General features: G+C 66.1%; 47 protein-coding genes and 1 tRNA gene (1 of these 48 running past the window's edge). 7 read left to right on the top strand and 41 right to left on the bottom strand.

Translation table 11 applies throughout. The annotated features are described in order from the left end of the window. The 6 genes from infB to IPF36_RS05430 all read right to left on the bottom strand — a co-directional run. On the bottom strand, window positions 1–1,848 hold the 5' portion of the coding sequence (infB, locus tag IPF36_RS05455; protein ID WP_133096490.1) for a translation initiation factor IF-2. Its footprint begins 1,047 nt before the window's first position; only the first 1,848 of its 2,895 coding nucleotides appear in the window; it begins with the start codon at window positions 1,846–1,848; its stop codon lies off the left edge, out of view. Between the two features lie 93 nt (window positions 1,849–1,941). After that, window positions 1,942–3,417 (bottom strand): transcription termination factor NusA, encoded by a 1,476-nt coding sequence (nusA, locus tag IPF36_RS05450; protein ID WP_029046199.1) that lies wholly within the window; start codon window positions 3,415–3,417, stop codon window positions 1,942–1,944. Then, window positions 3,414–3,902, bottom strand: coding sequence for a ribosome maturation factor RimP (gene rimP / locus IPF36_RS05445; RefSeq protein WP_029046198.1), 489 nt, complete (start codon window positions 3,900–3,902; stop codon window positions 3,414–3,416). The genes nusA and rimP overlap by 4 nt, the downstream gene beginning before the upstream one ends. A 302-nt stretch (window positions 3,903–4,204) precedes the next feature. Continuing rightward, window positions 4,205–6,085 (bottom strand): 23S rRNA pseudouridine(2605) synthase RluB, encoded by a 1,881-nt coding sequence (rluB, locus tag IPF36_RS05440; protein ID WP_195427496.1) that lies wholly within the window; start codon window positions 6,083–6,085, stop codon window positions 4,205–4,207. A gap of 5 nt (window positions 6,086–6,090) precedes the next feature. Beyond that, window positions 6,091–6,957 carry an SMC-Scp complex subunit ScpB gene (scpB, locus tag IPF36_RS05435; protein ID WP_195427495.1) on the bottom strand — a complete coding sequence of 289 codons (867 nt, stop codon included), beginning with the start codon at window positions 6,955–6,957 and terminating at the stop codon, window positions 6,091–6,093. A 557-nt stretch (window positions 6,958–7,514) separates the two neighbouring features. Then, window positions 7,515–8,276, bottom strand: a complete 762-nt coding sequence (locus IPF36_RS05430) for a sulfite exporter TauE/SafE family protein (RefSeq protein WP_133096493.1) — start codon at window positions 8,274–8,276, stop codon at window positions 7,515–7,517. A 77-nt stretch (window positions 8,277–8,353) separates the two neighbouring features. Here IPF36_RS05430 and fnr point away from each other — a divergent pair, with 77 nt between their 5' ends. Next, window positions 8,354–9,079 (top strand): fumarate/nitrate reduction transcriptional regulator Fnr, encoded by a 726-nt coding sequence (gene fnr / locus IPF36_RS05425; RefSeq protein WP_063238060.1) that lies wholly within the window; start codon window positions 8,354–8,356, stop codon window positions 9,077–9,079. Window positions 9,080–9,139: 60 nt separating this feature from the next. Here fnr and IPF36_RS05420 read toward each other — a convergent pair whose 3' ends face one another. The 18 genes from IPF36_RS05420 to ugpB form a co-directional block, all read right to left on the bottom strand. Beyond that, window positions 9,140–9,385 carry a hypothetical protein gene (locus IPF36_RS05420; protein ID WP_029046193.1) on the bottom strand — a complete coding sequence of 82 codons (246 nt, stop codon included), beginning with the start codon at window positions 9,383–9,385 and terminating at the stop codon, window positions 9,140–9,142. Next, window positions 9,382–9,591, bottom strand: a complete 210-nt coding sequence (locus tag IPF36_RS05415) for a FixH family protein (RefSeq protein ID WP_133096566.1) — start codon at window positions 9,589–9,591, stop codon at window positions 9,382–9,384. Before IPF36_RS05415 ends, IPF36_RS05420 begins: the two co-directional genes overlap by 4 nt. 35 nt (window positions 9,592–9,626) lie before the next feature. Beyond that, window positions 9,627–11,099 (bottom strand): cytochrome c oxidase accessory protein CcoG, encoded by a 1,473-nt coding sequence (gene ccoG / locus IPF36_RS05410; protein ID WP_133096494.1) that lies wholly within the window; start codon window positions 11,097–11,099, stop codon window positions 9,627–9,629. Window positions 11,100–11,148: 49 nt separating this feature from the next. Beyond that, the gene (gene ccoP / locus IPF36_RS05405; RefSeq protein ID WP_195427494.1) at window positions 11,149–12,066 is read right to left on the bottom strand and encodes a cytochrome-c oxidase, cbb3-type subunit III; all 918 of its coding nucleotides are present in this window, start codon (window positions 12,064–12,066) and stop codon (window positions 11,149–11,151) included. A gap of 2 nt (window positions 12,067–12,068) precedes the next feature. Beyond that, a complete protein-coding gene (locus IPF36_RS05400) occupies window positions 12,069–12,233 on the bottom strand; it encodes a cytochrome oxidase (RefSeq protein WP_010809472.1) in 165 nt (54 codons plus the stop codon). Between the two features lie 3 nt (window positions 12,234–12,236). Beyond that, on the bottom strand, window positions 12,237–12,902 hold the full coding sequence (gene ccoO / locus IPF36_RS05395; protein WP_195427493.1) for a cytochrome-c oxidase, cbb3-type subunit II: 666 nt from the start codon (window positions 12,900–12,902) through the stop codon (window positions 12,237–12,239). 18 nt (window positions 12,903–12,920) lie between these two features. Next, window positions 12,921–14,369, bottom strand: a complete 1,449-nt coding sequence (gene ccoN / locus IPF36_RS05390) for a cytochrome-c oxidase, cbb3-type subunit I (protein ID WP_133096497.1) — start codon at window positions 14,367–14,369, stop codon at window positions 12,921–12,923. Window positions 14,370–14,533: 164 nt separating this feature from the next. Beyond that, complete coding sequence (gene ccoS, locus IPF36_RS05385; protein ID WP_063238066.1) at window positions 14,534–14,680, bottom strand: cbb3-type cytochrome oxidase assembly protein CcoS; 147 nt, start codon at window positions 14,678–14,680, stop codon at window positions 14,534–14,536. A gap of 7 nt (window positions 14,681–14,687) precedes the next feature. Beyond that, window positions 14,688–17,243, bottom strand: coding sequence for a heavy metal translocating P-type ATPase (locus tag IPF36_RS05380; protein WP_133096498.1), 2,556 nt, complete (start codon window positions 17,241–17,243; stop codon window positions 14,688–14,690). A gap of 115 nt (window positions 17,244–17,358) precedes the next feature. Further along, entirely contained in the window at window positions 17,359–18,456 is a 1,098-nt protein-coding gene (gene zapE / locus IPF36_RS05375; protein ID WP_133096499.1) for a cell division protein ZapE, read from the bottom strand. An 89-nt stretch (window positions 18,457–18,545) separates the two neighbouring features. After that, on the bottom strand, window positions 18,546–19,970 hold the full coding sequence (lpdA, locus tag IPF36_RS05370) for a dihydrolipoyl dehydrogenase (protein WP_133096500.1): 1,425 nt from the start codon (window positions 19,968–19,970) through the stop codon (window positions 18,546–18,548). Between the two features lie 106 nt (window positions 19,971–20,076). Next, on the bottom strand, window positions 20,077–21,327 hold the full coding sequence (gene odhB, locus IPF36_RS05365; RefSeq protein WP_195427492.1) for a 2-oxoglutarate dehydrogenase complex dihydrolipoyllysine-residue succinyltransferase: 1,251 nt from the start codon (window positions 21,325–21,327) through the stop codon (window positions 20,077–20,079). 85 nt (window positions 21,328–21,412) lie between these two features. Continuing rightward, window positions 21,413–24,265, bottom strand: coding sequence for a 2-oxoglutarate dehydrogenase E1 component (locus IPF36_RS05360; RefSeq protein WP_195427491.1), 2,853 nt, complete (start codon window positions 24,263–24,265; stop codon window positions 21,413–21,415). Between the two features lie 321 nt (window positions 24,266–24,586). Next, window positions 24,587–25,342: a glycerophosphodiester phosphodiesterase gene (gene ugpQ, locus IPF36_RS05355; RefSeq protein ID WP_133096503.1), complete on the bottom strand. Its 756-nt coding sequence runs from the start codon at window positions 25,340–25,342 to the stop codon at window positions 24,587–24,589. Between the two features lies 1 nt (window position 25,343). Further along, on the bottom strand, window positions 25,344–26,447 hold the full coding sequence (locus IPF36_RS05350) for a sn-glycerol-3-phosphate import ATP-binding protein UgpC (protein WP_133096504.1): 1,104 nt from the start codon (window positions 26,445–26,447) through the stop codon (window positions 25,344–25,346). 51 nt (window positions 26,448–26,498) lie between these two features. Further along, on the bottom strand, window positions 26,499–27,347 hold the full coding sequence (gene ugpE / locus IPF36_RS05345; protein WP_133096505.1) for a sn-glycerol-3-phosphate ABC transporter permease UgpE: 849 nt from the start codon (window positions 27,345–27,347) through the stop codon (window positions 26,499–26,501). Window positions 27,348–27,358: 11 nt separating this feature from the next. Continuing rightward, window positions 27,359–28,240: a sn-glycerol-3-phosphate ABC transporter permease UgpA gene (gene ugpA, locus IPF36_RS05340; protein ID WP_029046178.1), complete on the bottom strand. Its 882-nt coding sequence runs from the start codon at window positions 28,238–28,240 to the stop codon at window positions 27,359–27,361. A 132-nt stretch (window positions 28,241–28,372) separates the two neighbouring features. Then, a complete protein-coding gene (gene ugpB, locus IPF36_RS05335) occupies window positions 28,373–29,689 on the bottom strand; it encodes a sn-glycerol-3-phosphate ABC transporter substrate-binding protein UgpB (RefSeq protein ID WP_135705492.1) in 1,317 nt (438 codons plus the stop codon). A 194-nt stretch (window positions 29,690–29,883) separates the two neighbouring features. Here ugpB and IPF36_RS05330 point away from each other — a divergent pair, with 194 nt between their 5' ends. After that, on the top strand, window positions 29,884–30,675 hold the full coding sequence (locus IPF36_RS05330) for an HAD-IIB family hydrolase (RefSeq protein ID WP_135705493.1): 792 nt from the start codon (window positions 29,884–29,886) through the stop codon (window positions 30,673–30,675). Between the two features lie 66 nt (window positions 30,676–30,741). Here IPF36_RS05330 and ntrC read toward each other — a convergent pair whose 3' ends face one another. The 4 genes from ntrC to IPF36_RS05310 all read right to left on the bottom strand — a co-directional run bounded on the left by ntrC (window position 30,742) and on the right by IPF36_RS05310 (window position 35,678). Beyond that, window positions 30,742–32,289, bottom strand: a complete 1,548-nt coding sequence (ntrC, locus tag IPF36_RS05325; RefSeq protein ID WP_133096508.1) for a nitrogen regulation protein NR(I) — start codon at window positions 32,287–32,289, stop codon at window positions 30,742–30,744. A gap of 74 nt (window positions 32,290–32,363) precedes the next feature. After that, window positions 32,364–33,542 (bottom strand): nitrogen regulation protein NR(II), encoded by a 1,179-nt coding sequence (gene glnL / locus IPF36_RS05320; protein ID WP_195427490.1) that lies wholly within the window; start codon window positions 33,540–33,542, stop codon window positions 32,364–32,366. 5 nt (window positions 33,543–33,547) lie between these two features. Next, window positions 33,548–34,111, bottom strand: a complete 564-nt coding sequence (locus IPF36_RS05315) for a DUF4124 domain-containing protein (protein ID WP_135705494.1) — start codon at window positions 34,109–34,111, stop codon at window positions 33,548–33,550. Window positions 34,112–34,262: 151 nt separating this feature from the next. After that, window positions 34,263–35,678, bottom strand: coding sequence for a 3-hydroxylaminophenol mutase (locus IPF36_RS05310; RefSeq protein WP_195427489.1), 1,416 nt, complete (start codon window positions 35,676–35,678; stop codon window positions 34,263–34,265). Window positions 35,679–36,162: 484 nt separating this feature from the next. Here IPF36_RS05310 and IPF36_RS05305 point away from each other — a divergent pair, with 484 nt between their 5' ends. Continuing rightward, complete coding sequence (locus IPF36_RS05305) at window positions 36,163–36,627, top strand: rhodanese-like domain-containing protein (RefSeq protein ID WP_195427488.1); 465 nt, start codon at window positions 36,163–36,165, stop codon at window positions 36,625–36,627. Window positions 36,628–36,705: 78 nt separating this feature from the next. On the opposite strand, the gene IPF36_RS05300 is transcribed toward IPF36_RS05305, so the two are convergent. The 6 genes from IPF36_RS05300 to hrpA all read right to left on the bottom strand — a co-directional run bounded on the left by IPF36_RS05300 (window position 36,706) and on the right by hrpA (window position 45,726). Beyond that, on the bottom strand, window positions 36,706–37,530 hold the full coding sequence (locus IPF36_RS05300; protein WP_135705495.1) for a molybdopterin-binding protein: 825 nt from the start codon (window positions 37,528–37,530) through the stop codon (window positions 36,706–36,708). A gap of 12 nt (window positions 37,531–37,542) precedes the next feature. Further along, window positions 37,543–38,442, bottom strand: a complete 900-nt coding sequence (locus IPF36_RS05295) for an EI24 domain-containing protein (RefSeq protein ID WP_135705496.1) — start codon at window positions 38,440–38,442, stop codon at window positions 37,543–37,545. A gap of 168 nt (window positions 38,443–38,610) precedes the next feature. Then, the gene (locus IPF36_RS05290; RefSeq protein ID WP_195427487.1) at window positions 38,611–39,585 is read right to left on the bottom strand and encodes a sterol desaturase family protein; all 975 of its coding nucleotides are present in this window, start codon (window positions 39,583–39,585) and stop codon (window positions 38,611–38,613) included. Beyond that, window positions 39,585–40,400 (bottom strand): polysaccharide deacetylase family protein, encoded by an 816-nt coding sequence (locus IPF36_RS05285; RefSeq protein ID WP_255519687.1) that lies wholly within the window; start codon window positions 40,398–40,400, stop codon window positions 39,585–39,587. The genes IPF36_RS05290 and IPF36_RS05285 overlap by 1 nt, the downstream gene beginning before the upstream one ends. An 87-nt stretch (window positions 40,401–40,487) precedes the next feature. After that, a complete protein-coding gene (locus tag IPF36_RS05280) occupies window positions 40,488–41,474 on the bottom strand; it encodes a beta-propeller fold lactonase family protein (protein WP_133096516.1) in 987 nt (328 codons plus the stop codon). Between the two features lie 142 nt (window positions 41,475–41,616). Next, entirely contained in the window at window positions 41,617–45,726 is a 4,110-nt protein-coding gene (gene hrpA / locus IPF36_RS05275; RefSeq protein WP_195427485.1) for an ATP-dependent RNA helicase HrpA, read from the bottom strand. Window positions 45,727–45,749: 23 nt separating this feature from the next. On the opposite strand from hrpA, the gene argA reads away from it, so the two are divergent. Both argA and IPF36_RS05265 read left to right on the top strand, forming a co-directional pair. Beyond that, window positions 45,750–47,219, top strand: a complete 1,470-nt coding sequence (gene argA / locus IPF36_RS05270; RefSeq protein WP_195427484.1) for an amino-acid N-acetyltransferase — start codon at window positions 45,750–45,752, stop codon at window positions 47,217–47,219. 103 nt (window positions 47,220–47,322) lie between these two features. After that, window positions 47,323–47,595 carry an oxidative damage protection protein gene (locus IPF36_RS05265; protein WP_029046163.1) on the top strand — a complete coding sequence of 91 codons (273 nt, stop codon included), beginning with the start codon at window positions 47,323–47,325 and terminating at the stop codon, window positions 47,593–47,595. A 79-nt stretch (window positions 47,596–47,674) separates the two neighbouring features. On the opposite strand, the gene rpiA is transcribed toward IPF36_RS05265, so the two are convergent. Beyond that, window positions 47,675–48,361, bottom strand: coding sequence for a ribose-5-phosphate isomerase RpiA (rpiA, locus tag IPF36_RS05260; RefSeq protein WP_029046162.1), 687 nt, complete (start codon window positions 48,359–48,361; stop codon window positions 47,675–47,677). Between the two features lie 189 nt (window positions 48,362–48,550). On the opposite strand from rpiA, the gene tal reads away from it, so the two are divergent. Then, window positions 48,551–49,507, top strand: a complete 957-nt coding sequence (gene tal, locus IPF36_RS05255; protein WP_133096519.1) for a transaldolase — start codon at window positions 48,551–48,553, stop codon at window positions 49,505–49,507. A 15-nt stretch (window positions 49,508–49,522) separates the two neighbouring features. On the opposite strand, the gene IPF36_RS05250 is transcribed toward tal, so the two are convergent. From IPF36_RS05250 to rnr, 3 genes are all read right to left on the bottom strand, one after another. Then, on the bottom strand, window positions 49,523–50,254 hold the full coding sequence (locus IPF36_RS05250; protein WP_255519686.1) for an NAD-dependent deacylase: 732 nt from the start codon (window positions 50,252–50,254) through the stop codon (window positions 49,523–49,525). A 49-nt stretch (window positions 50,255–50,303) separates the two neighbouring features. Next, complete coding sequence (rlmB, locus tag IPF36_RS05245; protein ID WP_012353149.1) at window positions 50,304–51,047, bottom strand: 23S rRNA (guanosine(2251)-2'-O)-methyltransferase RlmB; 744 nt, start codon at window positions 51,045–51,047, stop codon at window positions 50,304–50,306. 90 nt (window positions 51,048–51,137) lie between these two features. After that, window positions 51,138–53,735, bottom strand: coding sequence for a ribonuclease R (rnr, locus tag IPF36_RS05240; protein WP_195427482.1), 2,598 nt, complete (start codon window positions 53,733–53,735; stop codon window positions 51,138–51,140). A gap of 70 nt (window positions 53,736–53,805) precedes the next feature. Here rnr and IPF36_RS05235 point away from each other — a divergent pair. Beyond that, window positions 53,806–53,892 (top strand) — tRNA-Leu (locus IPF36_RS05235). 326 nt (window positions 53,893–54,218) lie between these two features. On the opposite strand, the gene IPF36_RS05230 is transcribed toward IPF36_RS05235, so the two are convergent. The 3 genes from IPF36_RS05230 to IPF36_RS05220 all read right to left on the bottom strand — a co-directional run bounded on the left by IPF36_RS05230 (window position 54,219) and on the right by IPF36_RS05220 (window position 57,513). Then, entirely contained in the window at window positions 54,219–54,788 is a 570-nt protein-coding gene (locus IPF36_RS05230) for a phosphoribosyltransferase (RefSeq protein WP_029046156.1), read from the bottom strand. Between the two features lie 147 nt (window positions 54,789–54,935). Beyond that, a complete protein-coding gene (locus IPF36_RS05225) occupies window positions 54,936–56,276 on the bottom strand; it encodes an adenylosuccinate synthase (protein WP_135705503.1) in 1,341 nt (446 codons plus the stop codon). 85 nt (window positions 56,277–56,361) lie between these two features. Continuing rightward, on the bottom strand, window positions 56,362–57,513 hold the full coding sequence (locus IPF36_RS05220) for an ATP phosphoribosyltransferase regulatory subunit (protein WP_195427481.1): 1,152 nt from the start codon (window positions 57,511–57,513) through the stop codon (window positions 56,362–56,364). Between the last annotated feature and the right edge of the window lie 158 nt (window positions 57,514–57,671).

The raw sequence follows: 57,671 nt of genomic DNA, 5'->3' as shown, positions 1-57,671 counted from the left end.
GATACCGGTACCGGCCTTGGCGGACACCGGCACGAACGGCGAATCGCCGCCGTACTCTTCCGGCACCACCTGCTCGGCCACCAGTTCCTGCTTGACGCGGTCCGGGTTGGCTTCGGGCTTGTCGATCTTGTTGATCGCCACCACGATGGGCACGCCGGCAGCCTTGGCGTGCGCAATCGCTTCCTTGGTCTGCGGCATCACGCCGTCGTCGGCCGCGACCACCAGGATCACGATGTCGGTCGCCTTGGCACCGCGGGCACGCATGGCCGTAAAGGCCTCGTGACCCGGGGTGTCCAGGAACGTGATCACGCCGCGGTCGGTTTCCACGTGGTAGGCACCGATGTGCTGCGTAATGCCGCCGGCTTCGCCCGCGGCAACCTTGGTGCGGCGGATGTAGTCCAGCAGCGAGGTCTTGCCGTGGTCGACGTGACCCATCACGGTCACCACCGGCGGACGCGGCAGCAGTTCGGCGTCGGTGTGCTCTTCACCGTCCACCACCAGCAGCGCTTCCGGATCGTCCAGCTTGGCGGCGAACGCCTTGTGGCCCATTTCTTCCACCACGATCATGGCGGTTTCCTGGTCCAGCACCTGGTTGATCGTCACCATCTGGCCGAGCTTCATCATCTGCTTGATGACCTCGGACGCCTTCACGGCCATCTTGTGGGCGAGATCCGCCACCGAGATGGTTTCCGGCACGTGCACTTCACGCACCACCGGTTCGGTCGGCGCCTGGAAGCTGCTGCGGCTGTCGTCATGCTGCTGCTGACGGCCGCCGCGGCCACGCGGGCCACCGCGCCAGCCGCCCACGCCGCCCGACGAATCGCCGCGCGTCTTCAGGCCACCGCCCTTCTTGCGGCTGCCTTCGTCCTGCCACGTGCCAGGCTTACCCACCTTGCCCTTCTTGTCGGCGGTGGTGGTGGTCGTGGCCGTGGTGGCGGGCTTCTTGTCGCCAGCCTTGGCTTCGGTCGCGGTCGCGGAAGCCGGCTTGACCGGCTTGTGCAGCGTGCCGGTCTGCTCGGCCTTCTTTTCTTCGGCCTTGCGCTCGGACGGCGCCTTCAACACGCGAGCCGGCGCATTCAGCATCTGCTGGATGGCGCGGGCTTCGGCTTCGGCAGCCTCGCGGCGCTTGCGTGCGGCAATCTCTTGTTCGGCACGGGCCTTGTCGGCGGCAGCCTTGGCCTCGTCGGCGGCCTTCTGGGCCTCGGCGCGCTCGGCGGCCACACGGGCCTTCTCGTCCTCGGCCTTCTTGCGCGAGGAGTCTTCCGCAGCCTCGGTCACGGCACGCGACGCCGCAGCCTCTTCCTCCGCCTTCTTGGCGGCGAGTTCGGCCTGGCGGCGCTGTTCCGCTTCCAGGGCTTCCTGGCGGGCACGGCGCTCGGCTTCCTCGCGCTCGGCAGCCTCGCGGGCGGCCTTGGCTTCGGCTTCCTGGCGCGCCAGCAGTTCGGCCTGGCGTCGTTCTTCCTCTTCGCGGCGTGCCTGCTCGGCCGTGTCGACAACCGGGGGCTGAGCCTCGGCCGTATCAGCGTGCGCCTCGGGGTGGGCTTCGTCGCGCTTGATCAGGACGCGCTTCTTGCGCACTTCGACCTGGACCGTGCGGGTCTTGCCGGCGCCATCCGACTGGCGGATCTCGGACGTCTCGCGCTTCGTCAGCGTGATCTTCTTCCGGGAGCTGTCGTCGGCCTGGCCGTGCGAACGCTTCAGATAGTCCAGCAGCCTGGTCTTATCCGATTCCGTGATGATGTCTTCTGGCGCAGCTTTGCCCACCCCAGCCGCCTGCAATTGTTCCAGCAGGGCAGCTGCGCTGCGACTCAGTTCTGCGGCCAGTTGGGCAACTGTTGTGCTTGCCATTCAAACCCTTTCAATGCTTGGTGTCTTCGTCGGGACAAATCGTATGCGGAAAGCGCGCCCGGGCTGGTATTGGCCAGCCCGGCCCCGTGTCCCTCAGTTGAACCAATGTTCCCGTGCTTTCATGATCAGCGCCTTGGCTTCTTCCTCGGTGACGCCGGTCATCTCGACCAGTTCGTCGACGGCCAGTTCGGCCAGGTCGTCACGCGTGTGGATATCACCTTCGGCCAGCTTGCCGATCAGTTCCGGGTTCAGGCCGTCGAGCGAGCGCAGATCCTGCGACACCTCTTCCACCTTTTCTTCCCGGGCCAGTTCCATCGTCAGGAGCGCATCACGCGCGCGGTTGCGCAGCTCGTTGACGGTGTCTTCGTCAAAGGCCTCGATCTCCATCATTTCACTGATGGGGACATAGGCCACTTCTTCCAGCGTGGAGAAGCCTTCCTCGATCAGGATGTCTGCCACTTCCTCATCCACGTCCAGCTTGGACATGAACAGCTTGCGCACGACATCGCTCTCTTCGGCCTGCTTCTGCGCCGATTCTTCCTGCGTCATGATGTTGATCTGCCAGCCGGTCAGCTCGGACGCCAGGCGTACGTTCTGACCACTGCGGCCGATGGCGACGGCGAGGTTTTCCTCGTCGACCACCACGTCCATGCTGTGCTTCTCTTCATCGACCACGATCGACTGCACTTGCGCAGGTGCCAGTGCGCCGATCACAAACTGCGCCGGGTCTTCCGACCACAGCACGATATCCACGGCCTCGCCGCCGATCTCGTTGCGCACCGCGGTCACGCGCGTACCGCGCACGCCCACGCAGGTGCCGATCGGGTCGATGCGCTTGTCATGCGCCACCACCGCGATCTTGGCACGCACGCCCGGATCACGCGCGGCGGCCTTGATTTCCAGCAGGCCCTGCTCCATTTCCGGCACTTCGTTTTCGAAGAGCTTGATCAGGAACTCGGGGGCCGTGCGCGACAACTCGATCTGCGGGCCGCGCGCGGCGCGGTCCACGTTCAGGATATAGGCACGCACGCGATCGCCGGTGCGCAGGTTTTCCTTCGGGATGATCTGGTCGCGGGCCAGCAGCGCTTCGACGCGGCCGGATTCCACGATCAGGCCCTTCTTGTCGGCGCGCTTGACCGTGCCGGTCATGATCTTCTCGCCGCGATCCAGGTAGTCGTTCAGGATCTGCTCGCGCTCGGCGTCGCGGATGCGCTGCAGGATCACCTGCTTGGCGGCCTGCGCGCCGATACGGCCGAACTCGACCGACTCGATCTGCTGCTCGATGTAGTCGCCAAGCTCAAGGCTGGGGTTCTCATCGCGGGCTTCGAACAGAAGGATTTGCTTGTCCGGCTCCTGCAGGCCCTGCTCGTCGGGAACGACCAGCCAGCGGCGGAAGGTTTCATGCTCGCCCGACTCGCGATCGATCGCGACCCGGATATCCACGTCTTCTTCGAAACGCTTCTTGGTGGCCGAGGCGAGCGCCGCCTCCAGGGCACCGAATACCACATCCTTGTCGACGTTCTTCTCACGCGCAAGCGCATCGACGAGCAACAGAACTTCGCGGCTCATTGCTTGTTCCCTTTTCTTTGATTTCCTTTGAAGTCGAATACCGGCACCAGGCGTGCCTTGTCGACATCGGATACGGCAAATTCCAGCAGTGCCGGGCCATCCTTGCCCTCGAACTCCAGGCCGACCTTCTCCGCGCCAGCCTCGCCGGCCGGTTCGCGCAGGATGCCCGTGAAGTTCTTCTGCCCGTTCACCGGCAGGCGCAGCGTCACGCGCGCCTCGGCGCCGGCAAAGCGGACGTAGTCGGCCAGCTTCTTCAGCGGCCGGTCCAGTCCGGGCGACGAGACCTCGAGGCGTTCGTAGTCGACGTTCTCGACCGTGAACACGTGGGTGAGCTGGCGGCTCACCTTTTCACAATCCTCGATGGCGATGCCGGTTTCAGGCTGATCGATATAGACACGCAGCAATCCGGCCGGGGCACGCTCGAGCTCAACCAGCTCATATCCCATGCCGTTAAGGGTGGTTTCGATCAAATCTGCCAGATGCACTGTTATCCCGAGTAATGGCCATCAACACCGTTGGCAGGCAAACCCGCCGCTGCCGTCCGGGACGACCCTGCTGCAGTGCTGCCTGTCCGCCATCCCGCACGCGCCGGGGCGCGGAACCGAATTCGGGCGAACCAAAAAAAAATGGGCGCAATGCCCATCATTCGCCCACCCTCGGCGAGGATGGCTTTTTGAATAGACTTGAATTATACGCGGATTATGTCGAAAAGGCAAAAGCCAGACATACTCGCGGATTACGCGCCGCGCCGGCGGGTCGTCACCCCGCCGTGCGCGGCATCAGGCACTCAGCGATTGCCGCCGCGATTGCCCCCGCGGCTGCCTCCGCGATTGCCACCACCGCCGCCGCCACGCTGGCCGCGATTTCCGCCTGCCTTCGCCGCCTTCGGCATGACGTTTCCGTTCGCCTCGCCGCCGCCACGACGCTGCGGCTTGCCTTGCCCGCCAAGCCCGGCGCCACCGCCACCACGCGCCTGGCGCGCGCCGGTGCCGCGGCCGCCGCCAAGGTTGGCCGCGTGCGAGGTCAGCAGCGTGGGGCCGTGGCTGATGTAGCCCATCGACGTCTTCATCGGATCCGGCTGGCCGCCGCGGCTGCCGCCCCGCGCACCGCCCTGCTCGTAGCGCGGCAGGCCGTCCATGCCGGTATGCATCGGCATGCCGGCAATCGCCGCTTCGGTACGCTGCTTGCGCCCGCCGACCTTGGTCGCGCCCTTGCCGGACTGCTCGCCCTTGCCTGGCACCTTCAGGCCGACGGCGGTCATCAGCGCCTTGACGTCATTGGGCTCGACCTCCTGCCAGCGGCCGCGCTTGAGGCCGCGCGGAAGCAGGAACTGCCCGTAGCGCGTACGGATCAGGCGCGACACGGTCAGGCCGACCGCCTCGAACATGCGCCGCACTTCGCGGTTGCGGCCTTCGGTCAGCGCCACGTGGTACCACTGGTTGACGCCCTCGCCGCCGCCGTCCGCGATGCGCAGGAAGTTGGCCTCGCCGTCGTCCAGCTTGATGCCGTGCAGCAGGCGCTGGCGGTCGGCTTCGGCCAGCTCGCCCAGCGTGCGCACCGCGTATTCACGTTCGACGCCGTAGCGCGGGTGCATGAAGCGGTTGGCGATATCGCCCGAGGTGGTGAAGATCAGCAGGCCCTCGGTATTGAAGTCCAGCCGGCCAATGGCGACCCACTTGCCGGACTTGATGCGCGGCAGGCTGTCGAACACGGTCGGACGGCCTTCCGGGTCCGACTGGCTGACGATTTCGCCGGCCGGCTTGTGGTACAGCAGCACGCGCGGCGGCTTGGTCGAGACCTTGCGGTGAATCAGCTTGCCGTTGACGCGCACCTGGTCGGCCGGCAGGATGCGCTGGCCGATATGCGCCGGCAGCCCGTTGACCGAGACCCGTCCCTGCAGGATCAGCTCTTCCATTTCGCGGCGCGAGCCCAGGCCGCCTTCGGCCAGCACCTTGTGCAGCTTCGGGGCGTCGTCCTCGGCCGACAGCTCACGCACCGGCTTCGCCTTGGTGCGCGGGATGACCGTGTCTTCCTTGTCGTACTGCTCGGAAATCACGAAGCGGAACAGGTCCTCGCTGCTGGCCGCGGCCTTGTCGCCACCACCCTGGCCCTGGCCCTTGCGCTGGCCCTGCGGCTTGGCACCCTCCTTGCGGCGGCCCTGCGGCTGCCGGCCGGCAGCGCCCTGGCCCTCGGCCGGAGCGGCTGACTTGCCGCTGCGCGGGTTCGGCTTGCGCTTGCGGGGCGCCTGCTCACCCTTGTCCGCCCTCTCGGCTCTTTCGGCTTTCTCGCCGCTTTCAGCCTTGTGCGCCTTGTGCGCCTTGTCGGCCGGGGCCTGCGCCGACTGGCCGCCATCGCCCTGAGCCGGCTTGCGCTTGCCGCGGCCGCGCTGGGCACCGCGCCCGCCGGCCGCCGCTGGCGCCGGGGCCGCTTCCGCGGCGTCGCCGGGCATACCGGCCTCGGCGCCTTCGGCGCGGCCGGCATCGCGATCTTGCGTGGCCTGGCGGCGCGACGCCACTAGGTTCCTCAGCCCGCGGCGCAGCCCCTTGCGGCGGGGCGCGGCTTCGCTGCCCGATCCGGGTTCGGCGGCGCCGGAATCGGCGGGTGCGCCCGCATGGCGGGTGTCTTGCTCAACGGAATCAGACAAGATATTCACTATCGGATGTTGCATGTTGTTCAGTTCGGCACGCGTTCGTCGTGCTCGCTCGGGTGCGGCGAGGCGCCGTCTTCCGGCAGTTCAGCCCGTGCCCCGTCCGGATCGGAATCGGCAGGATTGCCCAGCTCGGTTGGTTCGCCTTCGGCACCCAGTTCCTCCGCCCCATGCTGGTGCGGCTGCAGGTCGAATCCGTTGGCGACTGCGCCGTCGGCGGACCCCTGGCCGGCGTCCGTGGCTTCGGGCTCGCCTGCGGCGGATGCCTCGGGCCGGGCCGGCTCGGCAAACGCCTCTTCATCGGCACTGCCAGGCTTGCCTGCCGCCAGCGCCTCGAAATCGATGGCCCGCTGGTCCAGCAGCGTTGCCTGCGCCTGCGCCTGGGCATCCTCGAGCGGGGGCAGCTCGTCCAGCGTGCGCAGCCCGAGGTCGTCCAGGAACGCCTTGGTGGTGGCATACAGGGCCGGACGCCCCGGCACGTCGCGGTGCCCGATCACCTCGATCCAGCTGCGGTCTTCCAGCTTCTTGATGACTTCCGTGCTGACCGTCACGCCGCGGATTTCCTCGATATCGCCACGCGTCACCGGCTGGCGATAAGCGATGATCGCCAGCGTCTCCATCACGGCGCGCGAGTATTTCGGCGGCTTTTCCGGATTCAGGCGATCAAGGTATTCACGCATCTCGGGGCGGCTCTGGAAGCGCCAGCCGCTGGCCAGCGACACAAGCTCCACGCCGCGCGGGCGCCAGTCCTGGCGCAGTTCCTCCAGCAGCACGCGGACGGTGTCCGCGCCGACGTCGTCGGCGAACAACCGTCGCAGATCATTGACGCGCAAAGGCTCCTGCGCGCAGATCAGCGCCGTCTCGAGGACGATCTTCGCCTCTTGGGTATTCATGTTGATGGTGTGCAGCCTGTCTTTGCACCTGCTCCCGGACGGATCCGGGGCACCGGAGATTTTGGATACAGCGATGCCAATGCCATCGCCATCTCATTGCGCAGCTCACCCGGATGCCTGCTGCATCCAAGCCGTGCACTTCCCTTTCTTTGCATCGAGTTGCCGGGTCACTCCGGCAGGAGATCGTTCGCATGCCGCCATGGGCCGGTCAGCGAACCTCTTGCGTGGCGCGTCCGCACAACGGACGCCGCTGTCGGCGAACTGAACGCCTCGGACGCAAGAAAAACGGGTATCGGGAGCAAGGCCGGCATCTCCAACACCGCAGTGCCAGCCGGGCTTTTGAACCAGATCATTTGAACCGGATGGACCGCGGGACGGGCCAGGAATCGAACTACCAACACTCCCCGCCGCCCTGGGCGCACCTTCTGGCAGGAAGGCCGCTGGCGCTGCTCGCCGCTGCTTACAAAACACCGCGCGATACCGCAATGCTGGCGATTGTATGGCATTCCCGCCCTCGCCCGCAACCACCATCCGACGCGCCGAGCGCCGCATACGTCTCAAAAGACCAGGCAGAAACCCTGCTCTGCCAGCGAATGTGGCAACAACACCGCGCGCGCCAGACCAAGGGCCCCGAACACCATGACCGCCACGCCCGCGCCCACGCGCACCGCGCGCCGCCGCGACAGGCTGCGCAGGTAGCCGGACAGCCCCGACAGCACCAGCAGGTTGGGCAGCGTACCGATGCCAAACACACCCATCACCAGCGCACCGGAACCGGCATTGCCGGCGAGCAGCGCCAGCGTCAGCGCTCCATAGACCATGCCGCACGGCACCAGCCCCCACGCCAGGCCAACACCATAGCGCCTGGCAAGCCCCCCATGCGCACGCACGAAGGTGGGCATGGCGCCGCCGCCCAGCCGCCCAAGCTGCCGCGCCAGCACGCTGCCTGCCCGCACCGCCAGCCGCTCGAGCCACGCGACGGTAAAGGCATTGCCGCGCAGCACGCGCCAGCCCGACCACAGCAGCATGGCACTGCCGGCACCAAACAACCAGCGCTGCAACGGCAGGTAGTCCTGCTTCCACGCGCCGGCGCCAATCGCGCCCAACAGCGCGCCAAGCAGCACATAGGTCGAAATCCTGCCCAGGTGCATTGCCAGCAACTCGCCGGCCCAGGCAGCGCGGCTACGCACGAAGGTCAGGGCCGCGACGCCGCCACGCGGCTGTTCAACCGCCAGTGCGATGCCGCCACACATTGCCGCGCAGTGCACGCCGCCCAGCAATGCCAGCATAAAAACGCTAATTAGCACACCAAATGGCAAATCTGACTCCCTGCCTCATCACATCGCACGGTAAAATGGCGGGGTCGCGCCCTCGCATCCACTCTTGCAGGTTCCAATTGCTCACCTCCATTCCAATCACTGAGATGTCGCCTCGTTGCTCCACTTGCGCGATGGGGCAACTGTGCCTTCCGGTTGGCATGTCCCAGCAAGACCTCACCAAGATGGACACGCTGGTGCAGGAACGCATCCGGGTCCATAAGGGTGAGACCTTGTATCGCATGGGCGATCCCCTCACCGCGGTTTACGCCGTTCGCTTCGGCACGCTGAAGACCCATGTCACGACCGAAGACGGCCGTTCACAGATTACCGGTTTCCACCTGCCAGGCGAAATCGTCGGCCTCGACGGCCTCGGTGAGATGCAGCATGCCTCGGACGCCACCGCGCTGGAAGATACCGAGGTCTGTGTAGTCCGCCTTGGGGACCTGCAGACGCTGTCTGCAGACCTGCCTTCGCTGCAGCATCAGTTCCTGCGGCTGATGGGCAAGGAAATCACGCACGACCAGATGATGCTGGTGACACTCGGTTCGATGCGCGCCGAAGAACGCCTGGCCGCTTTCCTGATCAACCTGTCTGAGCGCCTGTCGGCGCGCGGCTACTCGTCGACCGAATTCGTGATGCGCATGAGCCGCGAGGAAATCGGCAGCTACCTGGGCCTGAAGCTGGAAACCGTCAGCCGCCTGTTCTCGCGTTTCGCTGAGGCCGGCCTGATCCAGATTCGCCAGCGCCACGTCAAGCTGGTGGATCTCGCCGGCATCAAGCAGCTCTACAGCCGTAGCTGCTGACCCTTCCCACCACCCGCCGCTTTGCGCCTGCGCCGCGCGGGGCGGCGCAGGCATCGGCATTCACTCCAACTCGTCGGTATCGCTGAGCCGCGTCGGCATCGTGTACAGCGTCAACCCGCTGGACAGCGCGCAGAAGATCCACGCTAGCAGGAAGCTCATCGTGTAGATCGATTCGCGCGACGCCTCGATCGGATGCCCGAAGAACTTCAGATCACCGGGGTCCACGACCGAGAACACCGTCGCGGTGGCGAAGCCCGCCATCAGGAACCCGGGCCACAAGACCCACATCAGCCAGCGCAACCTCATGGCTGCCTCGCTGCGCTCGGCTGAGGCCGCACCGCCTCGGCCTTCTCGACCACCAGTCCATGGCGCGCTGCGCCCTGCACCGGCACGTCAGGATGCGACGACGCAAGCCAGATGGTGACGCCGCACGCCACCATCGCGACCAGCGGGCCGCTCATCAACAGCCACGGCCACGGCTCTTTCCACCACGGATTGCCTTGCTGATTCATCATGCCCCCTTGAGTTCTGCACCGAGCGCCTGGCGTCACAGGTCGCGCGGCACGATAAAGCTGGTGCTCTGCCGGATCTCGGCGTTGCCCTGCTCCGATCCTTCGCTGGTCACCGTCACGCTGATCTTGTGCGTACCCTGCGCCGCGTCTTCGATCGGCACGCGTATGCGGATCGGCAACAGCCGGTTCGAGGTCGGCGCCAGCGATTCGGCCTGCTTGTCATATTCGACCGTCAGGTGCTTCAGCTCGTCGCTGTCGGCTCGCACGCTGATATGCATCGGCCCCTCGGTCGTGTTGATCAGCTGCAGGCGATACACATTCTCGATCCAGCGGCCTTCGACCTCCCGGCCCAGCGCGCCGCGGTCGCGGATGATGTCCACCTTCAGCGGCGTGCGCAGCGCGATCGAAGCCACAAAGCCAGCGAGCAGCGCGACCCAGATCACGGAATAGATGATGACACGCGGACGCAGCAGGCGCTTGCGCGATGCTGCCGCGGACAGCGCCTTGCGCATGGCATTCTCCGAGGTGTATCGGATCAGCCCGCGCGGGTAGGACATCTTGTCCATGACCTGGTTGCAGGCGTCGATGCACGCGCCGCAGCCGATGCATTCATACTGCAGGCCATCGCGGATATCGATGCCGGTCGGGCACACTTGCACGCAGATGCTGCAGTTGACGCAATCGCCCAGGCCCGCCTGGCGATGGTCGGTCTTGCGCGAACGGCTGCCGCGCGGCTCGCCCCGGCCGACGTCGTAGGTCACGACGTAGGTGTCGCGGTCGACCATCACGCTCTGGAAACGCGCATACGGGCACATGTACTTGCACACCTGCTCGCGCATGAAGCCAGCGTTGCCCCAGGTGGCGAACGCATAGAATAGCATCCAGAACGTCTGCCACGGGCCCAGCGACAGGCTCGCCAGCTCGCCACCCAGCTCACGGATCGGCGCGAAGTAGCCGATGAAGGTGAAGCCGGTCCACAGCGCGATCAGTACCCACAGGAAGTGCTTGGTGGCCTTGATACGCAGTTTGCGCAGGCTCCAGGGGTCGCCGTCGAGACGGATGCGGGCGATCCGGTCGCCTTCGATCCGCCGCTCGATCCACATGAAGATCTCGGTATAGACCGTCTGTGGACAGGCGTAACCGCAGAACAGCCGCCCGGCGATCGCCGTGAACAGGAACAGCGCCAGCGCCGAAATGACCAGCAGCACGGCGAGATAGATGACATCCTGAGGCCACAACACCAGCCCGAAGATGTAGAACTTGCGTTCGCCAAGGTCGAACAGCACGGCCTGGCGTCCGTTCCACTGGAGCCAGGGCGTGCCGTAGTAGATCAGCTGCGTGAAGAGGACCAGCCAGACGCGCCAACTGGAGAAAGCGCCCGTAACGGAGCGCGGATAGATCTTGCGGCGGACCTCGTACAGCGTTTCATCCGAGGTCTCGGCAGGCGCAGCGGCCGACCGCTGGCGGTCGGCCGCCCGGGCCATTTCTTCGGTCCCGGGTGCGTTCATGGATGGTTTCTCCTGCGGGCGGCCCGCGCCCGCTCAGATGAGTCGCCTGTCATTGGCCGGCACCCCCGCCGGTATTCGACAGACCCCAGACATAGGCCGTCAGCATGCGGATCCGCTCTGGCGTCAGGATCTCTTCATGTGCCGGCATATGGTTATTATGCCCCTTCAGGATGGCGTCGACGATGCTGCCTTCCGAACTGCCATACAGCCACACGTTATCGGACAGGTTCGGCGCGCCCAGTGCCTGGTTGCCCTTGCCGCCGGCACCGTGGCAAGCCGCGCAGGTCGACTTGAAAGTGCTCTCGCCACGCGAGGCGCGGATGGGATCCGAAGACAGCCCCGACAGCGAGCGGACATACTGCGCCACGTCGCCTGCCAGCTTGCCGTCGATGGTGGATGCGAACGGCGGCATCACGCCATTGCGGCCCTTGGCAATGGTCTGCTGGATGGTCTCGGGTTCGCCGCCATACAGCCAGTCGCCGTCCGTCAGGTTGGGAAAGCCGCGGCTGCCGCGCGCATCCGAACCATGGCATTGCGCGCAGTAGTTCAGGAACAGCCGCTGGCCAATTTCGCGCGCCTGCGGATCTCCAGCCACCTGCTTGACATCCATCTTCAGGTACTTGGCATAGATCTCGTTCTGCATCTGCTCCTGCGCGGCACGATGCGCGGCCAGTTCGCCCTGCGTCGAGAACTTCAGCACGCCTGAGTACTTGCCCAGACCCGGATACAACACGAGGTAGACCAGGCCGAAGACACAGGCCAGCAGGAACATCCACATCCACCAGCGCGGCAGCGGGTTGTTCAGTTCGCGCAGGTCGTCGTCCCAGACGTGGCCGGTGTCGTCGCCCCCGCTGGCGGTCTTGGTGATCTTGCGTTGCGAGAACAGCAGCCATACGCACCAGACGATGCCGACGAGCGCGATCGCGGCAATGTAGTAACTCCAGAAATCGGAAAAGAAATCGCTCATGGCTAGGTGTTCCGGCTCGATGTTGTCGTGGTTTCGTCAGGCAGCGCGAACGGCAGCATGGCGGATTCCCGGTTGGCGGCCTGCCGGCCGGCCGACCACGCCCACCAGCAGATGCCAAGGAAGACGACCATCGACACGACGGTCGCAATAGCGGTGATCATGGCCATGGCTTACTCCTTCGCCGGTGCAACTGCTGCAGCGGTGTCCACGCGGACATTGCGGCGGTTGGTGCCCAGAGCCTGGAGGTAAGCCACCAGCGCGTCTTCCTCGGTCTTGCCCTGGAGCTCGTCCGGCGCCTTGGCGATGTCGGCCTCGGTGTATGGCACGCCCAGCTTCGCCAGCGCCCGCATGCGCGCCTGGATATCGTTGGTCGGCAGCGCGGCCTTCTCCAGCCACGGGTAGGAAGGCATCACCGACTCGGGCACCACGTCACGCGGGTTGCGCAGGTGGATGCGTTGCCAGTCGTCCGAGTAGCGGCCGCCGACGCGTGCCAGGTCGGGACCGGTACGCTTCGAGCCCCACAGGAACGGGTGATCGTAGACGGCCTCGCCCGCGGTGGAGAAATGGCCGTAACGCTCGGTTTCGGCCTGCAGTGTCCGCACCTGCTGCGAGTGGCAGCCGACGCAGCCTTCGCGGATATAGATATCCCGGCCCATCAGCCGCAGCGGCGAATACGGCGTGACACCCGGATCCGGCTTGGTCGTGGAGTGCTGGAAGAACAGCGGCACGATCTGCACCAGACCCGCGATGCTGACCACGAGGATCGTGCAGATGATCAGCCAGCCGATGTTCTTCTCCAGCGTTTCGTGGGAAAAGAATCTTTGTTTTTCCGACATCTTTCTATCCTGGAATGATCAGTGTGCGGAGGCCGGGATGCTGGCCGGGATCGGCGCATCCACGGCACGCTTGCCGACGATGGTCTTGGCGACGTTGTAGGCCATCAGCAGCATGCCGGAGAGGAAACAGATGCCACCCAGCAAACGGATCAGGTAGAACGGGTACTTGGCCTTGACCGCTTCGACGAAGGCATAGGTCAGCGTGCCGTCAGGCTGCGTGGCGCGCCACATCAGGCCTTCCATCACGCCGGCGATCCACATCGAGGCGATATACAGCACCACGCCGATGGTCGCGATCCAGAAGTGCCATTCGATCAGGCGCACGCTGTACATCTGCTTCTCGCCGAACAGCCGCGGGATCAGGTAGTAGAGCGAACCAATCGAGATCATTGCGACCCAGCCCAGCGCGCCGGAGTGCACGTGGCCGATGGTCCAGTCCGTGTAGTGCGACAGCGCATTGACGGTCTTGATCGACATCATCGAGCCTTCGAACGTGGACATGCCATAGAACGACAGCGCCACCACCAGGAACTTCAGTATCGGGTCGGTGCGCAGCTTGTGCCAGGCGCCCGACAGGGTCATGATGCCGTTGATCATGCCGCCCCACGACGGCGCCAGCAGAATCAGCGAGAACACCATGCCGAGCGACTGCGCCCAGTCTGGCAGCGCGGTGTACTGCAGGTGGTGCGGGCCGGCCCACATGTAGGTGAAGTTCAACGCCCAGAAGTGGACGATGGACAGGCGGTATGAATAGATCGGACGCTCGGCCTGCTTGGGAATGAAGTAGTACATCATCCCGAGGAAGCTGGTGGTCAGGAAGAAGCCCACCGCGTTATGGCCATACCACCACTGGATCATTGCGTCCTGCACGCCGGCATAGGCCGAGTAGGACTTCCACAGCGACACCGGCATCTCAATGTTGTTGACGATGTGCAACAGCGCGATGGTCAGGATGTAGGCGCCGAAGAACCAGTTGGCGACATAAATATGCCGTGTCTTGCGCTTGACGATGGTGCCGAAGAACACGATCGCATAGGCCACCCAGACCGCGGTGATCAGCAGGTCGATCGGCCATTCCAGTTCGGCGTATTCCTTCGAGGAGGTAATGCCCAGCGGCAGCGTGATGGCCGCGGCGACGATAACCAGTTGCCAGCCCCAGAACGTAAACGCCGCGAGCGGGCCGCAGAACAGGCGGGCCTGGCAGGTGCGCTGGACCACGTAGTACGAGGTCGCGAACAGCGCGCTGCCGCCGAAGGCAAAGATCACCGCATTGGTATGCAGCGGCCGCAGGCGGCCGAACGACAGCCAGGGCGTGTTGAAGTTGAGTTCAGGCCAGATCAGCTGTGCTGCCAGCAGCACGCCGACGGCCATGCCGACGATCCCCCAGACTACCGTCATGACAGCGAACTGTCTTACGACGCCGTAATTGAAGGTGTCGACGCGTGAAGACGCGGCAGTGACATCCATTCAGACCCCCAAAGCTTAGAGAAGAGAAAAAACCTACTGACGTTGTGACTTTAGAAAAACCCCGCCACCGGTGTGTTGATCTTTATCAAGTCGCTCAGGACCGGCAATGAACCTCGCGGCGCCGCCCCGGTCCGAGACCGATGTCATCCCAGGACATGCGCGCATCAAGGCTTGTCGTTGTCCAGCAGGATCGATTCCGCGGGCCGGTCGAGATCGTCGTACTGGCCCGCATGCAATGCCCACCACAGCGCGGCGGCGATCACGACGACGAGTACCAGGCTCATCGGCACGAGCAGGTAAAGCGTTTCCATGAGGCTCCTAGACCGACTTGCGGCCAGCGCGCAGCAGACGCCAGGCGTTGGCCACCACCAGCAGCGACGACAGTGACATGCCGATACCGGCCATCCATGCCATCACCAGCCCGGTCGCCGCCAGCGGGATCGCCACCACGTTGTAGAAAAAGGACCAGCCCAGGTTCTGCCGCACCACGCGCCGCGCCTTGCGCGACACCGCCAGCGCGGTTGCGATCTCGTCGATGCCGCCGTGTGTCAGCACGGCGTCGGCGCCGGCCTGCGCCAGCGGCGCACCGCTGCCGATCGCGATCGAGACCTGCGCCTGCGCCAGCACCGGGGCGTCGTTGATGCCGTCGCCCACGGCCAGCACTACCGCCCCGCCCTGCTGCAGCCGCGCGACGTAGTCGCGCTTGCCCTCGGGTGTCACTTCGCCGGCGGCATGGCCGATGCCGAAGTGCTCTGCCCACCAGCGCACGGCCGCGGCGTTATCGCCGGAGACGAGGTGGCAGCGCACGCCCAGCGCACCGAGCCGCGCCAGCAGCGCGGACGTCTGCGCGCGCTCGACATCGGCCAGCACGAAGCTGGCGAGCACGCCGTCCTGTGCCGCCAGCCACACGACCGTGGCGCCGGGATGGGCCGGGCCCGCAACCGCCGGCACTGGCACGGATGAGCCGCCGCTAACGAGCCCGCGCGCGAAATCCAGCCGGCCGAGCCGCAGGCGGCGTCCGTCGACCGTGGCTTCAAGGCCCTGTCCGGGCACGTTGCGGATGCCGGTGACCGCCACGGCATGGCCCCCTCCATCGGGCACGGCCGCGAGCAGTGCGCGTGCGATGGGGTGCTCGCCGCCGCGCTCCATCGCCGCGGCCAGTGCAAGGCATTGCGCCTCGCTCAGGTCGGCCAGCGGCTGCACTGCCGCCACGGCAAAGCGTCCTTCAGTCAGCGTGCCGGTCTTGTCCAGCACCACATCGGTCACGCGCGCCAGCGTCTCCAGCGCATGGCCGCGCGTCAGCAGTACGCCGCGCCGCGACAGCGCGGCGCCCGCGGCGGCCAGCGCGGCCGGCGTGGCCAGCGACAGCGCGCACGGACAGCTGACCACCAGCACGGCGATCGTCACCAGCAGCGCGCGTGACGGATCGATCCACAGCCCCCACACCAGCCCGGTCAGCGCCGCCAGCACCAGCAGCGTCGCCACGAACCAGCCGGCGACACGGTCGGCCAGCGTGGCCAGGCGGGGCTTCTCCGCCAGTGCGCGGTCGAGCACCGCCACGATCTCGGCCAGCCGTGTGCCGGCGCCCACGCGCGACACGCGCAGCTCCAGCGGGCTGGCGGTGTTGAAGCAGCCGGCCAGCACGGTTTCACCGGCACGGCGGCGCACCGGCCGGCTTTCGCCGGTCAGCATGGACTCGTCCAGTTCGCTGGCGCCGGCGACGACGGTCCCGTCGGCGGGAACGATCTCGCCCGCCTTCACGCGGATCAGGTCGCCCTGGCGCAAACGTGCCACCGGGATGCGTTCACCCGTGGCCCCTATTCCGGCAAGCCGCTCGCAGGTGGCGGGAAGCTGGCGCGCGAGCATCTCGGCACCGCTGCGCGATGCCTGGCGCACCCGCAGTTCGAGGTAGCGCGCCAGCAGCAGGAAGGCGACGAACATCGTCACCGAATCGAAATAGACCTCGCCGATGCCGCGCACGGTGGCCAGCGCACTGGCGATAAATCCCGCGCCCACGCCGATGGCGACCGGCACGTCCATGCCCATATGGCGCTGGCGCAGGCTGCGCCAGGCGCCGCCAAAGATCGGCGATGCGGAATAGAAGACCACCGGCAACGTCAGCGCAAAGCTGGCCCAGCGCATCAGCTGCAACTGGCCGGGGTCGATGGTGGCCTCGTGCGTGTAGATCGGCCATGCGTACATCATTACCTGCATCATGCCGAGCATGGCCACGGCCATGCGCATCAGCAGGCTGCGGCGCGCGCGACGGTCCTGCTGGTCGGTGCGCGAGACCTCGAACGGCCACGCCATGTAGCCGATGCCGGCGAGCGCGGCCAGCAATCCGGCCACGGACTGCGTGCCTTCGCGCCAGCGCACCACCACGCGGCGGGTGGCGACATTGGCAACCGCGGATTCCACGCCGGGCTGGCGCGTCAGGTGCTGCTCGATCAGCCAGGCGCAGGCGGCGCAGCGGATGTTCTCCGGCGCCAGCGTGATCTCGGCGCGGCCGTTGTCGAGCGGGCGCACGAACTGGGTGCGCAATTCGGGGGTGTCATAGGCGCCCCAGATCGGCTCGGCTTCGCGCCGCGCCGCGTCGTCGATCGGACGGGCAAAGCGGGCCTCGTCACCATATAGATGGGCAAATCCGGCTGCGTGGAGGGTCTGCGCCAGGGCCTGGCAGCCGCCACAGCAGAAGACCCGGCGGGCGCCGTCCAGTTCGGCAGCCAGTGGCTCGGCCTGCGCGACGGGCAGGCCGCAATGGAAGCATGCGAGTTGCGCCCCAACAGCGGCCGTGCCAGCGTTGGCGGCAGGCGCCGCGGACGCTGCATGCAAGGCCAGCACGCTGGCGGAAGGGATGGTGGCTGGGGACGACATGGGGACCTTTTTCTACCCCCTGCAGGGTATAGGGCGGTCCCGGCATCGGCCTTGATTTAGGTCAATGCGGCCCGGCTATCGTCGCGCCGGGCCGAAATACAACGCTTGCCGACGCTCAGGTGAGCGACGTGTCCATGGTGCGGCGCTCGGATTCCAGGTACTCGCGCGACTGCATCTCGATGATGCGCGACACGGTCCGGTGGAATTCGTTGGCCATCTGCCCCTCTGTGTAGAGTTCGTCCGCCGGCACTTCTGCCGACATCAGCAGCTTGACCTTGTGGTCGTAGAAGACGTCGATCAGCCAGGTAAAGCGCCGTGCTTCCGACGACATGCGCGGCGTCATGCGCGGCACGTCGGACAGGATCACGGTATGGAACTGCGAAGCCAGCTCCAGGTAATCGTTCTGCGAGCGCGGCCCGCCGCATAGCGTGGCGAAGTCGAACCACACCACGCCATTGGCCTTGCGCAGCGAGCGCAGTTCGCGGTGCTCGATATGCAGCAGCGGCGACTCGTCGGCCACGCCGGCAATCGACGTGAAGGCATCGCGCAGCGCCGAGTTCGCGCTGGCGTCGAGCGGCGTGTGGTAAGCCTGCACCTGTTCCAGTGCGCGCTTGCGGTAGTCGATGCCGGCATCGACGTTGAGCACGTCCATCTTCTGCTGGATCAGCGCGATGGCAGGCAGCACCCGGTCGCGGTGCAGGCCGTCCGTATAGAGCAGGTCCGGCCGGTAGTTGGAAGTCATCACGAACTGCACGCCGTTGTCGAACAGCTGCTGCAGCAGGCGGTGCAGGATCATCGCGTCGGCGACGTCGCTGACATGGAACTCGTCGAAACAGATCAGCCGGAACCGGCGCGCGATGCGCCTGGCCAGTTCATCCAGCGGGTCCGGGCGGCCGCGCAGCTCTTCCAGCTGGCGATGGACCTCGCGCATGAATTCGTGGAAGTGCAGCCGCGTCTTGCGCACCACCGGCACGCAGGTATAGAAGCTGTCCATCAGGAAAGACTTGCCGCGCCCCACCCCGCCCCACATGTAGACGCCCTTGGGCACGTCGGGACGGACCAGCAGCTTCTTCAGCGCGTTGTTGCGGCGGCTCTTGTAGGCCACCCATTCGTCGTAGCACTGCTGCAGCCGCGCCACGGCACGCAACTGCGCCTCGTCGGATGTGTAGCCGCGCTCCTTCAGTTCCTTTTTGTAGTACTCAGTGACGTTCATGCTGGGGGCTCACGCGGCACGCGCCGCAAGTGAAAACGGCGCGCCGCTGGTGCGGCGCGCCGGTACTCAAACAATGCGAGGCATGCGCCTTACATATTGAGTTGACGCTTGTCGACAGCCAGCGCGGCTTCACGCATGACTTCCGACATCGACGGGTGCGGATGGCAGACGCGGCCGATATCTTCGCTGGCGGCCTTGAACTCCATCGCCACCACGGCTTCGGCGATCAGGTCCGAGGCGTTGGCAGCCACGATGTGCACGCCCAGGATCTCGTCGGTCTTGGCGTCGGCCAGCATCTTGACGAAGCCATCGGCGTGACCCATGCCCAGCGCACGGCCGTTGGCCATGAACGGGAACTGGCCAGCCTTGAACTCGCGGCCTTCTGCCTTGAGCTGGGCTTCGGTCTTGCCGACCCATGCGATTTCCGGGAAGGTGTAGATCACCCACGGCACGCAGTTGTAGTCGATATGCGGCTTCTGGCCGGCGATGCGCTCGGCCACGGCCACGCCTTCGTCCTCGGCCTTGTGCGCCAGCATCGGGCCGCGCACCACGTCGCCGATGGCCCACAGGCCCGGCACCTTGGTGGCGCAGTGGTCGTCCACCTCGATGAAACCGCGCTGGTCGGCGGCCAGGCCGACAGCATCCAGGCCCAGGTTGTCGGTGTTGGGCACGCGGCCGACCGACACGATCAGGCGATCGACTTCCAGGGTCTGGGCGGCGCCGTCCTTGTCGGTGTACTTGACGGTGACGCCGTTCTTGCCGGTGGTCACTTCGCTCACGTTCACGCCGAGGCTGAACTTCAGGCCTTGCTTGGTCAGCTGCTTCTGGGCTTCCTTGGCCACGCCTTCGTCGGCGGCGCCCAGGAACGCGGGCAGCGCTTCCAGCACGGTCACGTCCGAGCCCAGGCGGCGCCACACCGAACCCAGCTCCAGGCCGATCACGCCGGCGCCGATCACGCCCAGCTTCTTCGGCACTGCGGGGAACTTGAGCGCACCCTCGTTATCGCTGACCAGGTCGTTGTCGACCTTGATGCCCGGCAGGTGGCGGGCCTTCGAACCGGTGGCGATGATGACCTGCTTGGCGGTCACGACTTCACCGGCGATCTCGACCTGGAAGCCCTCGGCGGTCTTGCCGACGAACTTGCCGTAGCCCTTGAGCAGCGTCACCTTGTTCTTGCGGAACAGGAACTCGATGCCCTTGGTCATCTTGCCGACGATATCGTCCTTGCGCTTGAGCATCTTGGACACGTCGACCTTGACGTCGCCCACGGTGATGCCGTGGTCCGCCAGGTGGTGCTGGGCGTTCTCGAATTCTTCCGAGGAAGCCAGCAGTGCCTTTGACGGGATGCAGCCCACGTTCAGGCAGGTGCCGCCCAGGCGCGGCTCGTTCTTGGGATCGTCGTAGGCGTTGCCTTCGCAGCAGGCCACGTTCAGGCCGAGCTGGCCGGCGCGGATCGCGGCGATATAGCCGCCGGGGCCGGCGCCGATCACCAGCACGTCGAATTGTTTGCTCATGGGGATTCCTTTGTGGCACCGGCAGCGTGTGCCGGCGCGCGATCAACTCTGGAGATGCGCACCGCGCGCGCCGGCATGAACCAACGCGCGCAGGGGGGACCGTCGATTACAGGTCCAGCAGCAGGCGGGCCGGATCTTCCAGCGCGTCCTTCATGGCGACCAGGCCCAGCACGGCTTCGCGGCCGTCGATGATGCGGTGGTCGTAGGACATGGCCAGGTAGTTCATCGGGCGGATCACGATCTGGCCGTCTTCCACCACCGGGCGATCCTTGGTGGCGTGCACGCCCAGGATGGCCGATTGCGGCGGGTTGATGATCGGGGTCGACAGCATCGAACCGAACACGCCACCGTTGGAGATCGAGAAGGTCCCGCCGCTCAGCTCGTCCAGCGACAGCTTGCCGTCACGGGCCTTCACGCCAAACTCGGCGATCTTCTTCTCGATGTCGGCCAGGCTCATCTGGTCGGCATTGCGCAGGATGGGCACCACCAGGCCGCGCGGCGAGCCCACGGCGATACCGATGTCGAAATAGCCGTGGTAGACGATGTCGTTGCCGTCGATCGAGGCATTGATCAGCGGGAACTTCTTCAGCGCGTGCACCGCGGCCTTGACGAAGAACGACATGAAGCCCAGCTTCACGCCGTGTTCCTTCTCGAAGCGGTCCTTGTACTTGTTGCGCAGGTCCATCACCGGCTTCATATTGACTTCATTGAAGGTGGTGAGGATGGCGTTGGTGGCTTGCGACTGCAGCAGGCGCTCGGCGATACGGGCGCGCAGGCGGCTCATCGGCACGCGCTCTTCCGGGCGGTCGCCCAGTGCGGCGAAGTCGACCGGAGCCGAAACCTGCTGCAGCGCCGGCTTGGCGGCGGCCGGAGCCGGGGCGGCCTTGGCGGCCGGAGCAGCAGCAGCAGCCAGCGCGTCACCCTTGGTGATGCGGCCGTCCTTGCCGGTGCCGGCAACCTGGCCAGCCGACAGGCCGGCTTCGGCCATCAGCTTGGCAGCAGACGGCATGGCCACGCCGCCTGCGGCGGCAGGAGCGGCAGCAGCAGCAGCCGGTGCCGGGGCAGCGGCGGCGGGCGCCGGAGCGGCAGCAGCCGGGGCGGCGGCACCAGCAGTGGCTTCGGTATCGATCTTGGCGATGATTTCATCGGCCACGACGGTATCGCCGTCGTTCTTGACGATGATCGACAGGACGCCTGCCGACGGGGCCGGCACTTCCAGCACGACCTTGTCGGTTTCGATCTCGATCAGGATCTCGTCCTGGGCAACGGCTTCGCCAGGCTTCTTCTTCCAGTTGAGCATGGTCGCTTCGGCGACCGATTCGGACAGCTGCGGAACCTTGACGTCAACAATAGCCATGGTTGTGAATTCCTCGTGTTATGCGTGTTGTCTTTATATCGGCAAGCCACGGCGCAACTGCGCGCGTCGCCGTGGCTGCCTCTGATTACTTGGTCAGAACAAAGCCCTTGAGCTTGGCGAAGGCAGCTTCCAGCAGAGCCTTCTGTTGCTCGTTGTGCTTTGCGTAGTAGCCCACCGCCGGCGAAGCCGAGGCGGGACGACCGGCATAACCGAGCTTCTGGCCATCCGTCATGTTTTCCATGATGTAGTGCTGCACGAAGAACCAGGCACCCTGGTTCTGCGGCTCGTCCTGGCACCACACGATCTCGGTGGCGTTCGGATATTTCTTCAGTTCCGCGGCAACAGCCTTGTGCGGGAACGGATACAGCTGTTCCAGGCGGATAATCGCGGTGTCGTTGGCCTCGCGTTCCTTGCGCGTGTTGACCAGGTCGTAGTAGACCTTGCCCGAGCACATGATGACGCGCTTGACCTTGCTGGCGTTCAGTTCTTCCTGGTCGGCAATCACGGTCTCGAAGTGGCCCTTGGCCAGTTCAGACAGCGACGACACGGCGTCCTTGTTACGCAGCAGCGACTTCGGCGTCATGATCACCAGCGGCTTGCGGAACAGGCGGATCATCTGGCGGCGCAGCAGGTGGAAGATCTGGGCCGGCGTGGTCGGCTGGCAGACCTGCATGTTGTGGTCCGCGCAGAGCTGCAGAAAACGTTCGATACGAGCCGAGCTGTGCTCCGGACCCTGGCCTTCGTAGCCGTGCGGCAGCATCAGGGTCAGGCCCGAGGCGCGGCCCCACTTCACTTCACCCGACGAGATGAACTGGTCGATCACCACCTGGGCGCCGTTGACGAAGTCGCCGAACTGGGCTTCCCAGATCACCAGCGCGTTCGGCTCGGCTGCGGAGTAGCCGTATTCGAAGCCGAGCACGGCTTCTTCCGACAGCACCGAGTCGATCACCGTGAACGGTGCCTGGTTTTCCGACACGTTCTGCAGCGGCACGTACGAGCCGGCATCCCAGCGCTCGCGCGCCTGGTCGTGCAGCACGGCGTGGCGGTGGGTAAAGGTGCCGCGGCCGGCGTCCTGGCCGGTGATGCGCACCGGGTAGCCCGAGGACACCAGCGAGGCGAAGGCCAGGTGCTCACCCATGCCCCAGTCCAGCGGCTGGTCGCCACGGCCCATGTTGGCGCGGTCCTTGACGACCTTCTCCACCAGCGGGTGCAGCTTCAGCGTCTCAGGCGTGGTGGTGATGCGCTCGGCCAGGCGCTTCAGTTCGGTCACCGGCACCGCGGTGTCGGCGGCGTCGGTCCACTTGCGGTTCAGGAACGGCATCCAGTCCACCGCGAACTTGTTCTTGAAGTTCGACAGGACGGGGTCGGCGGTGTGCTTGCCGGCGTCCATCGCAGCGCGGTATTCCTTGACCTTCTCGTCGCCAAACTCGGCCGGGACCAGCTTCTGCGCGGCCAGCTTCTCGGCGTACACCTTGCGCGTGCCGGGGTGCTGGCTGATCTTCTTGTACATCAGCGGCTGCGTGACCGCCGGGGTATCCTGCTCGTTGTGGCCCAGCTTGCGGAAGCAGATGATGTCGACCACGACATCCTTGTTGAATTCCATGCGGAAATCAACCGCCAGCTGCATCGCGTACACCACGGCTTCGGGATCGTCGCCGTTCACGTGCAGCACCGGGGCCTCGATCATCTTGACCACGTCCGTGCAGTACAGCGTCGAGCGGGCGTCGCGCGGGTCGGAGGTGGTGAAGCCGATCTGGTTGTTGATGACGATGTGCATCGTGCCGCCCGTGCCGTAGCCGCGGGTCTGCGCGAGGTTCAGCGTCTCCATGACCACGCCCTGGCCGGCAAAGGCGGCGTCGCCGTGCACCTGCACCGGCAGCACTTCCTTGTGGCCGACTTCGCCGCGGCGTTCCTGGCGGGCCTTGGCCGAGCCTTCCACCACCGGGTTGACGATTTCCAGGTGCGACGGGTTGAACGCCAGCGACAGGTGCACCGGGCCGCCTTCGGTCGAGACATCGCTCGAGAAGCCCTTGTGGTACTTGACGTCACCGGCCGGCAGGTCGTCGACGTGCTTGCCTTCGAATTCGGCGAACAGATCGGCCGGCATCTTGCCCAGCGTGTTGACCAGCACGTTCAGGCGGCCGCGGTGGGCCATGCCGATCACGATTTCCTGCACACCCTTGGTACCGGCGCGCTGGATCAGTTCGTCCATCGCGGCGATGAAGCTTTCGCCGCCTTCCAGCGAGAAGCGCTTCTGGCCGACGTACTTGGTGTGGAGGAAGCGCTCCAGGCCTTCGGCCGCGGTCAGGCGGTCGAGGATGTGCTTCTTCTTCTCCAGCGTGAAGACCGGCTTGGAACGCGTGGTTTCCAGGCGCTCCTGCCACCAGCGCTTCTGCGCCTGGTCGCTCACGTACATGAATTCGGCGCCGATGGTGCCGCAGTAGGTTTCGCGCAGGTTGTTCAGCAGCTCGCGCAGGCTCATCGACTCCTTGCCAAAGTACGTATTGCTGGCATTAAAGACGATGTCGAGGTCAGCTTCGGAAAAACCGTAGAACGCGGGGTCCAGATCCGGCAGGGGCGGACGCTCCTGGCGCTTGAGCGGGTCCAGGTCGGCCCAGTGCGAACCGATGTTGCGGTAGGCGGCGATCAGCTGGGTGGCAGCGACGCGCTTGCGGCCCATGTCGGAATCGGCCGAGGCAACGATGGTCTTGATGGGGCCTGCTTTGGCGCGCTCGGCGAACGAGGCAACGATGGGAGCGTGGGCGACATCCCGGCCGTTCGTGCCGTCGACGGCAGGAACGTTCTGCATGGCGTCGAAGTAAGAACGCCAGTTGTCGGGAACCGAGGCGGGATTCTGGAGGTAGGCTTCGTACAGTTCTTCGACATACGGGGCGTTACCGCCGAAGAGGTACGAACTGCTCTGGTACTGCTGCATCATGGGACGCTCACTATTCTCCGGGTATGCCGGAGTTCAGCGGGTTATTCAACCTTCCGCGACACGGCTTGACCGGTTAGCGGATTGCAAACAACTCTTGGGAGCCCAACTGAGGACCCTGCGCAAACGGCGCCACCGGGGTGCCGCATGTGCTGGCTTCCTCACAAGGCCCGAAAGGGCAAGTTGTGCGGGGAAGGACCTAAGTCTTCACGGCGGTAAGAATAGCATGTTTGCCTGAACGGGATGTGGACTTTTCGCGATGCGGAACTTCATCGCACGACAACTCGCATCGCCATCGGCGTTTTAGCAACAGCCACACAACAATCAGACGTGCGGCTCTATCTTGTCGACGGCATCGGTGATCAGCCCGTCCAGCCCCCAGCCCAGCAGTTGCGCGGCCTTCGCCGGGTCGTTCACGGTATAGCTGAGGACGCGGTAGCCGGCCGCGTGCGCGGACGCAATGACGCCCTCGTCCAGCTCTCGGTAATTCGCATCGAGTGCCACGCAGCCGAGCCGGCGCAACCGCTCGAGCCAGTCGGCCGGCAGCTTGTCGAGCAGCAGCGCTCGCGGCAGGTCTGGCGCCACGCGTGCTGCCGCAGTCAGTGTCTCTTCCGAGAACGACGACAGCAGCGGCGGCACCGCAGCGCCAGCCCACAGCGCCGCGGCATCTAGCGCGACCGCCGCGCCGGTGCGCGCTTCGGTGCCGGGCACCGGCTTGATCTCGATATTGGCCAGGAAGCCGTTGGCCTGCGTATAGCGGGCGATGGCGGCCAGCGTCGGCACCGGCTCTCCGGCCCAGGCCGGGCCGTGCCAGCTGCCGGCATCGAGCAGCGCCAACTCGCCAAGCGTCAGCGCATCGACCCTGCCCTTGCCGCTGGTGGTGCGGTCGAGCGTCGCGTCGTGCATCAGCACCGGCTTGCCGTCGGCAGTCAGCTTGACGTCGAACTCGAACATCCGGTACCCAAAGGCGGCGCCGTGGCGGAACGCGGCGAGCGTGTTCTCGGGCGCCAGCTTGCCCGCGCCGCGATGCGCGATATGGCGCGGGTACGGCCAGGACTGGGTGTCTGCGATGGCTGGCATGTCAGGCCTCGATGCGCTTGCCGGTATCCGGCGCGAAGAAATGGAGGTGGTCAGGCGACGAGGTCACAGGCAGGCGGTCGCCTGCGCTCACGCGCGCATGGCTCTCCAGCCGCACCACCACCGGCTGGCCGCCGAGCGAACCATAGGCGAACGAGTCGGCGCCGAGCGCCTCCACCACGCGCACATCGACCTCGGCGATGGCCTCGTGCGCGGCGCACGGCTCGATATGTTCCGGCCGCAGTCCCAGCAACGCCTGTTCGGGCAGGTGCAGTCCCATCGGCAGGTGGCCGAGCGTGGCGGGAGCGCTGTCGGCGCCCTCCTTCGCCACCACCCGCATCTGCGCGCCACCATTGCCCGCGCCGTTGCGAACCACCGGGATCAGGTTCATCGGCGGCGAACCGATAAAGCCCGCAACAAAGGTGCTGGCCGGCTTCGAATAGACTTGCAGCGGCGTGCCGATCTGCTCCACGCGGCCCGCGTTGAGCACCATCATGCGGTCGGCCAGCGTCATCGCCTCGACCTGGTCGTGGGTCACGTACAGGCTGGTGGTGCCGAGGCGGCGATGCAGGTCCTTCAGTTCCAGCCGCATCTGCACGCGCAGCTTGGCGTCGAGGTTGGACAGCGGCTCGTCGAACAGGAACACCGCCGGCTCGCGCACGATGGCACGGCCCATGGCCACGCGCTGGCGCTGCCCGCCCGACAGCTGGCGCGGCTTGCGGTCCAGCAGCGGCGACAGCTCCAGGATGCCGGCGGCATGCTCCACGCGCTGCTGGATCTCGGCCTTGGCCATGCCGCGGATCTTCAGGCCGTAGGCCATGTTGTCGTACACGCTCATGTGCGGGTAGAGCGCGTAGTTCTGGAACACCATGGCGATGTCCCGCTCGGCCGGCTCCAGGTTGTTGACGATCTTGTCGCCGATATGGATCTCGCCCCCGGTGATGGTTTCCAGCCCCGCCACCATGCGCAGCAGCGTTGACTTGCCGCAGCCCGAAGGGCCGACGATGACGATGAACTCGCCGTCGGCGATTTCCATGTCGATGCCGTGCACCACCTGGGTACCGCCGGCGTAGGTTTTCTGAACGTTGCGAAGCGACAGTTTTGCCATTGCTGTTGTCCTGCGCGCGCGCGGGTGGCGCGCCACGCCTTGTTGTTCCGCTTATTTTTCGGTTTCGACCAGGCCCTTGACGAACCACTTCTGCATCAGCACCACCACCACCGCGGGCGGGATCATCGCCAGCATCACCGTGGCCATCACCAGGTTCCAGTCGGTGGCGGCATCGCCCGAGCGCGAGATCATCTGCGTCACGCCCACCACCACCGGCGTCATCGACTTCTGCGTGGTGATCAGCAGCGGCCACAGGTACTGGTTCCAGCCGTAGATGAACTGGATCACGAACAGCGCGGCGATGCTGGTGCGCGACAGCGGCAGCACCACGTCCCAGAAAAAGCGCAGTGGCCCCGCGCCGTCGATGCGCGCGGCTTCCGCCAGTTCATCGGGAATGGTCAGGAAGAACTGGCGGAACAGGAAGGTCGCGGTCGCCGACGCGATGATCGGAATGGTCAACCCGAAGTAGCTGTCGAGCAGCCCAAGGTCCGACACGACCTTGTAGGTCGGCAGGATCCGCACCTCGACCGGCAGCATCAGCGTGATGAAGATCAGCCAGAAGAAGGTCTTGCGCAGCGGGAACTTGAAATAGACGATGGCAAAGGCCGAGATGATCGAGATCGCGATCTTGCCCAGCGCAATGCCGAGCGCCATGATCAGGCTGTTCTTCATCATGGTCGAGACCGGCGATGCGGCCTCGCCCACGCCCTGGAACAGCACGGTGCGATAGTTCTCGATCAGGTGGCTGCCCGGGATCAGCGTCATCGGCGCGTCCAGCACTTCTTCCGCAGTCAGCGTCGACGCGACGAAGGTCAGGTACACCGGGAACACCACCACCACGATGCCGAGAATCAGCACCGCGTGGGTCAGGAAATCAAGGAAAGGACGTCGTTCTACCATGGCTGCCTCCGTCAGTACTGGACCTTGCGTTCCACGTAGCGGAACTGCACCACGGTCAGCGCGATCACGATCACCATCAGCACCACCGACTGCGCGGCCGAGCCACCAATATCCATGCCGCGGAAGCCGTCATGGAAAACCTTGTACACCAGCGTGTTGGTCGAGTTGAACGGGCCGCCATGCGTGACCGCGTCGATGATGGCGAAGGTATCGAAGAAGGCGTAGACCACGTTGATCACCATCAGGAAAAAAGTGGTCGGCGACAGCAGCGGGAAGATGATCGACCAGAAGCGGCGCCACGGCCCGGCGCCGTCGATGGCCGCGGCCTCGATCAGCGAGCGCGGGATGCTCTGCAGCCCGGCCAGGAAGAACAGGAAGTTGTAGCTGATCTGCTTCCATGCCGCGGCCAGCACCACCAGCAGCAGCGCCTGGTTGCCGTTGAGCAGGAAATTCCATTCCACGCCCATCTTGCGCAGTGCGTACGAGACCACGCCCAGCGTCGGGTTGAACATGAACATCCACAGCACGCCCGCCACCGCCGGCGCGACCGCGTACGGCCAGATCAGCAAGGTCTTGTAGCCGACCGCGGCGCGGATCACGCGATCGGCAAAATAGGCCAGCGCCAGCGCGGTGGTCAGGCCCACCACGGTGACGCCGATGGCGAAGATCGCAGTGGTCTGGAATGACTCCACATACAGCGGGTCGTTCCACAGCATGCGGAAGTTATCGAGGCCAACAAACTCCAGGTTGATGCCGAAGGCATCCTGTTGCAGCATCGATTGATACAGCGCCTGCCCCGCGGGCAGGAAAAAGAAGATCAGCGTGATCGCGATCTGCGGCAAGACCAGCAGATACGGCAGCCACGGCGAGCGGAAAACAACGCGTTTTTCCATGAACGGATTCCGGCGGATGCCGCGGGTCGCGGCATCGTTCCAGGTACGGCCGGATGCGGCCGGCCACAATGCAAGCGGGCGGAGGTTTCGCCGCCGCCCGCCCTTTCCTATCAGCTTGCTGTCAGCCCGCGCTTATTCGCGCGCGGTCTTCTGGAAGCGCTCCAGCAGATCGTTGCCACGGGCCACAGCCGAGTCCAGCGCTGCCTTGGGCTCCTTCTTGCCGGCCCAGACGGCTTCCAGTTCCTCGTCCACCACGGTACGGATCTGCACCATGTTGCCCAGGCGCACGCCGCGCGACTTGTCGGTGGTCTTGACCACCATCTGCTGCACCGACACATCGGCACCCGGGTTTTTGTCGTAGTAGCCGGATTTCTTGGTCATCTCGTAGGCGGCCATCGTTACCGGCAGATAGCCGGTGGCCTGGTGCCAGTCCGACTGGATCTCCGGACGCGACAGGAAGTTGAAGAACTTGGCCACGCCCTTGTACTCGTCCGGCTTCTTGCCGCCCATCACCCACAGCGAAGCGCCGCCGATGATGGTGTTCTGCGGGGCGCCCTGCACGTCCGGGTAGTACGGCAGCTGGGCCACCGCGAACGCGAACTTGGCGTTCTTGCGGATATTGGCCAGCGAGGCCGACGAGCCGGTAAACATCGCGCACTCGCCGTTATAGAACTTGGCCTGCGATTCCGCCTTGCGGCCGCCATAGCTGAAGTAGCCCTTCTTCACCATGTCCTGCAGGTTGGTGATGTGCTTGACGTGCAGCGGGCTGTTGAAGACCAGGCGCGTGTCGGTGCCGCCGAAGCCGTTGTTCTTGGTGGCATACAGCGTGTTATGCCAGGCGGAGAAGCTTTCCAGGTGGACCCAGCCCTGCCAGTCGGTGGTGTACGCGCAGTTGGTACCCGAGGCCTTGAGCTTGGCCGAATACTGCATCACCTCCGGCCAAGTCTTGGGCGCCTTCTCCGGGTCGAGGCCGGCCTTCTTGAAGGCATCCTTGTTGTAGTAGAAGACCGTGGTCGAGCTGTTGAACGGGAACGACAGCATCTCGCCCTTGGACGAGGTGTAGTAGCCCGCCACCGCCGGGATGTAGGCCTTCTGGTCGAATTTCTCGCCGGCGTCCTTCATCACCGTCGACACCGGCTTGATCGCGCCCTTGGCACTCATCATGGTGGCGGTGCCGACCTCAAACACCTGCAGGATCGCCGGCGCGCCGCCGGCACGGAACGCGGCGATGCCAGCCGCCATGGTTTCGTCGTAGTTGCCCTTGTTGACCGGCACGATCTTGTAGTCGGACTGGCTCGCGTTGAACTTGTTGGCGATCTCGTTCACCTTGTCGTTCAGCGCGCCCTGCATGGCGTGCCACCACTGGATTTCAACGGCGGCGTGCGCGCTGCCGGCCCCGGTCAGGGCGGCCAGCGCGACGAGTTTGAGCGCGGTACGGGATACGGACATCGATGCTCTCCTTGGTCTGTCAGTTTCTGTGCGGTCGAAAACCCGACAGCATGTGATTATTTTGTGACAGCGGCATGTTACGCCGGTCGCACCCGGGCAAGCAAATCAGCAACTTCACGGATCCCGGCCGTTTTGCAGTGCAATAACCGACATAGCCAATGAAGACGGCAGGATGACGGTTACAATGGCCCGCCATGCAATCCCTGAACAAGCTCTCTAATTCCGTGCTGCGGCGCGTGCGCGGCGTGCTGACCGATATCGACGGCACGCTGACGACCGACGGGCGGCTGCCCGCTTCCACTTATCTGGCGCTGGACGGCCTGCGCCAGGCTGGCCTGCACGTCATCCCGGTAACGGGGCGCTGCATTGCGTGGGCCGAGATCCTGACCCGGCTGTGGCCGGTGGACGCGATCATCGGCGAGAACGGTGCCTTCTATTCGCACCTGCGCGATGGCCGGCTGCATACCCGCTTCCTGGACGATGCGGCCACCCGGACGCGCAACCTCGAGCGTATCGATGCGCTTGGCCAGCGCATCCTGCTTGAGGTGCCGGGCTGCGCGCTGGCGTCGGACCAGGCCTGGCACGCCGCCGACCTGGCGATCGATCATGCCGAAGACGTGCCGCCACTGCCGCAGGAAGCGGTGGCACGCATTGCCGCCTTGATGCGCGAGGCCGGCATGACTGCCACGGTCAGCTCCATCCATGTCAACGGCTGGTTCGGAGAGCATGACAAGCTCTCGATGAGCAAGCTGTGCGTGGCGGAACTGCTCGGAGAAGATCTGGATGCTTGCCGCGATGAATGGCTGTTTATCGGCGATTCAGCCAACGATGCCAGCATGTTCGCGCATTTTCCGCTGTCGGTCGGAGTGGCCAATGTGCGGGATATCCTGCCGCAGTTGCCGGTGCCGCCGGCCTTCATCACTGCGGCGGCGGGTGGCGAAGGTTTCGCCGAGATGGCGCAGCGGCTGGTGCAGGCGCGCGGCTGAGATCTGGCAAGGCAAAAAGCAAAACGGCCGGGCACATGCCCGGCCGTTTTTTTCCGCTCTGCCCGCTCAGTCGAATCCCAATTCCTGCAGCTTGCGCGTAATGGTATTTCGCCCGATGCCCAGTCGCGTCGCGGCCTCGACCCTACGCCCGCGTGTGACACCCAGCGCGGCCTCCAGCACCGCCTTCTCGAACCGGCGTGTCAGCACATCCATGACCTCCGGCTGCCCGGCCTCGAGCATGGCGCGCGCTTCGCCGGCCAGCAGGTGCTCCCAGCCGGCGGCAGTGCCGGCCGGCGCGGCGCTGACAGCCGGCGCCGGCCGCACCACGGTCGCCGTATCCGCCTCCGCCACCGGCATGGCAAAGCCGCCGTAGTCGGCCAGCTCATGACCGGCTTCGTACTCGGCGGCACGCGCCTCGACCACGCGCTCGGGCCGCGGCGCATTGATCGGCTCGCTGACGCCAGCCTCCAGCATTTCGCGCGGCAGGTCCTTGACCTCGATGGTCTGCGCCGGTGCCATCACCGTCAGCCAGTTGCACAGGTTCTCGAGCTGGCGCACGTTGCCGGGGAACGGCAGCGTGCTGACATAGGCCAGCGCCTCGTCCGACATGCGCTTGGGCTCGACGCCCAGTTCCTTGGCGCTCTTCTGCAGGAAATGGCGCGCCAGCAGCGTGATGTCCTCGGGCCGTTCGCGCAGCGGCGGCAAGCGCAGCCGGATCACGTTCAGGCGGTGGAACAAGTCCTCGCGGAACAGGCCTTCCTTGACGCGCAGCTCCAGGTTCTGGTGCGTCGCGGCGATGACCCGCACATTGGCGCGCAACGGGTTGTGGCCGCCGACGCGATAGAAGTTGCCGTCGGACAGCACGCGCAGCAGGCGGGTCTGCAAATCGAACGGCATGTCGCCGATTTCATCGAGGAACAGCGTGCCGCCCTCGGCCTGTTCGAAGCGGCCGCGGCGCATGGTCTGCGCACCGGTGAAGGCGCCGCGCTCGTGGCCGAACAGTTCGGATTCGAGCAGGTCCTTGGGAATGGCCGCGGTATTGAGCGCGATGAACGGGCCGTTGGCACGCGGGCTGTGCTTGTGAAGCGCGCGCGCAACCAGTTCCTTGCCGGTGCCCGACTCGCCGGTGATCATCACCGTGACATTCGACTGCGACAGCCGCCCGATGGCGCGGAACACATCCTGCATGGCCGGCGCCTGGCCGAGGATCTCCGGCGCATCGACCAGCCGGTCGTCCATCTCCTCTTCGCGCAGGCTTTCTTCGAGCGCACGGCGGATCAGCTCGACCGCCTTGTCGACATCGAACGGCTTGGCCAGGTATTCGAAGGCGCCGCCCTGGAACGCCGCCACGGCGCTGTCCAGGTCCGAGTAGGCGGTCATCACGATGACCGGCAGCCCCGGGTGCCGCGCCTTGATGGCCTGCAGCAGATCCAGCCCGGAGCCGCCGGGCATGCGGATATCGGAAATCAGCACCTGCGGCTGGTCTTCTTCCAGCGCGGCCAGCACGTCTCGCACATTGGTGAAGCTGCGCGAGAGCAGGCTTTCACGGGCAAGGGCCTTTTCCAGGACCCAGCGGATTGATTGATCGTCGTCGACTATCCAGATCGGCTTCATGTGCGTCGCTTGTCTGCTCGGTGTCATTTGGTCTTCCACATACCCGGCACTGCGGCGCGATCGCTCGCGGACAGCTAGTGCAACGGCAGCAGGATGCGGAAGTCGGTACAGCCCGGCCGGCTCTCGCATTCGATCAAGCCCTCGTGCTGCTGCACGAAGGTTTGAGCGAGTGTGAGACCGAGACCGCTGCCGCCATCCCTACCCGATACCAGCGGATAGAAAATGCGCTCGCGAATGTCTTCGGGGATTCCCGGGCCGTTGTCGATCACATGCAAGTCCAATGCCAGCTTGAACAGGCGCTTGGCGATGGTGACCTGGCGCGCCACGCGCGTGCGCAGCACGATCTGCGCATCGCCGCGCGCAATGCGGTCGGCCAGCGCCTGCGCGGCGTTGTGCACGATGTTGAGCACCGCCTGGATCAGCTGCTCCATGTCGCCCTGCAGCTCGGGCAGGCTGGCATCGTAGTCGCGCACGATATCGAGCCCGTTCGGGAATTCGGCCAGCACCACCGAGCGCACGCGCTCCAGCACCTCGTGGATATTCAGGCTCGATACGATATGCGGATGGCGGTGCGGCTCCAGCAGCCGGTCCACCAGCGTCTGCAGCCGGTCCGACTCCTTGATGATGACCTGCGTGTATTCGCGCAGCGAGCGCTCCGGCAGCTCGAACTCCAGCAGCTGCGCGGCGCCGCGGATGCCGCCAAGCGGGTTCTTGATCTCGTGCGCCAGGTTGCGGATCAGTTCCTTGTTGGCCGAGGTCAGGTCGAGGATGCGCTCCTCGCGGTCGCTGCGCACCTTCTGCTCGTTGGGGAGGATTTCCACCACCACGGTGTCGCCGGACGCTTCCAATGCGGCGATCACTACGTGCACATGGATGGGTTCCTGCAGCGGCGGGTGCAGCACCAGGTCCTGCCGGCGCACGTCGAACTGGCGCGCGACCACGGTGTCGAGCATGCTGTGCAGCTCGTCCGAGTGGCCGAACAGGTCCGGCAGCGACAGCTCCACCATGCCCCGGCGCGACACGCCGAAGGTCGCCTCGGCGGCGGGGTTGGCGTAGACCACGCGCAGGCCGGGCTGCCGCACCAGCAGCACCGGGTTGGCCACCACGTCGAGGCCGGCATGGAAGGCCACCACGCCCATGGGCAACACCTGGGCGCTGCCGCCCGATTGCACGAGGTCCGGCGCGGCGGTCTCGCCACGGGCGCTGTCGGCACCACCGACCTTGCGCGACACACCTCGAATCAGGCGACGCATAAGACTTAGTCCTTCAGGTTGCCAAGCTCGCGCCGCAGCGATGCCGCGTTGGCCTCGCTGCGCGCGATGTCGTCGCGCAGCGCCGCGGTGCGATCCAGGTATTTCTGATAGTTGCGCTCATTGCCCTGGCGCTCGGGCTGGCCGTTGTTGTATTCGGCGCGCAGCGTCTGCAGCTTGGCCTCTTCGCTCTGCAGTTCCTGCGTGAGCACGGTACGGCGCTCGCTGTCGCGGCTGCGCTGCGTGGCACTGTCCACGCGCGGGAAGCTGGCGTTGCCGGCCGTGGCAGCACCGCCCTTGGCCGCCGCCGGCGCCGGCGCGCTTCGCCCGCCCGGCACGGTCACCACATCGGGCAGGCTCAGCTTCTTGCATCCCTTGCCGGCGCTGCCGTTGCGATACTCGGGTACGCCGTTGGGTCCGGTGCAAACGTAGACGTCGGAAGACGACTGCGCCTGCGACAGCCCGGCCCAGGCACCCAGTGTCAATGCCACGGCACTCACCAGAACAGGGAATCGAACACGAAATTGGTGCGGCGACGCGGCCCGGCTGGCCTTGCGCGAAGAAGCGTCCATGGACATGGCGTTAGGTGTGAACAGGGATGGATCGGGATGGGATCGGATTCCCCATTCTAGCGAGCAAAGCAAAAAGGGACAGCCGAAGCCGCCCCTTTCTGGTGCAACTGTTGCCCGGTCACAACCTGCGTCATTCCCGGGCAAGGGCCGCTTACAGCGAGTAGTACATCTCGAACTCGACCGGGTGCGTGGTCATGCGGAAACGCGTGACTTCTTCCATCTTCAGTTCGATGTACGCATCGATCATCGAGTTCGAGAACACGCCGCCGCGGGTCAGGAACTCGCGGTCGTTGTCCAGGTACTCCAGCGACTGGTCCAGGCTCGAGCAGACGGTCGGGATCTTTGCATCCTCTTCCGGCGGCAGGTCGTACAGGTTCTTGTCGGCGGCTTCGCCCGGGTGGATCTTGTTCATCACGCCGTCCAGGCCGGCCATCAGCAGCGCCGAGAAGCCCAGGTACGGGTTCATCAGCGGATCCGGGAAGCGGGTCTCGATGCGGCGGCCCTTCGGGTTGGCCACATACGGGATACGGATCGAAGCCGAACGGTTGCGGGCCGAGTAGGCCAGCTTGACCGGGGCTTCGAAGCCCGGCACCAGGCGCTTGTACGAGTTCGTGCCCGGGTTGGTGATGGCGTTCAGCGCGCGGGCGTGCTTGATGATGCCGCCGATGTAGTACAGCGCGAATTCCGACAGGCCGGCGTAGCCGTTGCCGGCGAACAGGTTCTGGCCGTCCTTCCACACGGACTGGTGCACGTGCATGCCCGAGCCGTTGTCGCCGACGACCGGCTTCGGCATGAACGTGGCGGTCTTGCCGTAGGTGTGAGCGACGTTCTGGATCACGTACTTCTGCAGCTGGGTCCAGTCGGCGCGCTGCACCAGCGTGCTGAACCTGGTGCCGATTTCGTTCTGGCCCTGGCCAGCCACTTCGTGGTGGTGGACTTCAACGGGGATGCCCAGCGATTCCAGGATCAGGCACATTTCCGAACGCATGTCCTGGAACGTGTCGATCGGGGCGACCGGGAAGTAGCCGCCCTTCTTGCCCGGACGGTGGCCGGAGTTGCCGTGCTCGAACTCCTTGCCCGACGACCACGGGGCTTCCTCGGAATGGATCTTCACGAAGCAGCCTTGCATGTCGACGTTCCAGGTCACACCGTCGAAGATGAAGAACTCGGGTTCCGGACCGAAGAAGGCGGTGTCGCCCAGGCCGGTGCTCTTCAGGTAGGCTTCGGCGCGCTTGGCGATCGAACGCGGGTCGCGGTCATAGCCCTTGCCATCCGACGGCTCGATCACGTCGCACGACAGCACCAGCGTCGGCTCTTCATAGAACGGGTCGATGTGAGCCGTGTTCGAATCCGGCATCAGCAGCATGTCCGAAGCCTCGATACCCTTCCAGCCGGCGATCGACGAGCCGTCGAAAGCGTGGCCGCTTTCGAACTTGTCTTCATCGAAGTGCGACACGGGCACGGACACGTGTTGCTCCTTGCCTTTGGTATCGGTGAAACGGAAGTCGACGAACTTGACGTCGTTTTCCTTCACCAGCTTCATCACGTCTGCAACGCTGTGGGCCATGCCAATCTCCTGGGTATTCGGCAAATGTCTGTGAAAGCCAATTCTTGGGCCTGTCGCCGGCGGCGCCGCTGCATGTCGCCGCGCTTGCCGACCTCGCCACGAAAGGACGGGGGAATGTTAGCAGAAAGCATGCCAAGCAAACGCCCCACTGCTTTTCCCGGCCCGAAAAATGTGCAACTCCGGCGAACCGCGCACCGTCGCGGGGTAGGCGCGATCCGGAGTGCCGTGCCAGAAAGCGCCGGGGTGGCGCACCATCGACATGCACACTCGGGTTCCGCCCACCAATAAAACACCACAATGGTGCAATGAGCAAGTAATCGCACCGCATTAGTGCGGTGGCACCAAAATCGGTCATTGCGTGCCCGGTCGTGATGCCATCCAGCCAGCGCGGTGCGTGTTACGGCCGCCGGGTTGCCGCGGCGCTATAGAATACCGGGTTACGGCCTTCGCGCCCTCAATTTCATCCATTTCATTTGTCACGCAGATGACCACCCGAGACGATCTTCTCCAGGCCGCCCAGCAGCGCCAGCAACAGAACCAGCTCCCGTACTTCGGCGCGCTGTCGCCGCAGGAAGCCTATGCCCTCCTGCAGAACGATCCCGCGGCGGTGCTGGTCGACGTGCGCACGCAGGCCGAGCTGGACTGGGTCGGCGGCGTCGATGTGCCCGACGCGCAGTTCGCCCATGTCGAATGGATGGCGTACCCGGGCGGCGCGCAGAACGCCCGCTTCATCGAGGAACTGAAGGCGCGCGTGCCGGCCGACGTGCCGGCGCTGTTCCTGTGCCGCAGCGCGGCGCGCTCCAAGCATGCCGCGCGCGTGGCGACCGAAGCCGGCTACCACTTCGCCATGGACGTGCTGGAAGGCTTCGAGGGCAATCGCGACGAGCATCACCACCGCAAGACGGTCGAAGGCTGGTGCGTGCGCGGCCTGCCGTGGCACGGCGCCTGAGCGCCGCCGCGCCGGAATGACGAAAGGGGCAGCGTAGGCTGCCCCCCCCCCTTTTTGTTGGTCCGCTATTGCGAACGCTCAGGCCTGCGCCGATTCCCGCGCCGGCTGCTCGACGACTTCAAACCCCATCGCGCGCACCCCGTCCAGCAGCATGGCATAGGCGGGCGGCACCAGGTCGGCCGGCCCCTTGACGCCCAGGTCGATGTGCCGGCGTGCGAAGCGGTCGCCGCGCTGCACGTCGCCGACCGAAGGCAGGCTGAACACGCGGATGCCGGCAAAGGCGGCTTCTACTGTCTCCATCAGCGGGGTCAGCGTGGACTCGGGCGCCTCGAACACATAGAAGGCGCGTTCCTGGTGCTGCACCTGGTGGAACAGGTGCGCGTACTCATGGTCGAGCACCCACTCCATCATCGGCCATGCCATCACCGGGAAGCCGGGCATGAAGTGGTGATGTCCCACGGAGAAGCCCGGGATGCGGTTGTAGCTGTTGGGGATGATGCGCGCGCCTTCGGGAAACTCGCCCATCTTGAACCGGTGCTGGTTTTCCGGCTGGCTCAGGTCGGCCTTGACGGGATCGCCGCCTGCGGTCTCCGCAATGCGCAGCGCGATCTGCTCGCGCGCCTCGGGATGCAGCTGCAGCGGCACGCCCAGCGCCGCGGCAGCGCACTGGCGCGTATGGTCGTCAGGCGTTGCGCCGATGCCGCCGGTGCAGAACACCACGTCAGTGCCGGCGAAGGTGCGCTTGAGCGTGGCGGTGATGCGGCCGCGGTCGTCGCCGACATACTGCGCCCAGTCCAGCGCCAGGCCGCGCGCGCCCAGCAGTTCGATGGTGCGGCGCAGATGCTTGTCTTCGCGCCGCCCCGACAGAATCTCGTCGCCGATGATGATCAGGCCGAAACCCATGTTGCCCTCGCTTCAGGAATGTTCGATGCGCCGCACGTCGGAGGGCGCCAGGTCGATGATGTCGCCGCCCGCGGACGGACCGGTCGGCTGCTGTGCCGGCGGCGGTGCGCGATCTGCAGCACGTTCGGCGCGCAGCTGCGCCAGCGCGCGCAGGCAGAAGTGGCCGAACCACAGCGCCGAAAAGATAAAGATCAGCACGTACAGCCACAGCGTGCCCGCCAGCACGAACGGGAACAGGAAGATCACCGCCGCGGACGACACCCACAGCAGTGTCGGCGCCGAGCCCAGCAGACCCACCGCCACGCCGATCACCAGCAGCGGCGTGCGATGGCGCCGCATCAGCGTCTTGCGCTCTTCCGCGCTGGCGTGGTCGGACAGCGCGTCATAGGTCATCACCCGGTAGGTCAGCCAGCCCCACAGCACCGGCGGGATCAGCGCGAAGAACGGCGGCACCAGCCATAGCGGCAGCGTCACCAGCACCAGCAACAGGAACACGACGGTGCTGCCCAGGGACTGGAACACGCTGCCGAGCACGCTGCCGCCGTGGGCCTTGGACAAGTCCGGGTAGCTGCGCTCGAGGTGGCGCACCACGGCTGGCACCGAGAACACGCCGATAAACATCAGCATCGATGCGATCACCAGCGGCACCACCAGCGCGGCGACGAACAGCGGCGCCACCACGGCCCGCATCGATTGCAGGCTGAGCCAGTCCAGTGCGCTGTAGATCCAGCTGGTCAGCACCGAGGTTTCGAGAAAACCGCGCGTGGCGGTCATGATGGGATCCCAGCCCCACCAGAGCAGCCCGCCCCAGAAGAGCGTGGCCAGGACGAAAGGCAGCACGGTCAGCAGCAGCATGCGGGGATGCAGCTGGCTGACGAGCGCGCGGCCAAACGAGCGGAAGATATCGTTCATGCAGCGTGGGGCCGAGCGTGAATTCGGCGATTATGCAGTGGAAGGCGGAAACAGCCGACATTCGAGCCGGCATTCGAGCCGGCGCCGGGGCCGGCGGCAAACCGGAACACTAGCATACGCCACTTGCCGCGGCCACGCGGACTGCCGCGCCGGCAGTAGAGGATCGCTTCAGCGCAGCCGCAGCAGGCGCTTGATGCCGTACCACTGGTGGGCGAGGAAGCCAGCCCCGTAGTCGTGGCCCTTGCCCAGCGGCGGCGGCAGCTGGTCGCGGATACCGGTGGGGTGATAGGTCTCGGTGAAGACCGCGGTGCCGAACAGCATGTCCCACCAGGGAAAGATCACGCCGTAGTTGCAGCCGCCCAGCCGTGCCGGGGCGCCGTCGGCTTCATGGCCGATGCCCACGGCATGGTGGGTGCGGTGGAAGCGCGGCGAGATCAGCAGGCGTTCGCCGATGGCGCCGAAATGCAGCCGCACATTGGCATGCTGCAGGCTCTGCAGCAGCTGCGACAGCGCCACCAGCAGCACATACTGCGACGGCTCGACACCCACGCCCAGTGCCACCAGCGCAAACACCAGGTCGCGCAGCATGTCGTCCAGCAGGTGGTTGCGGTTGTCGCTCCACAGCGTCATCTGGCGCTGGCTGTGGTGCACCGCATGCAAATGCCACCACCAGCGGAACGTATGCGACAGGCGGTGGTACCAGTAGTCGAGCAGGTCGAACAGCAGCAGGTAGACGAAGAAGCTGACCAGCGGCACCGAGGTCACGCCCGGCCACCAGTCCTCGACATTGACCCGGTGCCAGCCCATCAGGCGCAGATGCCCTTCGAGCGAATCCGTCAGCGGCGCCAGCAGGAAGAACATGGCGAGGCGGAACAGCCCGAGGCGGTGGATCGCCGTGTACAGCATGTCGGTGCGGATCGCCGCGCGGTCGGCCACCGGCTCGACCGGACGCCATTTTTCCAGCGGGCCCAGGATCAGGAACATCGCCGCGATCTGCACCAGCCCCACCAGCAGCCACTCGGTGCCGGTGAAGGCCTCTTCGGCATAGCGGCCAAACCCGAGGTCATAGACCACCGGCAGCACCACGTCCTGGAACAACGCGCCTTCGACCTGTCCGATCCAGCCGTTGAGCGACTCCCACATTACCGCCTGCCCTCCTGTTCTCCGATGGCATGCCGGGCGATCCAGTCGCGGTAGGCCGGGTGCTCGCGCAGCGTCGCGAAGCAGAAGCCCTTGCGCTCCAGCCCGGACAGCAGCGGCTCCAGCACGCCCGGCGCCCACGGGTCCTTGCGCGACCAGATGCCCAGGTGCGCCATGGTGATGTCGCCATCGCGCAGCCTGTCGAGCGCGCGCTCGAGCAGCATGGCATTCGGGTAGCGGTCCGACGCCAGCTCATCGCCCAGGAAGCCGGCCGGCGCCCAGCCGACATGGCGGAAGCCGCACTGCTCGGCCCATTGCAGCGTCTGCGGCGCGGTGCGGCCGCCCGGGGCGCGCCAGATCGGCATCATCTCGGCACCGGTCATGTCACGGAAGGCGTCGGCGCTGCGGCGCAGTTCGCGGCAGAAGCCGGCAGCATCCATCACCGTGTCCTTGCCGGCCTGCGCGCCGAACTGCGGCCGCATGGTCACCTGGCCCGCACGCACGCCGCGCAGGTAAACATGGTCGAAGGTATGCGTGCCGAAGGCATGGCCATCAGCGGCCAACGCCTTCCAGTACGGCGCCCATGACGGGTCGAGCGAGCTGTCCTGCCGCACCGTGGGTTCATTGGCCAGGAAGAAGGTCGCGCGGATCCTGTGGCGGCGCAGCGCGTCGGCGATCAGCTGGGCCTGGCTCATGCTGCCGGTATCGAAGGTCAGGTAGAGCGTGCCGGCCGGGCAGGCTTTTGCCGCGGCCCCGGTTGCATCCGCCGCATGCAGCGCAGAGGGCAAGGCGCAGGCAAGCGCGAGCCCGGCCAGCATCCTGCCGAATCGTCTGAATCGTCCCAGGCGTCCGAACCGTCCGAAACGCGAAGCCCTGGTATCGCGCATGATCCTGCCCCGCCCCGTCTAGTACAGCGGCGCGCGCGTGCGGAAGTAGATGCCGTGCGGCGAGCGGCCGACGCGCACGGTCTTGACCAGCTTGCGGCTCGGCACGTCGATCAGCCCGACCGAGCGCGCCCAGCGGAACGTCACCCACAAGGTCTTGCCGTCGGCGGTCAGCTCCATGTCGTCCGGCCCGGGTGGCAGACCCGTGATGTCGCCGATCTTGGCCAGCGTCTGCTGGTCGATGATGCTGATGCTTCCGGTCACGCGATTGCTCAGGAACAGGTGGCGCTTGTCGCCCACCGCGCGGAAGTTATGCGCGCCCTTGCCGGTCTGGATCTGCTTGACCACGGTGCGGGTGCGCCAGTCGATCACGGCAATATAGTCCGCACCGGTCATGCCGACCAGCAGGTATTTCTGGTCCGGCGTCAGCCAGATGCCGGCCGGCGCGGAGCCGGCCTCCATGCGCCACAACACGTTCTGCGTGATCAGGTCGATCGCCACGACTTCATTCGAGTCCTGCAGCGTGATAAAGGCGATGCGGCTGTCGGCGGTAAAGGCGATATGGCTTGGCGTCTTGGCCAGCGGGTATTGCTTGGCCAGCTTCAGCGCCTTGCCGTCCCAGCGGTAGACATCGACCCGGTCGAGCCGGTTGCCGGTGGCGACAAACCACTTCTGGTCGGGCGAAAAGCCGATCTGGTAGGGGTCGTCGATATTGGGAACACGCTGCTGCACCTTGCCGGTCGCCGGGTCCAGGAACACCAGGTCATTGCCGACCGCGTTGGCGACGATCAGCGACTTTTCATCGGGCGTCGCGATCAGGTGGTGCGGCTCCTTGCCGATCGGAAAGGTCTCCAGCACCTTCTGCGTATCCTTGTCGATCAGCGTGACGGTTGCATCACCCGAATTGAGGATCACCACCACTTCCGCCGATGCCGGCGCGGCCATCAGGCCCAGCGCGAGCGCGCCCACCGTGATCCCACCAGCCACCAACCGACGCAATGCAAACATAAGGCCCGCTACAAGAAGAACTGAATCGGCGATTCTAACGTTTGGGCGGCTAATTCCGCTGACGTCGCGGCTGACGGCGAACAAGAATTTGGCAGATTGTTGCGCCGGCACGACCATTTGCGGCCGTACCGGCGCCCGAGCCTCAGCGCTGCATCGATTCCCAAACCTTCTGCAGCCGCTTCACCGACATTGGCACCGGCGTGCGCAGCTCCTGCGCGAACAGCGCGATGCGCAGCTCCTCCAGCATCCAGCGGAACTCTTCCAGCCGCGCGTCCTCGCCGCCACGGCCTTGCGTGCGCAGTTGCTTTTCGGCGCGCTGCCATTGCTGCAGCAGCGGCGCCATCTCCTGAATGCGCTGGGTATCGCGCGCCGGATCGCCCTTGAGCTTGTCGATGCGCATGGCGATGCCCTTCAGGTAGCGCGGGAAGTGGACCAGTTGCGTGTACGGCGTCTCATCGATAAAGCGCTTGCCCACCAGCCGGCCGAGCTGCGCTTCCATGTCGGCGTAGGCGGCGGCGAACGGCTTGGCCTGCAGCAGCTTGCGCGGCAGCCCGGCGTATTCGGCAAGGATCGCGCCGGCAAGCCGTGCGATCTCCTGCGCCAGCAGCGACAGCCGCGTGCGGCCCTCGTCCTTGCGGGCGTTGAACTCTGCCTCGTTGCGCGGCAGCGGCGACTGCATGCAGGCGCGTTCCAGCGCCAGCATCACGATCTGGTCGCGCAGCATTTCCTGCGTACCCAGCGTCATGTACTGCATCGCCATCTGCTGCAGCCCGGGGATGTTCTTCTCGATGAACTTGACCTGCTCGCGCAGTTGCAGCGCGAACAGCCGGCGCAGCCCCAGGTGGTGGATGCGCGCGGCTTCCTGCGGATCGTCGAAGACCTCGACGTCGCAGTGCGTGCCGCGGTCGACCAGCGCCGGGTAGCCGAACAGCGTCTGGCTGCCCTTGCGGATCTCCAGCAGCTCGGGCAGCTCGCCGAAGGTCCAGCCGGTCAGGTTCTCGTACTGGCCGGGCTCGGCCGCCGGCAGCTGCGCGGCCTGGTCGGGCGAGCCGGCTTGCGCGGCCGCCTGCGCTGCAACGCGCTGGAACGACTGCTGCGCCTGGCCGCCCAGCTCGGCGCGCAGTTGCGCCAGGTTGCGGCCCATGTCGAGCTGGCGGCCGTGCTCGTCGATGACCTTGAAGTTCATCGCATGGTGTGCCGGCAGCGTTTCCAGCTTGAAGTCGGCGCGCTTGACCATGGTGCCGGTCTCGCCGCGGATATCGGCGATCAGCACGTCCAGCAGCTCGCCCTCGCCGAACCGCTGGCGCGAGACAAAGCCGGCGGCAAAGTCCGGCAATGGAACGCAATGGCGGCGCAGCTTCTGCGGCAGCGACTTCAGCAGCAGGTGGACCTTTTCCTTGATCATGCCGGGGACCAGCCAGTCGGCACGCTCCTGCCGCACCTGGTTGAGCGCGTACAACGGCACGGTCAGCGTCACGCCGTCGCGGTGGCTGCCGGGCTCGAAGTGGTACGTCAGCCCCATGTCCACCCCAGCCACGTTCATGGTCTTGGGAAACAGGTCGGTGGTGATGCCGGCCGCCTCGTGCCGCATCAGCTCGTCGCGGTTGAGGTAGAGCAGCTTGCGGTCCTTGGCGCTTTCGGCCTGGTACCACTGTTCGAAGGTGGTCTGCTGGTTGATCTCCGCCGGGATGGCGCGATCGTAGAAGGCGTAGATCAGCTCGTCGTCGACCAGCACGTCCTGCCGGCGCGACTTGTGCTCCAGGTTTTCGATCTCCCGCACCAAGCGCTGGTTGTGCGCGAAGAACGGCAGGCGCGTATCGAATTCGCCCTCGACCAGCGCGCGGCGGATAAAGAGCTCGCGCGCTTCCTGCGGGTTCATCGGCCCGTAGTGGACGCGGCGGTGCTGGTAGACCACCAGGCCGTACAGCGTGGCCCGTTCCAGCGCCAACACCTGGCCGGCCTTCTTTTCCCAGTGCGGATCGCTCCAGCTCACCTTGAGCAGGTGGCCGCCGATCTGCTCCAGCCATTCCGGCTCGATCCGCGCCAGCGTGCGCGCGAACAGGCGGCTGGTCTCGACCAGCTCGGCCGCCACGATCCAGCGGCCGACCTTGCGCGCGATCAGCGAGCCCGGCCACAGGTGGAACTTGATGCCACGCGCGCCCAGGTACTCGCGGCCCTTGCCGTCGCCGTCCTCGATACGCACGCCGACGTTGCCGAGCAGGCCAGTCAGCAGCGCCTTGTGCACCTGCTCGTAGGTCGGCTCGCTTTCGTTCAGGCGCCAGCCCTGCTCGGTCACCGTGGTCAGCAGCTGCGAATGCACGTCGCGCCATTCGCGCAGGCGCAGGTGCGACAGGAAGCTGGCGCGGCACTGGTCCTGCAGCTGGCGGTTCGACTTCTTGTGCGTGACCGCCTCCTCGAACCACTTCCACAGCTTGACCCAGCCCAGGAACTCGGACCTCTCGTCCATGAACTTGCGGTGCGCCTGGTCGGCGGCTTCCTGCGCCTCCTGCGGGCGGTCGCGCGGGTCCTGCACCGACAGCGCGCTGGCGATGATCAGCACCTCGCGCAGGCACTGGTGCTCGCGCGCGGCCAGGATCATGCGGCCCACGCGCGGGTCCAGCGGCAGCTTGGCCAGCTGCCGCCCCGTCGGCGTGAGCTGGTTGCCGTCGTCGACCGCGCCCAGCTCCTGCAGCAGCTGGTAGCCGTCGGCGACCGCGCGGCCCAGCGGCGGTTCGATAAACGGGAACGACTCGATATCGGTCAGCCGCAGCGCCTTCATGCGCAGGATCACCGCCGCCAGCGACGAGCGCAGGATTTCCGGATCGGTAAAGCGCGGGCGACCGGTGAAATCCGACTCTTCGTACAGCCGGATGCACACGCCGTTGGCCACGCGGCCGCAACGGCCGGCGCGCTGGTTGGCGGCGGCCTGCGAGATCGACTCGACCTGCAGCTGTTCGACCTTGTTGCGGTACGAATAGCGCTTGACGCGCGCCATCCCGGTATCGACCACGTAGCGGATGCCCGGCACCGTCAGCGAAGTTTCGGCGACGTTGGTCGCCAGCACGATGCGGCGCGTGTTGGACGGCTTGAACACCCGCTCCTGCTCCTGCACCGACAGCCGCGCGAACAGCGGCAGGATCTCGGTATGCGGCGGATGGTGCTTGCGCAGCGCCTCGGCGGCCTCGCGGATCTCGCGCTCGCCCGGCAGGAACACCAGCACGTCGCCCGGGCCGACGCGGCACAGCTCATCGACGGCATCGACGATGCCGTCGTACAGGTCGCGTTCGCGCGCCTGCGCGCTGCGCGGCGCGGCGCCCGGCGGCGCGTCGTCGGTAACCGGGCGGTAGCGCACTTCCACGGGGTACAGCCGGCCGCTGACCTCGATCACCGGCGCGGGCTTGCCGTTGAGCGTGAAATGCTCGGCAAAGCGCTGCGCATCGATGGTGGCCGAGGTGATGATCACCTTCAGGTCAGGCCGCTTCGGCAGGATCTGGCGCAGGTAGCCGATCAGGAAGTCGATGTTCAGGCTGCGCTCGTGCGCCTCGTCGATGATGAGGGTGTCGTAGGCGCGCAGCAGCGGGTCGTTCTGCGTCTCGGCCAGCAGGATGCCGTCGGTCATCAGCTTGACCGACGCGCCCGCCGACATGGTGTCGTTGAAGCGCACCTGGTAGCCGACATGCTCGCCCACCGGCGACCCCAGCTCCTGCGCGATGCGCTTGGCGGTGGAGGTGGCGGCGATGCGGCGCGGCTGGGTGTGGCCGATCAGCCCCCCGCCCTCGCGCCCCGGCCCGCGCCCGATAGACAGGCAGATCTTGGGCAGCTGCGTGGTCTTGCCCGAGCCGGTCTCGCCCGACACGATCACGACCTGGTTGGCCAGCAGCGCCGCGGCGATCTCGTCGCGGCGGGCTGAGACCGGCAGGGCCTCGGGGAACGTGATCGGCGGCAGCGGGTTGACCGCGCGCGGTGGCTGTGGCGCACGCGGCGCGCGCTCCTGGCGCAAGCCTCGCGGCTGGCGCTGGCCGGATGCGTCGGCCGGACGGGCGGCAGCGGGGTCCGGGCGTCCGGCCGGCGGCCGGACCGGGCGCTGGGCCTGCCCTCGGGTCTGCCCCGCGGTCTGGCCCGCGGTCTGCCCTTTAGGCGGCCGGGACGGATTGGATGGCGTGGACTGGCCGGCACCGGCCGGCGTCTGCGGGGCGGCGGGTTGACCTGGCCTGGCGGGCTTTACAGCCTTGAAGGGGCGTTGTTCTGACATTGGCCGGGATTATAATCCGCGGGATGAACGCCAGAACCGATACGCCGCAGCCGGCGACCCCTTCCGACACGGCAGCCGCTATGGCGGCGGAGCCGCCCGCCACGGCCGAACTCCCCCCGCCCGCCCCGACTTCCACCACGCCCGCCACCGCACCGGCGCCGGCGGACGCCATCGAACGCGGCGGCCCCGATCACCAGCAGTTCGTCGACTGGCTGCGCATGGTGGCGCCGTATATCCATGCCTTCCGCGGCAAGACCTTCGTGATCGCATTCGCGGGCGAACTGGTCAAGTCGGGCGTGCTCAACGCGCTGGTCAACGACGTCGCGCTGCTGCACGCGATGGGCATGCAGATCGTGCTGGTGCACGGCTCGCGCCCGCAGGTGGAAGAGCAACTGGCACTGCGCCATGTCGAGTCTCAATTCGTCGACGGCGTGCGCATCACCGACAACGCCGCGCTCGAATGCGCCAAGGAAGCCGCCGGCGAACTGCGCCTTGACATCGAGGCCGCCTTCAGCCAGGGCCTGCCCAATACGCCGATGGCCGGTGCGCAGCTGTCGGTGATTTCCGGCAACTTCGTCACCGCGCGCCCGGTCGGCATCGTCAACGGCACCGACTACCAGCACACCGGGCTGGTGCGCAAGATCGACGCCGAGTCGGTGCGCATGTCGCTGTCGCACGGCAAGGTGGTGCTGCTGTCGCCGCTGGGCTTCTCGCCGACCGGCCAGGCCTTCAACCTGTCGATGGAGGACGTGGCCAGCGCCACCGCCACCGCGCTCAAGGCCGACAAGCTGATCTTTATCACCGAGGTGCCGGGCGTGCCCGACCCGGTCGGCAAGCTGATGCCGGAAATGTCGCTGCGCACGGCCGTGGAGCGCCTGCAGAACAACCACCTGCCGCACGACGTGGCCGACTACCTGCGCCACCTGGTCAAGGCGCTCAAGGGCGGCGTGCCGCGCGCGCACCTGATCCCCTACGCGCTGGACGGGTCGGTACTGCTGGAACTGTTCCTGCACGATGGCGTCGGCACCATGCTGTCCGATACCGACCTCGAAAGCCTGCGCGAAGCCACGCTGGACGACGTCGGCGGCATCCTGCAGCTGATCGCGCCGCTGGAAGCGGACGGCACCCTGGTGCCGCGCGGACGCCACCTGATCGAGCGCGATATCGCCAATTTCTCGGTGATCGAGCACGATGGCGTGCTGTTCGGCTGCGCCGCGCTCTATGACTACCCGCGCGAGAACATGGGCGAGATGGCTTGCCTGACGGTCTCCGCTGAAGCCCAGGGCACAGGCGACGGCGAGCGCCTGCTCAAGCGCATCGAGCGCCGCGCCCGCGCGCTCGGCCTGGAGCGCCTGTTCGTGCTCACCACGCGCACCGAGCACTGGTTCCTCAAGCGCGGCTTCGTCCACGCCAATGTGGACGACCTGCCAGAAGACAAGCGCAAGCTCTATAACTGGCAGCGCAAGTCGATGGTGCTGATGAAAAAACTGTGACGGCGTAGGGTCAATGGCCGCCGCGCCGCGGCCAGCCGCCCTGCTTGGCTACAATAGCGCCAGCGCCCTGAGCCCAGTCTAACGAACGTACAAGGAGTCCCCCATGGCCCGCATGGTCCATTGCATCAAGCTGAACAAGGAAGCCGAAGGCCTCGACTTCCCGCCGCTGCCCGGCGAGCTGGGCAAGAAGATCTGGCAGAGCGTGTCGAAGGAAGCGTGGGCCGGCTGGCTCAAGCACCAGACCATGCTGATCAACGAGAACCGCCTGAATATGGCCGACACGCGTGCGCGCCAGTACCTGATCAAGCAGACCGAAAAGTACTTCTTCGGCGAAGGCGCCGATCAGGCCCAGGGCTACGTGCCGCCGCAGTCCTGATTCCGGACCGCATCAGACGACAAAGGGGTGCCCGAGGCGCCCCTTTGTCGTCTGGCCGCTGACGGGCCGGCCAGCCGGATCAGTAGTCCGTGCGCTGCACACCGTCGCCGGTGCCAAGCAGCAGCACGTCCGCGCCACGCAGCGCGAACAGGCCCACGGTGACCACGCCCGGCACCTGGTTGACGGTCTGCTCCAGCCCGCGCGGATCGTCGATCTTCAGGCCGGCGACGTCCAGAATCACATTGCCGTTGTCGGTCTTGTAGATGCCGCCTTCCTTGGTCATGCGCAGCTTCGGCTGGCCGCCCAGCGCCTGCAGCTTGCGCGCGACTGCCGCACGTGCCATCGGAATCACCTCGACCGGCAGCGGGAAGGCTCCCATGGTGCCGACCAGCTTGCTGCCGTCGGCGATGCAGACAAAGCGCTTCGCCACCGAGGCAACGATCTTCTCGCGCGTCAGCGCGCCGCCCCCGCCCTTGATCATGGCGCCGCTGGCATCGATCTCGTCGGCGCCGTCGACGTACACGGGGATCTCGTCGACCTCGTTCAGGTCGAGCACCTTGAACCCGTGCTGCTGCAGGCGGCGCGTGGAAGCCTCGGAGCTCGACACGGCACCCGCGAAGCGCTCCTTGAACGCCGCCACGGCATCAATGAAGAGGTTCGCGGTGGAGCCGGTGCCCACGCCCAGCACGGCACCTTCGGGAACTTCCTGCTTCACATAGTCGGCGGCGGCCTGCGCCACCAACGCCTTGAGTTCATCCTGAGTCATGACAACAGCCAGATTGCGGTGGAGGAAACGCATAGTGTAGCGGATTGAGCGGCATCCCCCGTCACCGGCGGTACAATGGATTGGCCGGGGCCGGTGCTTGCCGCCCTGCCACCGCAAACCGAATCGCCAACGATTCAGCGCCAATTCAGCGCCAATTCAGCGCCAATTCAGCGCCAACGACTAAGCGACATGAACCAGCTCGAACAACTCAGGCAGTTCACCACGGTAGTGGCCGACACCGGCGACTTCCAGCTGATGAAGCAATACACCCCGCAGGACGCGACCACGAACCCCTCGCTGATCCTGAAGGCCGTGCAGAAGCCCGAATACCGGCACTTGCTGGAAAAGGCGGTGCAGGATCACCATGGCAACGGCGGCGTCGATGCGGTGATGGACGAAGTGCTGATCGCCTTCGGCTGCGAGATCCTGGCGATCGTGCCGGGCCGCGTCTCGACCGAAGTCGACGCGCGCCTGTCCTTTGACACCACCGCCACCGTCAACAAGGCCCGCCACCTGATCCAGCTGTACGAGCAGCGCGGCATCGCGCGCGAGCGCGTGCTGATCAAGATCGCCTCGACCTGGGAAGGCATCCGCGCGGCCGAGATCCTGCAGCGCGACGGCATCCGCTGCAACATGACGCTGCTGTTCTCGCTGGTGCAGGCGGTGGCCTGCGCCGAGGCCGGCGCACAGCTGATCTCGCCCTTCGTCGGCCGCATCTTCGACTGGTACAAGAAGCAGGCCGGCGAGCAGTGGGACCCGGTCGCCAACGGCGGCGACAACGATCCCGGCGTGCGCTCGGTGCGCCAGATCTATGACTACTACAAGAAGTTCGGCTACCCGACCGAGGTGATGGGCGCGAGCTTCCGCAGCACCGCGCAGATCCTGTCGCTGGCCGGCTGCGACCTGCTGACCATCAGCCCGGAACTGCTGGAGCAGCTGGCCGCCGGCCAGGGTGCGCCAGAGCGCAAGCTGTCGGTCGACCAGGCCCAGGCCGCCAATATCGCCCGCATCACGGCGGACGAGCCGTCGTTCCGCTGGCAGCTGAATGAAGACGCAATGGCCACCGAGAAGCTGGCCGAAGGCATCCGCCTGTTCGCGGCGGATGCAGTCAAGCTGGAAAAGCTGATCGGCGAGATTGCCAAATAAGCCGGCGGGGCCGGCTCAGTCCGGCTCCACCCCCGGTTGCGGCCACAGCAGCGGCAGCAAGGCGCCTGCCGCTGCCGGCACCACCAGGTCCGCGGTCTGGTCCAGCGCGGACGGCAGCGGGTTGATCACGATGACGGGCGCGCCGTGCTCCTTCGCCAGCCCCGGCAGCGCGGCAGCCGGATAAACCAGTCCCGACGTCCCCACCACCAGGCACAGGTCCGAAGTCTCCGCCGCATGCTCGGCGCGAAAGCGCGCCACGCGCGGCAGGTCTTCGCCGAACCACACCACGCCCGGGCGCATCAGTGCCCCGCACAAATGGCAGCGCGGCGGCATGCCGGGCAACGCGCTGGCTTCCTCGCAGCGCCCGCACCCGTCCAGCCATTTGTTGGCAAACAGGTTGCCATGCAGTTCGATCACATGCTGGCTGCCGGCACGCTGGTGCAGGCCGTCGACGTTCTGCGTCACCAGCGTGACGGTCTTCTGCGCGGCCAGCGCCACCAGCGCGTGGTGCGCCGGATTGGGATGCGCGGCCGCCACGAGCGCGCGCCGGTGCAGATACCACTCCCACACCAGTTCGGGCTGGCGCCGGTAAGCCTCTTCGCTGGCGAGCTCCTCCGGATTGAACCGTTCCCACAGGCCAGTCATCGCTTCGCGGAAGGTCGGCACGCCCGACTCGGCCGAAATGCCGGCACCGGTCAGCACGAAGATGCGGCGCGCCTGCGCGATCAGCCGACGCGCCTCTTCCATCCCCGGCCAGGGCTCAGAGGTGGAACGTAGCGGATCGGCCACCATGGCTTCAGCGCGGCAGGCGCCGCTGGCGCACCGCTTCGTACAGGCAGACGCCGCTGGCCACCGAGACGTTGAGGCTCTCGACGCCGCCGGCCATCGGGATGCCGACCAGTTCATCGCAGGTCTCGCGCGTCAGCCGGCGCATGCCCTCGCCTTCGGCGCCCATCACGATCGCGGTCGGGCCCTTGAAGTCGATGTCGTAGAGGGATTTCTCGGTACCGTCGGCGGTGCCGATCACCCAGATGCCGCGCTCCTGCAGCTCGCGCAGCGTGCGCGCGAGGTTGGTCACGGTGATATACGGCACGGTCTCGGCCGCGCCGCTGGCCACCTTGGCCACGGTTGCATTGAGTCCGACGCTGCGGTCCTTGGGCGCGATCACCGCGTGCGCGCCGGCGCCGTCGGCCACGCGCAGGCAGGCGCCAAGGTTGTGCGGGTCGGTGACGCCGTCGAGCACCAGCAGCAGAGGCGTGCCTTCGATGCCATCCAGCAGTTCGTCCAGGTTCAGTGCCAGCGCGACGTCCTCGGCGCGCGCCACCACGCCCTGGTGCCGGTCGGTGCCGGCCATGCCGCGCAGGCGCTCGGCATCGACGGGGTGCAAGCGCACGCCCAGGCTTTCGGCCAGGCGGACGAAGTCTTGCATGCGCCGGTCGCGGCGGGCGGATTCGATGTAGATATCCGACACGCCCTTGGGATCTTGCCGCAGGCGCGCGGTCACGGCGTGGAAGCCGATCAGGAGTTTTTGTTTAGCCATGGGCGCGATTGTACTCGCCCGTGCGCCGTCCCCGCGCGGGCGGGGACGGCGGTTGGCCCTGACTTGCGCCTTTAATCGTCCTGGCTCGCCTTAACGCTTGCGCGGGGTGCGCTTGGCGGCAGACTTGCCGGCCGTCTTGGCGGGACGCGACTTCGACGCCGGCTTGCGCGGCTTCTCCAGGTGCGCGGGCTTGGGCTTGGCCGCGCGCTTGGCCGGCTTGCCGCCGGTCCTGACGTGCGGCTTGAGCGGAGTGATCACCGCTTCGAACACCGGCTGCTCCTCGATCACGCGGTCGAGCGTCTCGTCGAACGACTCTTCCGGCTTGGACGAACCGCCCAGCAGCGCCGCCAGCTGGCGCCCCTTCTTGCGCGCCGGCACCGCATGGGCGGCCGGGACGCGCGGCTGGGTGTCGGCACCGGTTGCGCGCGCACGCAAGGTCTTGGCCGACGGTTCCTGCACCAGGCGGAAGTCGATCTTGCGAGCATCGAGGTCCACACGAGAGACCTGCACGCGCACGCGGTCGGTCAGGCGATAGCGGATGCCGGTGCGCTCGCCGCGCAGTTCGTTGCGCGCCTCGTCGTACTGGAAGTAATCGCTGCCCAGTTCGGTCACGTGCACCAGCCCTTCGACATACAGCTCGTCGAGCTGCACGAAGATGCCGAACGACGTCACGGCGCTGACGGTGCCGGCAAAATCGCTGCCCAGCTTGTCGCGCATGAAGTAGCACTTGAGCCAGGCCTCGACATCGCGCGAAGCCTCGTCGGCACGGCGCTCGTTGGCCGAGCAATGCAGGCCGAGCTCGTCCCAGATCGCCTCGTTGCGCTTGGCGCGCGCCGCGGCGAGCTCCGCCTTCTGCTCGGCGTCCTTGGCCTGCAGGCGGCGCGCCTTAGGCGAGATCGCGGTATTCAGCTCGGTGCCGTGGGCAAACGCCGGCCGGTACTTGGTATGCGCCAGCACCGCCTTGATCGCGCGGTGCACCAGCAGGTCGGGATAGCGGCGGATCGGGCTGGTGAAGTGCGCGTAGGCCCCGTACGCCAGGCCGAAGTGGCCGATATTGTCTGGGCTGTACACCGCCTGCTGCATCGAGCGCAGCAGCATGGTCTGCAGCATCGGCGCATCGGGGCGGGACTTGATCTTGTCCATCACCTCGGCATAGTCGGACGCCTGCGGCTTGTCGCCGCCGCCCAGCGACAGGCCGGCGGTCTTCAGGAACTCGCGCAGGTTCTTCAGCTTCTCTTCGCTGGGGCCGGCGTGGATGCGGTACAGCGCCGGGTGCTTGAAGCGCTCGAGGAAATCCGCCGCGCACACGTTGGCGGTCAGCATGCATTCCTCGATCAGCCGGTGCGCATCGTTGCGGGTGCGCGGCAGGATCTGTTCGATCTTGCCCTGCGCATTGCAGACGATATAGGTCTCGGTGGTGTCGAAGTCGATCGCGCCGCGCTCGCGCCGCGCCTTCAGCAGGACCTGGAACAGCTCGTACAGGTTCTGCAGGTGCGGCACCAGTTCGGCGCGCTTGTGCGCCTCGGGACCCTTGGTGTTGGACAGGACCGACCAGACCTCGTTGTAGGTCAGGCGCGCGGTCGAGTGCATCACCGCGGGATAGAACTGGTAGCCCTTGAGTTCGCCCTTGGCCGTGAGCACCGCATCGCAGACCATGCACAGCCGGTCGACGTTGGGATTGAGCGAGCACAGCCCGTTGGACAGCTTCTCCGGCAGCATCGGAATCACGCGGCGGGGGAAGTAGACCGAGGTGGCGCGGTCCAGCGCATCGGCATCCAGCGGCGTGCCGGGGCGCACGTAGTGCGACACATCGGCGATCGCCACGATCAGGCGCCAGCCCTTGGCACGGCCGATCTTGACCGGCTCGCAGTAGACCGCGTCGTCAAAGTCGCGCGCGTCTTCGCCGTCGATGGTCACCAGCGGAATGTCACGCAGGTCGATGCGGTGGTCCAGGTCGGCCTGGCGTACTTCGTCCGGCAACGCGGCGGCTTCCTTGGCCGCGGTCGGCGAGAAGGCATGCGGCACGCCATACTTGCGCACCGCGATCTCGATCTCCATGCCGGGATCGTCGATCTCGCCGAGGATCTCCACCACGCGGCCCACCGGCTGCACATAGCGGTCGGGATATTCGATCAGCTCGACGCTGACCACCTGCCCCACGCGGGCCTTACCCTGCGCCTTGGGCGGAATCAGGATGTCCTGGCTGATGCGCTTGTCTTCCGGTGCGACCACCAGCACGCCGCCCTCGCTGAGTAGCCGCCCGATCACGTAGCGGTTGGCGCGCTCGATGATCTCGACGATCTGGCCCTCGGGCCGGCCGCGGCGGTCGTAGCCCACCACGCGCACTTGCGCGCGGTCGTTGTGCATGGCCTTCTGCAGTTCGCGCTCGGGCAGGAAGATATCGTCCTCGCCATCGTCGCGGATCAGGAAGCCGAAGCCGTCGCGGTGGCCCTGCACGCGGCCGGTGACGAAGTTGGGCTGGTGGGCCAGTTCATAGCGGCCCTTGCGGTTCAGTTCGATCTGGCCGTCGCGTTCCATCGCTGCCAGGCGCTTCTGGAAGCCGTCATGCTCCTTGCGCGTGACCGACAGGGCCTTGGCGATATCGCCTGCCGACTGCGGAGATCCCGACGTTCTCAGCACGCCCAGGATTTCTTCCCGGCTGGGGATCGGATAGTTGTTCTGATTCAATTTTTTCTGGAAACTATTTGACAAAATTCTCGCGCTCTCTATAATGAGCGCTTCGGTTGTTTCGACACCTGCCCAGGTGGCGGAATTGGTAGACGCACTAGGTTCAGGTCCTAGCGGTGGCAACACTGTGGAGGTTCGAGTCCTCTCCTGGGCACCAGATCACCGGGAAACCCGCAGCGCTTTCGAGCCCTGCGGGTTTTTTGTTTTCGGCGCTTTGTTGGCGTACCAGATCCGGCAACTTCCACTCCTTGCTTGGCGGCAACTTGCCGCGGTGTCATACATCAGCGTACGGGTTTTCTCCCGCCCTTGGAACCGCGCACAATTGCCTTGCGCGGCAACCGAACCACATCGGTCCGGCAATGCCGAGGAGTGTAACAGCTTCAGTGGCGATTCCGGCATTCCGCGGGCACGGCCGGCTACCGACGCCACCGGTTCCCGTGCCGCGCGGCGGGCGCCGCGGGCACAGATGAAGCGGGACGACGCTCAGGCGCTCGCGTCGTCGTCGAGCAGGCTGGCGCGCTTGCCGCGCTTGAGCCAGGCGCCCAGGTTGTGGGGACGCAGCGTGTCGTACTCTTCGAACGGCTGGTGGATCCAGGGGTTCGACGGCAGGAAGGTCACGTGATAGTCCGGCTCGATCTTCGAGCAGGCCTTGTACCACAGCACCGCCGAGCGCACCTCGGTCACCGCCGGATAGCGCTCCTTCAGGTGGCGGCCCACGCGTTCCAGCGTGATGCCCGAATCGACCAGGTCGTCGACCAGCAGGATCTTGCCCGACAGCTCGCCGCGCGTCATTGTGATGTATTGCGCGATATCCAGGTCGCCCTGCTGCGTGCCAGCCGCCTCGCGATAGCTGCTGGTAGCCAGGATCGCCAGCGGCACGTCGAAGATGCGCGACATCTGGTCGCCCACGCGCAGGCCGCCGCGCGCCAGGCACAGGATCTTGTCGAACTTCCAGCCAGACTCATGCACGTTCAGCGACAGGCGTGCGATCAGGCGGTGGTATTCGTCCCACGAGACCCACAGGTTCTCTTCATCGTTGGTTGGCAGGTTCATCGTTTTGCTCTAGATATCTTCGTGGCCCGTTGGCCCGGATGGCCCGGATGGCAAATAAGGCTCGGCCCGCTTGCGCGGGCCGATGGTCTGTTGCAGGCCGCGGCGTTCGTGACGCCGCGGCACTACGTCATGCTTCTGGTTGCCGGGTCAGGCCTTGTACGGGTGACGCAGCAGGATGGTCTCGTCGCGGTCCGGGCCGGTCGAGATCATGTCGATCGGGATGCCCACCACTTCTTCCACGCGCTTCAGGTAGACGCGGGCCGCCTCCGGCAGCGCGTCCCACGACTTCACGCCGAAGGTCGATTCGTTCCAGCCCGGGAACTCTTCATAGACCGGCTCGCAGCGCGCCACGGCGTCGGAGCCGCGCGGCAGGATGTCGACAGTCGTGCCGTCGAGCTTGTAGCCGACGCACAGCTTGATGCTGTCCAGGCCATCGAGCACGTCCAGCTTGGTCAGGCACAGACCCGACACGCCGTTGATCTGCACCGAGCGCTTGAGCGCGGCCGCATCGAGCCAGCCGGTGCGGCGCGGACGGCCGGTGACCGAACCGAATTCCTTGCCGACGTTGGCCAGGCGCACGCCGACCTGGTCCTGGCGCTGCGGGTTGTCGTTGTCGTACAGCTCGCTGGGGAACGGGCCCGAGCCCACGCGCGTGCAATAGGCCTTGGTGATGCCCAGGATGTAGTTCAGGCGGCCCGGACCGACGCCGGCACCCGCGGCGGCCGCACCGGCCACGCAGTTGCTCGAGGTCACGAACGGATAGGTGCCGTGGTCGACGTCGAGCAGCGTGCCTTGCGCGCCTTCGAACATCAGGTTGCCACCGGCGGCGTTGACCGCGTACAGCTCGGCCGAGACGTCGGCCACCATCGGGGCCAGGCGCGGCGCGAAGGCCAGCGCATCGTCCAGCGTCTGCTGGAAGTCCACCGCTTCGGCGCCCAGGTACTGGGTCAGCATGAAGTTGTGGTAGTCCAGGTTCTCGCGCAGGCGCTCGGCAAACTGCTCGGGATCGAACAGGTCCTGCACACGCAGCGCGCGGCGGGCAACCTTGTCCTCATATGCCGGGCCGATGCCGCGGCCGGTGGTGCCGATCTTGGCCGCGCCGCGACGGGCTTCGCGCGCCTTGTCGATGGCAACGTGGTACGGCAGGATCAGCGTTGCCGCCTCGGAGATGCGCAGGCGGCTCTGCACCTGCAGGCCGGCGGCTTCGAGTTCTTCGATTTCACGGAACAGCGCCTCGGGCGACAGCACCACACCGTTGCCGATGTAGCAGATCGTGCCTTCGCGCATGATGCCCGACGGGATCAGGCGGAGAATGGTCTTCTTGCCGCCGATGATCAGGGTGTGGCCAGCGTTGTGGCCTCCCTGGAACCGCACCACGCCCTTTGCATGGTCGGTAAGCCAATCGACGATTTTTCCTTTGCCTTCGTCACCCCACTGGGTGCCGATCACGACGACATTGCGTCCCTGGCCTACTGCGGATGCGGACATATTGCTTTGGTCAATAGGTTAAAAACGTATTCTACTCTTGTTGCAGGGCGATTCCCGATTTTTGGGCGGGATTGCTCGCCCGGCGTCAGCGCGGCACCACGGCCCAGCCGGAATCCTGGCGCACCAGCTGGCGATCACAGTTGAATTCGTCGAGCTCGTGAGTATGGCCCGGCAACGACTGGATCACGATCTCGCCAGCGGCACGCAGCGCGGAAATCGCGGCACGCAGTGCCGGATCCGCATCCCAGGGCGCGAAAATCGCCTGGGCGCGCACTTCCACCGGTGACAGCGACGCCACTTCGCGCAGGTCGAGCGAAAAGCCCGTCGCCGGGCGGGCGCGGCCGAAGGCTTCGCCCACCTTGTCATAGCGCCCGCCGCGGGCCACGTAGTTGGGCAGGCCCGCCACATAGGCGGCGAACATCACACCGCTGTGATAGTGGTAACCGCGCAGGTCCGACAGGTCGATATTGACGCTGGCGCCACGCACCTGCACCGCCAGCGCGGCCAGTTCGTCCAGCGCGCGGCCGATCGCCGGGCTCGCCGGCAGCGTGGCGCGGGCGCGGTCCAGCACTTCGACCCCGCCGTACAGTGTCGGCAGCGCCAGCAGGGCATCGCGTTCGGTCTGCGGCATGCCCATGGTCAGCTCGCGCAGCGCGGGCACGTCCTTGGTCTCGAGCGCAGCAAAGAGTGCGTCCTCGATCTTGCGGATCGACGGCAGTCCGGCCAGCAGCGCTTCCAGGATGCCGGCGTGGCACAGGTCGATGCGGATCTCCGACAGGCCCGCAGCCTGCAGCGCAGCCAGCATCAGCTCCTGGATCTCGACGTCGGCTTCGAGGCCGGCGTGGCCGTAGATTTCGGCACCGATCTGGATCGGCTCGCGCGTGGCATGGAAGCCCGCCGGCCGCGCATGCAGCACGTTGCCGGCATAGCACAGGCGCGTCACGCCTGGCCGGTTCAGCAGGTGGGCGTCGATGCGCGCCACCTGCGGCGTGATATCGGCGCGCAGGCCCATGGTGCGGCCCGACAGCTGGTCCACCAGCTTGAGCGTGCGCAGGTCCAGGTCATGCCCGGTGCCGGTCAGCAGCGACTCCAGGTATTCCAGCATCGGCGGCATGACCAGCTCGTAGCCGTAGGTGCGGAACAGGTCCAGCATGCGGCGACGCAGTTCTTCGATCTTGCGCGCTTCCGACGGCAGCACGTCGGCAATGTTTTCTGGTAGCAGCCAATGGTTGGACATGGTGAATCTCTTCTCGGTCATTCGGTTACCCCGCGGGCTCCGCGCCCGCGGTGCCGGGCCACGCCCGGGCACATTGTTGCCGCAGCCCTGCCTCTCCGCGCGCCCGGCCCATCACTCGGCAATGATGGCTCCAGCCGGACAAAACCCCGGCAAGCCGG

It is taken from the genome of Cupriavidus sp. IK-TO18 (assembly GCF_015549295.1).
GTDB lineage: Bacteria > Pseudomonadota > Gammaproteobacteria > Burkholderiales > Burkholderiaceae > Cupriavidus > Cupriavidus oxalaticus_A.
Note: the sequence above shows the minus strand (reverse complement) of the source record. Positions and strands in the feature narration are given on the sequence as shown.

Coding starts and splice junctions, on each gene's coding strand:
- nusA (WP_029046199.1), bottom strand. CDS start 3,417: ATGAGCCGCGAAGTTCTGTTGCTCGTCGATGCGCTTGCGCGTGAGAAG.
- rluB (WP_195427496.1), bottom strand. CDS start 6,085: ATGCAACATCCGATAGTGAATATCTTGTCTGATTCCGTTGAGCAAGAC.
- scpB (WP_195427495.1), bottom strand. CDS start 6,957: ATGAATACCCAAGAGGCGAAGATCGTCCTCGAGACGGCGCTGATCTGC.
- IPF36_RS05420 (WP_029046193.1), bottom strand. CDS start 9,385: ATGAGGTTGCGCTGGCTGATGTGGGTCTTGTGGCCCGGGTTCCTGATG.
- IPF36_RS05415 (WP_133096566.1), bottom strand. CDS start 9,591: ATGAATCAGCAAGGCAATCCGTGGTGGAAAGAGCCGTGGCCGTGGCTG.
- ccoG (WP_133096494.1), bottom strand. CDS start 11,099: ATGAACGCACCCGGGACCGAAGAAATGGCCCGGGCGGCCGACCGCCAG.
- ccoP (WP_195427494.1), bottom strand. CDS start 12,066: ATGAGCGATTTCTTTTCCGATTTCTGGAGTTACTACATTGCCGCGATC.
- IPF36_RS05400 (WP_010809472.1), bottom strand. CDS start 12,233: ATGGCCATGATCACCGCTATTGCGACCGTCGTGTCGATGGTCGTCTTC.
- ccoO (WP_195427493.1), bottom strand. CDS start 12,902: ATGTCGGAAAAACAAAGATTCTTTTCCCACGAAACGCTGGAGAAGAAC.
- ccoN (WP_133096497.1), bottom strand. CDS start 14,369: ATGGATGTCACTGCCGCGTCTTCACGCGTCGACACCTTCAATTACGGC.
- ccoS (WP_063238066.1), bottom strand. CDS start 14,680: ATGGAAACGCTTTACCTGCTCGTGCCGATGAGCCTGGTACTCGTCGTC.
- IPF36_RS05380 (WP_133096498.1), bottom strand. CDS start 17,243: ATGTCGTCCCCAGCCACCATCCCTTCCGCCAGCGTGCTGGCCTTGCAT.
- zapE (WP_133096499.1), bottom strand. CDS start 18,456: ATGAACGTCACTGAGTACTACAAAAAGGAACTGAAGGAGCGCGGCTAC.
- lpdA (WP_133096500.1), bottom strand. CDS start 19,970: ATGAGCAAACAATTCGACGTGCTGGTGATCGGCGCCGGCCCCGGCGGC.
- odhB (WP_195427492.1), bottom strand. CDS start 21,327: ATGGCTATTGTTGACGTCAAGGTTCCGCAGCTGTCCGAATCGGTCGCC.
- IPF36_RS05360 (WP_195427491.1), bottom strand. CDS start 24,265: ATGATGCAGCAGTACCAGAGCAGTTCGTACCTCTTCGGCGGTAACGCC.
- ugpQ (WP_133096503.1), bottom strand. CDS start 25,342: ATGCCAGCCATCGCAGACACCCAGTCCTGGCCGTACCCGCGCCATATC.
- IPF36_RS05350 (WP_133096504.1), bottom strand. CDS start 26,447: ATGGCAAAACTGTCGCTTCGCAACGTTCAGAAAACCTACGCCGGCGGT.
- ugpE (WP_133096505.1), bottom strand. CDS start 27,347: ATGGTAGAACGACGTCCTTTCCTTGATTTCCTGACCCACGCGGTGCTG.
- ugpA (WP_029046178.1), bottom strand. CDS start 28,240: ATGGAAAAACGCGTTGTTTTCCGCTCGCCGTGGCTGCCGTATCTGCTG.
- ugpB (WP_135705492.1), bottom strand. CDS start 29,689: ATGTCCGTATCCCGTACCGCGCTCAAACTCGTCGCGCTGGCCGCCCTG.
- IPF36_RS05330 (WP_135705493.1), top strand. CDS start 29,884: ATGCAATCCCTGAACAAGCTCTCTAATTCCGTGCTGCGGCGCGTGCGC.
- ntrC (WP_133096508.1), bottom strand. CDS start 32,289: ATGAAGCCGATCTGGATAGTCGACGACGATCAATCAATCCGCTGGGTC.
- glnL (WP_195427490.1), bottom strand. CDS start 33,542: ATGCGTCGCCTGATTCGAGGTGTGTCGCGCAAGGTCGGTGGTGCCGAC.
- IPF36_RS05315 (WP_135705494.1), bottom strand. CDS start 34,111: ATGGACGCTTCTTCGCGCAAGGCCAGCCGGGCCGCGTCGCCGCACCAA.
- IPF36_RS05310 (WP_195427489.1), bottom strand. CDS start 35,678: ATGGCCCACAGCGTTGCAGACGTGATGAAGCTGGTGAAGGAAAACGAC.
- IPF36_RS05305 (WP_195427488.1), top strand. CDS start 36,163: ATGACCACCCGAGACGATCTTCTCCAGGCCGCCCAGCAGCGCCAGCAA.
- IPF36_RS05300 (WP_135705495.1), bottom strand. CDS start 37,530: ATGGGTTTCGGCCTGATCATCATCGGCGACGAGATTCTGTCGGGGCGG.
- IPF36_RS05295 (WP_135705496.1), bottom strand. CDS start 38,442: ATGAACGATATCTTCCGCTCGTTTGGCCGCGCGCTCGTCAGCCAGCTG.
- IPF36_RS05290 (WP_195427487.1), bottom strand. CDS start 39,585: ATGTGGGAGTCGCTCAACGGCTGGATCGGACAGGTCGAAGGCGCGTTG.
- IPF36_RS05285 (WP_255519687.1), bottom strand. CDS start 40,400: ATGCTGGCCGGGCTCGCGCTTGCCTGCGCCTTGCCCTCTGCGCTGCAT.
- IPF36_RS05280 (WP_133096516.1), bottom strand. CDS start 41,474: ATGTTTGCATTGCGTCGGTTGGTGGCTGGTGGGATCACGGTGGGCGCG.
- hrpA (WP_195427485.1), bottom strand. CDS start 45,726: ATGTCAGAACAACGCCCCTTCAAGGCTGTAAAGCCCGCCAGGCCAGGT.
- argA (WP_195427484.1), top strand. CDS start 45,750: ATGAACGCCAGAACCGATACGCCGCAGCCGGCGACCCCTTCCGACACG.
- IPF36_RS05265 (WP_029046163.1), top strand. CDS start 47,323: ATGGCCCGCATGGTCCATTGCATCAAGCTGAACAAGGAAGCCGAAGGC.
- rpiA (WP_029046162.1), bottom strand. CDS start 48,361: ATGACTCAGGATGAACTCAAGGCGTTGGTGGCGCAGGCCGCCGCCGAC.
- tal (WP_133096519.1), top strand. CDS start 48,551: ATGAACCAGCTCGAACAACTCAGGCAGTTCACCACGGTAGTGGCCGAC.
- IPF36_RS05250 (WP_255519686.1), bottom strand. CDS start 50,254: ATGGAAGAGGCGCGTCGGCTGATCGCGCAGGCGCGCCGCATCTTCGTG.
- rlmB (WP_012353149.1), bottom strand. CDS start 51,047: ATGGCTAAACAAAAACTCCTGATCGGCTTCCACGCCGTGACCGCGCGC.
- IPF36_RS05230 (WP_029046156.1), bottom strand. CDS start 54,788: ATGAACCTGCCAACCAACGATGAAGAGAACCTGTGGGTCTCGTGGGAC.
- IPF36_RS05225 (WP_135705503.1), bottom strand. CDS start 56,276: ATGTCCGCATCCGCAGTAGGCCAGGGACGCAATGTCGTCGTGATCGGC.
- IPF36_RS05220 (WP_195427481.1), bottom strand. CDS start 57,513: ATGTCCAACCATTGGCTGCTACCAGAAAACATTGCCGACGTGCTGCCG.